Raw genomic sequence first — 42,617 nt, 5'->3', positions numbered from 1 at the left:
CGGGCTGGGCTTGACGCTTCTGCGAGATCATCTACGATTGAAACATAGGGAAGAATGATCTGTAGCTGTCACCATCGCATCATTCCTATTCTGTTAAAGGGTGTCCACTTTCTTGACAGAGGTCCATAGGGTACGCTATTATGCTGAAAAAGGGAGGAATTGATTCTCATAATACCTAATAACGGAACATATGTCCGGCAAAACCTTAAAACAATACAATTTGGAGCTGTAAGCGGAACCAACGTCCGGATAAAAGTGTGGAGGAGCTGCGGTCTGTTCACAATTAAGTCTCGTACTCTTCTATCTGCCACGTGTGGTTAAATTCTACACAGCCAGCAAGCGTCTGAGCCACTGGACAGCCCTTGTCAAACACATGAAGTGCCCGTTCAGCAGCTTCCTTTTTACCTTGTGGAACCTTGACGTAAAAGTGAGAATCAATTTTTGTAATTTTCAACACGCCGTCGGGAGCCTCAATGGTTCCTTGTACATCTGCGTTAAGTTTATCAGGAAATGTTGGTATGCCGCGCGCTTCCAGCGCGCCGGATAATGTGCCGGTTAGTCAGCCGCCTGCGGAAGCCACTACATGATCCAGCGTGGAGGGGTGTTCTGTTTCAGGTTCGACGCCGTAAAATTCTTTTACCCCGCCGTGAACACCATAATTGAAAGGTTCCTCAAATTCTCCAATATAAGCCTTTCGGTGAGGTCGCTTGTGCTGTTCAATTCTTATTTTAGTCAGTTCAATTGGATCACTCATGTTTTAACCCTCCTTTATTTGTGTTGACATAGTAAGATTCCCTTCTGATTGTATACATAAACATACAAACGCTTACATTGCAATATTGAATGACAATTCAATCAATTATATAATATATACAACTTGACTAGTACATAAAAGTCTATGGAGGGATCAGCCATCAAACGATTTTATAGAGCAGCAGACAAAAAAGGGTATCAAGATATTATTGGAGAAAATAATGATGTGTTAGAGCACCTTGCTCTTGGAAAGATTTCATTAGAAAATGGGGAGAAATACAGCAGTCAAACCAATGACTATGAAACGGCGCTTGTTATATTGACTGGAAAGGCAGCCGTTTCAGCAGAAGGGGAGAAATGGGAAAGCCTTGGAGGAAGAAGCAGTGTGTTTGAAGATAAAGCGACCACAGTCTATGTACCTTGTGACTCCTCCTTTGAAGTAACAGCTGAATCAGATGTTCAGATTGCTGTCTGTAAAGCGAAGGCAGATAAGAAATTTGCACCGTTTGTCATCCATCCTGAAGATGTGATACTCCATGAAAGAGGGGAAAAAAGCTGGCAGCGGGACGTAAAGGATATCTTAGCAGATAATGTGGAGGGCCGTGTGCAAAATATCGTATTAGGAGAAACAATTAATAAGCCGGGGCAATGGTCAGGCTATCCGCCCCATAAGCATGACGGGGAATTTTATCCGGAAGAGCCTGAGTTGGAAGAAATCTATCATTACCAATTAAATCCGGAGCAGGGTTTTGGAGTGCAGTTTCATTATACAAAAGATGGGGAAATTGATGACGCTTACAGAGTCCAGCAGGGAGACAGCTTTGCGATTGATAAAGGCTACCATCCTGTAGCAGGAGCCGGCGGCTATGAAATTTATTACTTATGGTTTATGGCTGGACCTACCGGGCGCAAGCTTTATCCATACGAAGACCCGGATCATAAATGGGTCCACGGGAGCTAAAAGTATTGTACATGAAATGAAAAAGTCCTCGTTCCGTCAGACGCTCAGTCGCAGAATGAGGGCTTTTTTACATTTACGTACTTAGATGTTGTCACTATTTCTCTATTAACGATTTTGACTTGACACGGATCCATGGACGTTCATTTTCCCACTGCAGCGAAAGTGGCACCTGAAAGGTCTCTTCAAGCTTTGGCTCCGTTATCACCTCGTGCTTCTTTCCACTGGCGGTAACTACCCCTTGATGAAGAAGAATAGCATGCGTGATGGATGGCACGACCTCTTCTATATGATGAGTCACATAAATCAGTGTCGGACCGTCAGGATCCTTATTCATTGATTGAATGGTGGATAACAATTCTTCCTTTGAATAGATGTCTAATCCATTACACGGTTCATCCAGAATTAATAAAGAGGGGGAGGCCATCAGTGCCCGCGCAATCATTGCCTTTCTTTTCTCTCCCTGAGATAACGTGAAGTAGAGCTGCCCGGATAAATGGTCAATATTCAGCTGCTTCAGAAGTTCCTTTGCCCTGCTGAAATCATTATCGGTTAATTCATCGTATACTCCGACGGTGGCGTTTTTTCCACTCAGCACGATTTGAAGTGCCGTGTCACTAGGACGGTTATGGAAACGTTCATCTAAGGAAGTGCTCACCCAGCCGATTGATTTACGGAGTTCATGAATGTTCGTCTGGCCGAACTTATGCCCAAGAACGGAAACCTCTCCTTTGTTTGGCCACATATAGCCTGTAATAGCTTTTAGAATAGAGGTTTTACCGGAGCCGTTTAATCCTAAAAGCACCCAGTGCTGGTCCTTTTCTACCGTCCAGCTGACATCTTTTAATATTTGTTTTCCTTTTTGAGTCCAGTTAATATCTTTCAGTTCTAAAACATTAAATTCTTTATTTTGTGTCACTGTGTGCCTCCCATAATCGTCTTCGGTGTTAGTTGGCCGAGATTTTTTGATTAGAAAGTGATAGGTTCATACTGCCGCTTTTATATCCAGCCAAATCCATCGTTACATATTTATAGCCAAGTTCTTTTAGTTTAGAGGTTACTTTTTGGTGATGGCTTAACAGCAGCGTCATTTCTTCCGGCGAAACTTCTACTCGGGCGATTTCGTCATGATGACGGACCCGCAGCTGGCGAATGCCGAGAGAGCGCAGGAAGTTTTCTGCATCATTTACACGGGTTAATTTATCCAGGGTGATTTTTTCTTCATAAGCGATGCGGGACGCTAGACATGCATAAGATGGCTTATCCCAGTTCGGCAGTCCCATGTCCTTGGCAAGCTCGCGAATTTCGCTTTTGTATAAATCTGCTTCCTGCAGCGGGCCGCGCACGCCATGCTCCTTTGCTGCAATAATTCCTGGCCGGTGCTCTCCCATATCATCAGTGATCAGGCCGAAAATTATATTTTCATAATGATTATCCTCTAGCAGCGGTTTCAGGTTTGAAAAAAGATTGTCCCGGCATAAATAACAGCGTTCACTTGTGTTGTCGGTATAACCAGGAATGTTTAATTCAGAAGTAGAAATCGTTTCGTGGCGCACATTCAAATGCCTGGCAAGCTCTTTGGCATCCTCCATTTCCTGGGATGGAAACGTTTCTGAATCCGCGGTGACCGCAAGAACATTTTCCTGTCCGAGAGTTTTATTGGCAACATGCAGGAGAAGCGTGCTGTCAATGCCGCCGGAAAAGGCGACGACAACACTTTTCATTTCGCGTAAAATCTCCTGTAAATGTCTCAGCTTTTCTTCTGGCATTCAAGCATCTCCTTTCAATATTTATACTTTATTCATCTACATAAGGGATGGTAAGCGGCCCAAGCGGAAGTACAGCTACGCTTAAATTTTCTCCGGCAGCTTGCTTTAGATCTGTTAATGTCTCGGAAATGTCAGGGCATGGCTTCAGCATCGCTTGTTCTATCTGAGGGGCATCAAGCTTGGAATACACATAGACATCGGCCCAATTCTGGATGACCGCCTGCTTTTGTACCTGCCACTGATCAAACATATGAAAGTCAGGATCCTCTATCATGTCGAGCAGCTCCTGAGGAGTATCGGCCATGCTGAAGAGCCTGGCGAAGTTGCCATGGTCTGGAAGGCCGTCAGCGCATTCGGCTGCTACAATAATAGCTCCGTTTTCTTTTACAATTTTATGAGCAGCGCTCATTCCTTTTACTGCCTGATAAAGATTTTGATCGAGGGGATAGCCTGAGTTTGAGGTGATCACGACATCAAATCGTTCCTCACATTTGACCATCGCATGTTCTTTTGCGTACTCACAGCCCTTTTCATGAGCTTGTGTTAAATCTCCGGAAAAAACGTTTGTAATTTCCTTTGCGCCATTCAGTGTTACATTGAGCATAAAATGGGGAAGGCACATATTGTTTACTTCACGCGTCATCTCCTGTAAAGGGTTGTCTTCCATATTGCCCCAGGTTGAGCGGGGATCACCGATCATTCTCGCATTGTGAAAAGTCATGATTGTTTCTATTCCTGCAATTCCAGGCATAATTCCCTTTGGTCCCCCTGAAAAGCCGGCAAAGAAATGTGGCTCGATAAACCCAGTGACGATTCGAAAGTCTGCTTCCACATACTCTTTATTTAAATAAACGTCGCAGCCAAATTTACTTTTCCCCAGGTTGACAAGCTCCTCTTTCTCATGACAGTGATTGTTAATAATCCGAATATTATCGACAACCCATTGTCCGAGCATACTGATAAATTCTGCTTTTGTCTGATCACGGTGGGTGCCTGTTCCATTTATAATTACAAAGTTTTCACGTGGAACATGATCGAGTTCTTCAATTAATAATGGCACCAGTACATCGTTCGGAGTCGGGCGCGTGATGTCGCTGATTACGATAGCGACAGTATCACCTGCCTGCACCATTTCCTTTAAAGGCGGAGTGCCGATTGGATTTTGCAGGCTGTCAACTACGCCTTTTTCAGGGGATGACATTGCCGGTACATGCTCTGGCTCTATAAGCACCGCATCCTCTGGAAGAGAGACTGTAAGGTGGTCTTTTCCATATAAAATTGTTTGGTTCATCACGGTCACTTCCTTTATTTCGGGATGTTAAGACGGCGTGCTGGAGAAAGTAAGTGCCGTCCTGATGATCTGCTCTGCACAGTCTTCCATTAACTCTTCTGCGTCTTCGATAGCTTCGTCCAGAGTCATCGGACCATTTATCATGCTGTGGACGGACTGAACACCATATTCGTACAAGGTATCAATCCCTTTCCCGACAGACCCGGCAATTATTATTGTAGGAATCTGCTGTTTTTGGGCAGCTTTTGCAATGCCCATGGGTGTTTTTCCATATGCCGTCTGAAAATCCACCTGACCTTCCCCGGCAATGGCAATATCTGCCCCATGTAATGCTTCATGAAGTCCAGCAGCATTAGTGATAACCTCTGCCCCCTGCTGCATTTCAGCGTGTAAATAGGCGAGAAGTGCTCCTCCCAGCCCTCCGGCTGCTCCGGCTCCAACCGCTTCATGAAGCCGAAAGCCAGTTTCTTTTTCGGTAACATCCGCCCATTTTGTTAAGTTGGCGTCTAATTCTCTAACGTCAGCTTCGCCTGCCCCTTTTTGAGGGCCGAAAACATGAGAAGCACCGTTCGGCCCTACAAACGGGTTTTGTACATCAGAAGCAATAATAAATTGACTCTCTTCAATACGGGAATCAAAAGAAGATAAATCTACATTTGCTACATCTGCCAGGCCGCCGCCTCCACGTGAGACTATTTTTCCTTGAGAATCTGTGATTTTAGCTCCAAGGGCTTCGAGCATGCCTGCCCCTCCGTCATTTGTAGCGGAGCCGCCTATTGCGATTATAAATGAACGAAGACCTTCATCAAGCGCTGCTTTTATTAATTCGCCCACCCCGTATGTAGTGGTTTTGAACGGGTCCAGTTCCTCTCTTAAGAGTAGGTCAATCCCGGATGCAGCAGCCATTTCAATAACACAGGTTTGATTATCATGGAGCAGTCCATAGGCAGCTTCAACAGATTCACCCAGCGGACCAGTCACACGTATTATTTTTGTTTTTCCATTGGTGGCTGCCACAAGTGTTGCTACGGTGCCTTCGCCGCCGTCTGCACACGGCACGAGCACCGTTTCAATTTTGTCTGAGACGCGGTTCACTCCGCGTTTGATAGCTTCAGCAGCTTGGACAGCAGTCATGCTGCCTTTAAAAGAATCAGGTGCAATTACTATTTTCATTTCTTCCACTCCCATGCAGTAACCGGTTTCAATAGTCTATCTTTCTATTATAATCGATCAGCGGCATAGAGAGAAGGAAGAAAGACTGCTGTTTGTTTTAAGGAAAATGAAAAGTGGAAAAGAAATAGGATGATAAAAATCTAAAATAGGAGGATGATTGTAGATGCCATGGACGATGAATGATTACCCATCTTCGTTGAAAAATCTGGATAAACCTGTGCGTAAAAAGGCAATTGATATTGCCAATGCCATGTTGGATGACGGCTACGATGAAGGGCGTGCCATTCCGATTGCTACAGAACAGGCGAAGGAGTGGCAGAAGAATGCATCACAAAAAGAAATCCGCGATTTTCTGGAGGAGGGAGATCCGACAGAACGCTCAGAAAAGGATAAGCGGTACGAAAGCCGTCCGGAGTTAATGGAGAAAGCGGAGCTGGTTGAGCCGCATGATGACGGCTGGGCTGTGCGGTCCCGTGACGCGAAAAAACCAGCCAATGTTTATGACAAAAAAGCAGATGCTATAAAGCGGGCGAAAGATATTGCTGAAAAACAAGGAACAGAAGCAGTTATTTTTAAAAAAGATGGATCAGAGGAAACGCGTCATTCTTTTTCGGAAAATAAGTAAATGTACCCGGCAGAATGAACCGTATAAATGGGAAGCCGTCTATGGGGAGGACTGGAAATTTGACGAACAGAATATGCTGATTATTCCGTAAATAAATACCATATATCGTCTTGACACTAGTGCAGGAAACAAGATATAGTATTCGTACGTCAACTTCATAAACGGAGGAAACAGGTATTCCAAAGCAAGCTGTTTTGGGATTTAAAAGGGAAGTCCGGTGAAATACCGGCGCGGTCCCGCCACTGTAACAGAAGAGTCGTGATCATTTGCCACTGAATTTTTCGGGAAGGCGGTCATGACGTTATTCTGGAGCCAGGAGACCTGCCTGTTTTTACAGCACCGAGTTTTACCTACGGGAGATAGGGAGGTGTTCCTGCGTCTGATTTAAATGACAAGGGTATTTTTACATGCGCTCTCCCATTGCGCAAGTGAAAATACCCTTTTTTATTTCCGTAAAATGAGGGAGGACTAAAAAGTGGAGAGATTGAAAAGCAGTAACCTCGGTTACCCGAGGCTTGGTGAAAAGAGAGAATGGAAAAAGGCGCTGGAAGGTTTCTGGGCCGGACGTTTGGAAGAAGAAGAGCTGCAAAAAGAAATGAAACAGCTCCGGTTGTCTTTTTTGAAAAAACAGAAGGAAAAAGGAATAGATATGATCCCTGTAGGCGATTTTTCGTACTACGATCATATTCTCGATACAGCTGTGATGTTTGGCCTTGTACCGGAACGCTTCGGGGTTCATAAAGAAGGCAGCATTTCGCTCGATACATACTTTGCAATGGCCCGTGGTACTAAGGATGCTCCAGCGTGCGAAATGACGAAATGGTTTAACACAAATTACCACTATATTGTGCCGGAAATAGGCCGGGTCGAGCCAAGACTGACTGAGAATTATCCTCTGCAGGCATATAAAGAGGCCAAAAATGAGCTGGGCATTGAAGGAAAGCCTGTGCTCATTGGTCCGCTGACATTTTTAAAATTGTCTAAAGGCTTTGCACCGGAAGAATTTGAAGTTCATTTAGAAAAGCTGCTTCCTTTATATGAACAGGTACTGAAAGAACTTGAAGAAGCAGGAGCAGAATGGGTGCAGATCGATGAACCAGTGTTGTCGGTCTCTATCACGGAAAAAGATATATCAATGGTAAAAGCTGCGTACCAAAGACTGAATGACGCTGCACCACAGCTTTCACTATTTTTACAAACGTATTTTGAAGCAGCCGCCCGCTTTGACGAAATTACGCGGCTTCCTGTCGCAGGTATCGGACTTGACTTTGTGCATGGAGCGGAACAAAATATTAAAGCACTTCAGGAGTGCGGTTTTCCAGAGGATAAGGTGCTCGGTGCCGGAATCGTAGACGGAAGAAATATCTGGCGTTCTGATCTAAAACAAAAACGAGCATTGCTGACGTTAATCAGTAATATTGTACCGCCGGAACGAACAGTAGTCCAGCCATCGTGCAGTCTTCTGCATGTTCCTGTAACCACTGAACTGGAGACAGAACTGCCGGCGATTTTGAAAGATGCGCTTGCTTTTGCGGACGAAAAACTTACAGAAATTACTATTTTAAGGGATTTAGATCACAACACAGAAGCGATTGAAAAAAATACAAATGATCTGCAGGCTCTTGCACAGTCAGATGAAAGAGGAAGGGCTTCTAATTCTGAATTGAGCGGTCTGCGCTCCAGGCGACCTCTGCCGTTTCAGGAAAGAAGAGTGCTGCAGGAGCAAAAATGGAAGCTCCCTGCTCTTCCGACAACTACGATTGGAAGCTTTCCGCAGACGAAGGAAGTCAGAGTTCAGCGCCAGAAATTCCGGAAAGGAGAACTCCCGGAACAAGAATATCGTACTTTCATAGAAGAAAAAATGAAGGAATGGGTCGCCATTCAGGAAGAAATCGGTCTTGATGTGCTGGTCCACGGAGAATTCGAACGTAATGACATGGTAGAGTTTTTCGGTCAAAAGCTGAAAGGCTTCGCATTTACTGCTTTCGGCTGGGTTCAGTCCTATGGTTCCCGCTGCGTAAAGCCGCCTGTCATCTATGGCGATGTTGCTTTTGACAAGCCGATGACAGTCGAGGAAACACGCTTTGCCCAATCTTTAACGGACAAGCCTGTGAAAGGAATGCTGACCGGGCCGGTAACGATATTGAATTGGTCCTTTGTCCGCGATGATCTTCCTGCGAAAGATGTGTGCAATCAAATTGCAGCAGCCATCAGTACGGAGGTTAAAGCGCTTGAAGACGCTGGTATTGAAATGATCCAGGTAGATGAACCGGCACTGCGTGAAGGCCTTCCCCTGAAAAAAGAAGATTGGCAGGACTATCTGGACTGGGCCGTTCACGCCTTCCGGCTTGCTACTTCTCAAGTGAAGGATACTACTCAGATTCATACGCATATGTGCTACAGCGAATTTCAGGACATGATTGAATCTATCCGTGCTCTTGATGCCGATGTCATTTCCATTGAAACATCGCGAAGCCACGGAGAATTGATCGAAGCATTTGAAACAGCTGTGTATGACAAAGGAATCGGCCTGGGAGTTTATGATATCCACAGCCCGCGCGTACCACCGGTTGGTGAAATGAAAGAAATGATAGAACGTGCCCTGCAGGTTCTTCCTTCTTCCTTATTTTGGATTAATCCTGATTGTGGATTGAAAACGAGGAAGGATCCAGAAACTATTGAAGCATTAAAGAATATGGTTACAGCTGCTAAAGAAATCCGGGAAACTAAGGTACCGGTTCAGCAGACGTAACGACAGGGGGATTTTAAATGACAACGGTCACTGCAGAAAAACAGAGACAGACAGACTGGACGTTTGATGAGACAGAGCTTCGCTCTCTACTTGAGGAAGTGACTAAGCCGTTTCCACAATTAAATATAGAAGAATTTGAAGAGGCGGTTCTTGCTCATATTCAACACAAGAAAATGAACTCCTTCGAACAGCTGGCAAATATGCTTATTTTAAACGCTACGGAACGGATCAACCGCAATGAACCGGACTGGACCTACGTCGCAGCCGATATTTATTTAAAAAAGCTGTACCGTCAGGCGGCCAACAACCGCGGCTACCAAGAATCCCTGAAGTATGGTTCGTTATCTGATCTGCTTAAAGTCCTCGAAAGGAAAGAAGTTTATGATCGTGCACTTAGACAGACATATTCTGAAGCTGAACTGGCACAGCTGGAGCAGATTATCGAACCTGAGCGTGATAAGCTGTTTACGTACGTTGGAGTATTGACCCTCTCTCATAAATATCTGGCTACTGATAAGAATAGAAACGTGTTTGAGCTTCCGCAGGAACGCTTTATGGTTATCGCAATGAAGCTGATGTCAAACGAACCATCGTCCAGAAGACTGGCTCTCGTGAAAGAAGCGTACTGGGCTCTTTCTAATCTGTATATGACCGCAGCAACTCCGACACTGGCCAACGCCGGCAAAAGTGTCGGGCAGCTGAGTTCTTGTTTTATCGATACGGTGGATGACAGTCTGCGAAGTATTTTTGACTCTAATACCGATGTTGCAAATCTATCTAAAAACGGTGGAGGAGTCGGTGTTTATTTCGGGAAGCTGCGAAGCAGAGGGTCTTCAATCAAAGGGTACAAAGGAGTAGCCGGCGGCATTATGGGCTGGATGAAACAATTAAATAATACGGCCGTTTCCGTTGATCAGCTGGGCCAGCGTCAAGGTGCTTTCGCAGTTTATCTTGATGCCTGGCATAAGGATATACAGGAATTTCTTGATGCCAAGCTGAACACTGGTGACGAAAGGCTGCGGACGCACGACATTTTTACAGGTGTCTGCCTTCCTGATCTATTCATGGAAAAAGTGGAGGAGCGCGGCGATTGGTATTTATTTGATCCCCATGAAGTCCGGCAGGAAATGGGCTGGTCCCTTGAAGACTGTTACGATGAAGCCGAGGGTGAAGGAACATTCCGTCGGCGCTATGAGCAGTGTGTCCATCATCCTGATCTATCAAAAAGCAAGGTTCCTGCTATTGAGATCATGAAAAGTATTATGAAGTCTCAACTGCAGACAGGAACACCATATATGTTTTACCGGGATACGGTAAATCGCAGCAACCCGAATAAAAATGAAGGTATGATTTACAGCTCCAACCTTTGCACAGAAATTATGCAGAATATGAGTGCTACCACCTTGAAGGAAGAAAAAATGACGGAGGAAGGAACGATCATTACAGAAAAGATTCCAGGGGATATGGTCGTCTGCAACCTTTCCTCCATATCGCTTGCCCGTGCTGTAGAAAATGACGTGCTGGAGCGTCTTATTCCTATTCAGGTACGCATGCTTGATAACGTAATCGACCTGAATACGATTGGAGTCGCACAGGCGGAATATACAAATAAACGGTACAGAGCGGTCGGACTTGGTACTTTCGGCTGGCATCATCTTCTCGCATTAAAAGGAATTCGCTGGGAGTCTGAAAAAGCAGTGGAATATGCGGATGAGCTTTACGAATCGATCGCGTATCTGACATTTAAAGCAAGCTCATCGTTAGCAAAGGAAAAAGGCTCATATCCATTGTTTGAAACAAGTGAATGGGCCACCGGTGAGTACTTGGAACGGAAATATCCAGGTGATGAGAAGTGGCAGGAGCTCTCCGGTGAAATAAAAGAAAATGGAATGAGAAACGGTTATTTATTAGCGGTTGCACCAAACGCAACTACTTCTTTGATAGCCGGTTCAACGGCTAGTATAGATCCAATTTTCCGGCAGGAGCATGTGGAGGAGAAGAAAGGCTTCCGTTCGCCTGTTACCGCACCTGACATCGGTCCGGAGACGATATGGCTTTATAAATCTGCTTTTAATCTGGATCAGTTGTGGAGTATAAAGCAAAATGCGGCTCGGCAAAAGCATGTCGATCAATCAATCAGCTTCAATATGTACGTGCCGCGTGGAATAAAAGCAGTGGAATTTTTGAATCTTCACATAGAGGCATGGAAGCAGGGTTTGAAGACGACATATTATACTCGCTCGACTTCGACAGTGATTGAGGACTGTGAAAGCTGTTCGAGCTAAGGGAGGAGCAAGTAAGAATGCCTGAATTGAAAAAAAGAGCATTATATGACACAACAGCGCCAAATAAGTCAACCGGCATTATTAACGGAGAAAGCTCCAATATCCTGAATTGGGATGACGCCTCTAAAAAATGGGCGTATCCCATGTATAAAAATATGCTCCGCAATTTCTGGATACCTGATGAAGTCAGTCTCATTAATGATCGCAACCAATATAAGGAGTTGACGGAAGAAGAACGGGACGCATTTAATAAAATTATTGGACTGCTTGCTTTTCTTGACAGCGTTCAGACTGATTTTTCCTCCAAGGTAGCAGATTATCTGACGGATTCGAGCCTGAATGCCTTAATGACCGTGCTGGCTTTTCAGGAGGTAGTGCATAACGAGTCCTATACGTATGTATTATCAAGCGTGACGGACAGTCAGACGCAGGAGAAAATATTCGAATACTGGAAAACGGATGAAGTTCTGTTGGAACGAAATAAATTTATTGCCGAGGGTTATACAGCGTTTACTGAGAACCCGTCAAAGGAAACGTTTGTGCGGGCTATTGTCTACGATGTCATCTTAGAAGGACTTTTCTTTTACTCGGGTTTTGCGTTTTTTTACAATCTGGCCAGAAATGAAAAAATGCTCGGCACCTCAAAAATGATTAATTTTATTAATCGTGATGAGCAGCTGCATGTTACGCTTTTTGCCAATATTTTAAAGGAAACTCTAAAAGAAAATCCAGAACTTGATACAGAAGAGTTTGCCGCATTCGTGCGTGAGCAGTTTAAAAAAGCTGCTGATCTTGAAATCAAATGGGGAAATTATGTTGTTGGGGATAATATTGAAGGTATCCATTCCTATGAATTAGAAAGCTATATTAAATTCATGGCGAATAAACGTACGAGAGAATTGGGTTTTGGCAATATTTACGAGGGCTATCGCCGTAATCCAATGAAATGGATTTCTGTTTATAATGATAATACCACAGGGAAAGCGGATTTTTTCGAAACAACAGTTACCGACTACAACCTGGTCGATGCAGATAATGATTTCGATTCATTATAGAGATTTTGGATAGTGGGAATTTGGATGGGGCCTGGCCCCATCCAAATTCCCACATTGAGTTGACATAATCTTTCCGAAAGCATTGAATATTTGTTATTAAAAAACGGCTCCTAATGTACCGGAGCCGTTTTTATTGTTAGGTTTTAGACTAATTCAGTTTCACGTGTATCCATATGAAGAGGAGGAGGGATAAGCCATCCTTTTTCTTTATTCATACGGAGCAGCTGGGAACCTGCTTGTGCCTTAGCAGCATGAAATTGCCCGAACATCGTCGCAATATCCTCTCGCGTACACTGACCCATAATCTGGCTGCAGGCTACGAGGCCCTGCGCAACATCGCGGCTCAGTGTGGCTGAGATTTCAGGATCATTAAATCTGGCGCCTGCCGGGATACTTTCAATACTGGCAACCGGACGCTCCGGCGGACTTGGCGGTAAGCCAATACCATTCATTTTTAAAACTTCTTCAATCTGTTGTTCTTCTTGAAATGCTTGATTGATTGCCTGTTCAAGATACGTTACTAAATCCTGGTCCCCAGAATGATTAACGAATGTCTGGTAACCTGCAATCATGCCTTTCAGGCCATTTAAATACGTCCACATTCCAAATATTTCTCCATAATGAAGCGGCTCTTCACGTTGGTTTCCTCCAAGAATTCCCATAAACTTCCTCCTTATATCAGACACGTTCATCATCAGGTCTCCTTCTGTAATATTGTGAGGTGACCATTACCTATATTGCGCTCAGGTGATTTTTTTATGAATGCAAATAAAGGCAGGAAATCCATGCTAAAATAGAGAAAATTGCAGATGATAGTAAGGAGGCCAGGAACCGTGGAGAATTATACAAACATAAAAGACGGCGTTTTTAAATCAGTATGTCCGCTGGACTGCCCGGATCAGTGCGGCCTTCTCCTTCATAAAAAAGATGGTGTCATTGAAAAAGTCGAAGGGGACCCGGACCATCCAGTTACTCAAGGTGCTATTTGTAATAAAGTCAGGCATATGACTGAGCGTATATACGATGACCAACGGCTTACTCACCCTTTAAAAAGAGCTGGTAAAAAGGGAGAAGGCATTTTTGAGCAGATCAGCTGGTCTGAAGCCATCGAAATGATTGCCCAAAAATGGAAAGGCCTTATCAAGACAGAAGGGCCGGAAAGTATCCTCCCTTACAGTTTCTACGGTAATATGGGGAGACTTAGTGCGGAAAGCATGGACCGCCGCTTATTTCATCGGCTGGGAGCAAGCAGGCTGGAAAGGACGATTTGTGCCTCTGCTGGTTCCGCAGGTTACGGTTATACGATGGGAGGAAGCTTTGGATCCGACCCGGAGGATACGATCCATTCAAAACTGATCATTTTGTGGGGCATAAATGCAGTAAGCACGAATATGCACCAGATTACCTTGGCTCAGAAGGCCCGAAAAAAAGGAGCAAAAATAATTGTTATTGATGTACAAAAGAACCAGACGGGCCGCCTGGCTGACTGGTTTATCCCGATCCGGCCGGGTACGGATGGAGCTCTCGCACTCGGGATAATGCATGTACTTTTTGCTGAAGGACTTACGAATGAAGGATTTTTAAAAAACTATACCAGCGGGCATGTAGAGCTCCGCGAGCATGTGAAATCATACGACCCGCACACTGTTGCGGAAATAACAGGGGTGAATGCAGAAGATATTACAGATCTTGCAAGAACATACGCAGAGACAACACCCGCTTTTATCCGAATCGGCAACGGCATTCAGCATCATGACAATGGGGGAATGTGTGTCCGTACGATCGCCTGTCTGCCGGCGCTGACAGGGCAGTGGCTCAAAAAAGGCGGTGGAGCGATAAAAGGAAATGGCAGTGTATTAAACTTTCGTTCCTCTGCATTGCAGCGGCCGGATTTATTGAAAAATAAAACGGTTCGTTCCATAAACATGAACGCCATCGGCACTGCTTTATTAGAGGAAAATGACCCGCCCATACATTCAATGTTTGTTTACAACAGCAATCCTGCGGTGGTGGCACCGGAAGCAAATAAAGTGCGCCGTGGTCTTGCCCGTGACGATCTGTTCACCATCGTCCATGATATGTTTGTAACCGAGACAGCGAAGTATGCCGATATCGTGCTGCCAGCCACTTCAAGCTTTGAAAACACGGATTTTTATACCTCTTACTGGCATCATTACATGCAGATGCAGCGTCCAGTTATCGACAGGTACGGAGAAAGTAAATCGAACCCGGAAGTGTTTCGGCTTCTTGCACAATCTCTGGGATTTAATGAAAAAGCATTTACTGATTCTGATGAGCAAATGATCGAGCAGGCATTAAGGACTTCGGATGGATATCAGGTATTAAAAGGAGTAACGCCGAGACGGCTTTGGGAAGAACATTTTGTGAAGGCGGAGCGTCCGGACGACTGGCTGGAACAGCTCCCTACCCCAAGCGGAAAAATTGAGCTGTACTCTACAGCACTCGAGCAGCAGGGGTTACCTGCCTTACCGTCTTATGAACCGCTGTCGGATGAAGAAGGAGATTTTCTGTTTGTGCCGGCACCAAACCATAATTACTTAAATTCAACTTTCTCCAATAATGAAAAGCATATCCGTCTGTCGGCAAAAGAGCCGCTGGCCTATGTGAATATACATGATGCGGAAAAATTAAATATTACCGACAAGGAAAACGTGCTACTTTGGAACAGCCGCGGGGAATGCGTGGTGAAGGCAGCAGTCGGGGAACACGTCCTCCCCGGTGTGATAGTGACCCAGGGACTGTGGGCTGATCAAAATGGTGAAAAACACCTCGTTAATGGACTCGTTCCCGACCGGATTGCAGACATGGGAGGGGGAGCAGTATTTTTTTCCGGCAGGGTGAATATGGAAAAAATATAATGTCCAAGTCTTAATATGCTATAAAAAAAGTACATACATATTTGATAAATGTTATGTACTTATTACCTTTTAAATTTAGTCATACATTTCCCATGCCAACTTTAAAGACTCAGTAATGTATTCTGCGATTTCATCTTCGTTTTTTTCATCTGTAAGCAGCTTTGAATGGTGAGTGGAATAAATTTCTTTTCTTTTATAGAATAGCTTTTCTATTTCTTCCATAGAACGTCCTTGAAGAATAGGCCTGCTGTCTATAATAATTTGAAGGCGGTCTTTCCATGAATCCCATGAAATATCAAGATAAAAAACAATGCAATTAGCGAGACAAATATCACGGACTTCCGGCTGCATGAATGCGCCGCCTCCAATGGATATTATTTTTAGTTTTTGATTAGTAAAATGTTGAATGAGTTCTTTTTCTTTTTCACGAAAAACACTTTCACCAAAAGTGCTGAAAATATCTGGAATTGGCATATTAAACTCTTTTACTATTTCTTCATCAATATCAATAAAGCTTCTATACAGTTTTTTAGCAACAAGCTTACCTATGGTGGTTTTGCCTACCCCCATAAATCCGATAAAAATAATACTTTTTTCACGCAATGCAAAATTATTATCTTTCATTGGAAGCACTCTTTCTTCTTGAAAATGTTATGTTCCGCTAAAGTATACTATTATTCTGTAAAATTGTAAAAATACCTGAAACCTTGAAGAGACATGAAAATGAGCTTGAGAATAATTAGCTTTTCTGCTCCATGTACGTTTCAATGATCATTGTAACTCTCGAAATTATTTTGTAAAATTACTGTTAGAATTCACTACTTTAAAGCAAAACAGGGAGATTAATTATGAATGAAAATAAACGAATAATCGAAATGAAGGGAAAAAGAATAGGGGGAGAAGATACATTAATTTGTACCCCTGTCGTGGGCGGTGATATGGGAGAAATTGTTGAAGAAATAAATAAAATTAAACCTAAAAAGCCTGATATAATTGAATGGCGTGCAGATTATTTTCGTGAACTAGAGCATATAGACAAAGTGAAGGATGCGCTTAATTTTATTTATGAGGCAATGGAACAGACTCCTCTACTATTTACCATTCGCTCTGAAAAAGAAGGGGGAGGACAAATTTCATTGACGGAGGAAGAAAAAATTAATCTAATAAATGAAATTTGTGCTTCAGGAAAAGTTGATTTAATTGATTATGAATTAATTAATAATGATTTAACTTTTAAGCGCCTGCGGGAGGTCTCAAAAAGGTTTAATGTAAAGATGGTTGGTTCATATCACAATTTTGAATCTACTCCTGATGATTCTATACTTATCGGGAAAATGAAAGAAGCAGAAACACGAGGAGCTGATATAGCTAAAGTATCTGTAATGGCAAATGAAGAAGAGGATGTACTATCCTTGCTTCGGGCTACGAAGGCTGCAGATAAGATTGTATCTATTCCTCTAGTAACTATTTCTATGGGAAAACATGGAAATGTAACTCGATTGATAGGACGAATGTTCGGCTCCACTATTACATTTGGTATAGGTGAAAACAGTTCAGCTCCGGGGCAGCTTCCAATTGATGATATTCGAATTGTATTAAATATTCTTAATAAGTCATCCTAAGATTTCATTAATTTTTTATGATCCCAATATCTTTCAAAAATCCAATATTTTTAATAAAGCCAAAAAAAAGAGCCGGTTTTAAAACCGGCTCTGTGTTTATTAAATGGGGGATTTCATCTTAGTTGAATCCGAGTTTTTTGAATTCAGCCACTCCTCTTTCATCTGATTGTGCTTAAAAATGGCATACTCGTGTTCCAGGTCAGTAAAAGACATTTCCCTGAGCTCATCGACTGTTTTCACGTTTGCCCCACTCGCCGTCATTGCTTCAATCATCTGTTGTTTTTTTCGTTCGACCACGCGGCGAAGATTAAAAGACATGCTTCTCACACTCCTTCGTGTTATAAATTACTTTCATGCCTGCCAGGCAAACGGCCAACGTTCTCTTAAAAAAGGAGTTGGTTCTTTTACTATATGTGTATTTTTTCACAGAATGACTGCGAATGTCTATGGATGTGTAGGGAAACCTGACAGAAAAAATAAGTAGAGAGGATGAAACCTTTTGAAGAGGAAGGTCGTATTACTAAAAAAGCAGAAAGGAATGGGAGGGAAGAGTGGTGGAGGAAAATCAGCTCTTTTTTACAGACAATTTTTTCTCAGCTGGGTTGACAGAAATCTTTAACGGTCATAAAGAATATGTTGGAAAACTTGACTTAAAAGGGGCTTTTTCTGCAAGTATTCAGGTACTGGATAAAGAAGAAAATGTTCTGGTCAAAGGGGAATTTCCTTTTTTCTCAAATAAGTGGAGTGTGTTAGACAGTGATGGCGGGAAAATAGGTGAAGTGAAAGCGAAATTTGCTCTATTTCAAAAAAAATATGAGTATATCGCTGTAGATCGGGGAGTATATGCTATTGAATCAGAGGCATTTTCAAGGGATTTCAGGATGATTGATCAGCAGAAGCAGGAGGCTGCATCGTTTACGAAAACAAGTTCTTTCTTCGAATCCCCGGCATATCGCTTGAATAATTATTCTGATGATTTAGAAAATGAGGAACTGGTAGCGGTGGTCATGGGAGTAAATATGATTATGAAACGTCAAAACAGTAATAACAGCGGCGCTGCTGCGAATTAGAGGTGAGAAGGTGAACACCAGCTATATCAAGAAGCTTTACGAGTACAATTGGAAAATTCGGAAACAGTGGCTGGATTGGTGCGGAGACCTGACTCATGCTGAATTTATAAAAATTAGAGTAGGAGGGCTGCGAAGCCTTCATTATACATTCTTTCATATCATTCAGGTGGAAGAGAGCTGGATTGCCGGGATTGCAAATGAAATAGACCCAAACAGATCATTTAACGATTACCCTTTTTTAGAGGATATTATTCAATTATCAAATGAAGTAGAAGAATCAACAAAGTCATTCTTAGACAGCTATTCGTCCCGGCAGGATAATAATTTACTTACGGGGACAAATGAGAACGGTGGTTTTTATTCCTATCAATTTGCAGAGGTGCTGCTTTATGTGGCTGTGCACGAGGTTCACCACATCGGGCAATGCTCCGTATGGGCAAGGGAGATTGGGAGAACACCAGTCTCTGCCAGTGCATATGACCTTCAATTATATCCTTAGCATATAAAGGATGAACAAGCTTAGGTTCATCCTTTTTTTGGTGTCAAAATAGAACGAATGAAGGAGTCAAGGTGACTGACATCCGTAATATGTCTGTTACAGTCGCTGCTGTCCACGCACATATAATGGCCGATTGATCGATAATAATCAGGATTTTCACTACTGTATTCATTTGTACGGAAGCTGACAAGAGCCGTTTTTGCAGATTGTCGGCAGAACACACAATGATGGTGGCGGTTCACAGGTGTATAGCGGCCTTCCAAACCTACTAATTCTCCATCAAGCTCGTACACAATATACTTTCTGTGCTTGGCAATGTCATTCCACCCAAGATAGGTCAATCTGGAAAAATCAATCGCAACCAGATCTGGATAGGTTAATTTTTTAGTGTAGGGAAAAAGGTGGTAGAGGCTTGTTTCACCAATCTCGGGAAAGTGTTTTACATAGGGGTAGATGGAGCCAATAAATGCTTCTACTTCAATACTGGAGCGAACGTTTGAAATCCCATCAATTACTTTGTTTTCATTCTCATTTAATGTGGGGAATGTCTGCTTAATATCCTCTGCTGCCTGACTTTTCACGATTTGCAGTACTTCATCATCTTTTACATCTGAGAAGCTGTTCTGGATATGAATGCTTTTCTGTTTAATCACATTTAAATGATGGTTTTGTATAAAAGGGGCTGTCATTCAGTTTCCTCCCTCGTATATTTGCCTATACGTCTACAATGGCTTGTGTGCTTTTATTATATGGTTTATTTTATCATTGAAAAGGGGAAACGAAAACAGAAAAGCACAAGCAATCAGAAGTGATTTTTGAGAACACTGTGCTATACTTAAACATGGTTGTGATTAAAGAAAGGAGCGATTTTTGTGCAATTTGTAACATTAAATAATGGATTAGAAATGCCGCAGCTTGGTTTCGGGGTCTGGCAGGTAGAGGATGAAAAAGCCACACCTGCTGTGAAGAAAGCTCTGGAAACCGGCTATCGCTCTATAGATACGGCAGCTATTTATGGGAATGAACGCGGCGTCGGGAGAGCTATTGCAGAAAGCAATGTTCCCCGGGAAGAGCTGTTTATTACGACAAAGGTCTGGAATGGAGACCAGGGCTATGATAAGACGATAAAAGCTTTTGAGGAAAGTTTGGAGAAGCTTGGTCTCGACTATGTGGACTTATACTTAATTCATTGGCCGACACCTGATTTCGACGATTATGTAGATACGTTTAAAGCAATGGAAAAGCTTTACCATGATGGCAAAATCAAAGCTATTGGAGTCTGTAACTTTGATATAGACCACCTGCAGCGACTGCTTGATGAGTGCGACGTAAAGCCCGTACTTAATCAGATTGAATGCCACCCATATCTTGCTCAAAAAGAGCTGAAGGAATTTTGTGCGAAGCACGACATTTTTGTAGAATCCTGGAGCCCTCTTCATCAGGGAGGGGAAGCTCTGAAGGAAGATATTATTGTGAAAATCGCAGAAGCTCAAAGCAAAACGCCGGCCCAGGTTATTCTCCGCTGGCATCTGCAGAACAATTGTATCGTTATTCCGAAATCTGTGACTCCTTCCAGGATCGAAGAGAATTTTGATGTGTTTGATTTCGAGCTTAGGAAAGAGGACATGGATGCAATTAACGGTTTGGACCGTGGGGAGCGGAAAGGTCCTGTACCGAGTGAAATGAACAAACGATAAATAGGCTTGAATGAAAAAGGCGCCTGCGGGTGTCTTTTTTTTATTATAGTTGAATCAATTTCATAGGTGCTTTTCTGACTATGAAACAATCGCTGGCGGCATAAGGCGACAACCCCAGCTTGAAAAGAATAACGGAACTCCTGTCCGCATCCAGCCCACGGACCTGATTTTTCTCTCATCGGCCAAGGCTGGACAGCGAAAGGGAAGCACTGCCAACCGGTAACAGCAGCTGAGCGGTGCTTAAGGGACCGTTCTTCATGTTAGTATAAATATATAAAGACAATGCCTTTCAGTATTATAAATTTTGACTATACTAAGAGAAGACAAGTTATGTCTGTAATTTTTAATAATAAGTAACGATAAATTTCAATACCGCAAGCGTGTTTTGCTATATTGAAAACAAATAAGAAAATGAAAGTGTGTATTGAATGACCTTAATAACTTTAGAAAAAGTAATGAAACAGAAGAATAATCGCATTGTCTTAAAAGATATAGATTTAATTATTAAAGAAAAGGATCAAATTGGGATTAAAATGACTGGTGAAGAAAGTTTAGCACTGTTTGAACTGTTATCAGGGGAGACGACTCCTTCGAGTGGCAGTATCCAAAGAGAAACAGTTTCTGTATTATCAGAAATCAGGGATGACGGTTTATATGATAGTTTAACCGTTCAAAGTTACTTACAGATCTTTAAAAAAATTGCAGATTTTGAACAGCCTTTGGAAGAGTATATTGCGACTTTCTCTCTGTCAGATGTTTGGCAGACAAGGATCAAGAGGTTGACAATTGACCAGAAAAAAAGGGTCAGTTTATTTCGAGTGTTTCTATTTTCCCCAGTTCTTTTATTAATCGAAAGTCCTTTAACTAACTTAACTGACGAAGGAATAGAACTATACTTAAATGCATTAGCACATCTTCGTTTAAATAATACTACCACTTTATTTACATCCTTCTATATAGAAGAATTATTGCTCTTAAGCACTGATATTTATCGTTACAACCGGCTGACTGGATTAGATAAGACGGATCTTGCAGTTGAAGCAGATTTAATCTCACCGGATAAAAACGAGAATAAAGGGATCAAACCAAACAATGTCTATAAAGTATCCTGCAAGCTGGCTGATAAGACAATATTCTTCAGCCCTGATGAAATTGATTTTATTGAAAGTATTAACAGTGTTAGTAATATTCGAATAGGCGAAGAATATTTCCCCACAGATTTAACGATGAATGAACTGGAAGAAAAATTAGCGAAATTTGGTTTTTTTAGGTGCCACCGCTCGTACTTAGTGAATTTGCAGCGTGTGTCGGAATTGGTTAGTTATTCAAAAAACAGTTTTACATTAATATTGAAAAGCAATCCTAAGATGAAATTACCTCTTTCACGAACCCGCCTGGAAGATATGAAAAATTTAATAGGCTTTTAAAGTACCACTGAGGTTGAAATCAGCATATTTCAGCCTCATTTTTTTACATTTGGACACTTTTGGGGTACTGTTCAACGAATTTTTACGACTTTTCCATTGGTTACTTTTAATATAGGTGTCAGGAAGTCAGCTTAAAGAAAACTGGTTTCAATCACTTTCCACGAACTGGTTTGAATTTAATAAAGGAGAGAAATTTAATGGAAAAACGAAAAACCATTTATGTTGAGCATTTATCCAAAAAGTTTCAAAAAGAAACGGCTTTAAAGGATCTGAACTTTTCAGTCCATGAAGGAGAAATTATCGGTTTTCTCGGGCCATCGGGTTCCGGAAAGACAACGACGATTAAGATATTGACTGGGCAATTGCCACAGACTTCTGGAAAAGCTGTGGTGTTAGGGAAGCCTGTTGAACAAATTGATGAAGAGATATACGAGCAGGTAGGAATCGTAACGGATAACAGCGGACTGTATGAAAGAATGACGGTTTACAGTAATTTGACCGTATTTGCGAAGCTGTTAAGTGTAGAGAAAAATCGTGTAGATGTTCTTTTGAAGAAGGTTGGTCTATATGATCATAAGCATAAAACAGCGAACAAGCTGTCTAAGGGTATGAAGCAGCGCTTAATCCTTGCAAGAGCGATGCTGCACGAGCCGAAGGTGCTTTTCCTGGATGAACCGACGAGCGGCCTGGATCCTGTCACTTCTGAATCCATTCATACCCTGCTTATCGAATTAAAAGAGAATGGTACGGCCATCTTCCTTACCACTCATAATATGGAGGAGGCGGCCAAGCTTTGTGACCGGGTAGCGCTATTAAATGACGGAGTTATCGTGGAGAACGACTCTCCTAAAGCTTTGACTCTGAAATTTAATCAGAATAAACGATACCGGATTTTATTGAAGGAGGAAATCGAACATGTTCTCCCTCACACGAAGGAAGCCATTGAAAAAATCAATAATTGGATGGCGAATGATGAGCTGTTCACGATTCACTCATGTGAACCAACGTTAGAAAAAGTGTTCTTAGAAGTGACAGGGAGGGAATTAGTGTGAAAGTATCAATAAAAAAAATCATGGCTATATTTCAATTGAAATTTCAATTGCTGCTAAGCAATTTGAGTGTCATCTTAACCCCAGTATTCGCCATAGGGTTTGTTATTCTTATGAAAAACCTAATGCCGGAAGTAGAGGTGAATGAGCAGGGGGTAAATTTTTTAACAGGAGCATTTTTACTCGGTTTCGGGCTGATTTTTAACATTGGGATCGCTGGTATTTCGATGAGCAGTCACCCTATAGCCGAAGAAAAGGAAAAAAACACCTTAAGAGTTTTAATGACATCTTCCGTGAATGGCCTGGAGTATTTTATTGGAAGTATGCTGCCGACATTAATCATCTTGATGATTGTCAATGTTTTATTAATTCCTGCCAGTGGCATTGCTTTTGGCAGCATTCAAATGCCAGGCTATCTTATTATTACAGCAGCGGCAAGCATCATTAGTGTTTTAATTGGGTATATTATCGGGATTATCTCGAAAAACCAAACACAGGCTGGACTTGTAGGTATGCCGATCTTACTTGTCTTAACATCAGCTCCATTATTCCGCATTTATAATGAAAATATTGCAGATATCCTGAACTACACCTATGCAGGCGTGCTTACAAATTTAGCAGAAGGTTTGTTTTCCGGAGGCGAGTATCAATGGAGTTTATCAGACAGCAGTGTTCTCATTGGATGGTTTGTTGTTTGTTTATGTCTGTTTGTCTACGTTTATAAGAGAAATGGATTAGATGGTTGATCATAGAGTAAATCATGTTTTATTCACAAAAGGAACCGGATTTCCGCTTTAGCGGGTCCGTTTTTTTCTTTATATTGGTATAAAAATACTTCAGGAGACTGATATGATATAATACGTTAGTATTTATTTTACTGGCCAGCCTTTCTTTATAAATCAGAGTGGATCTGGAACAGCAGGAGTGTGAATAATGGAAATTGCAGTACTTATCCCATGCTACAATGAAGAACAGACGATTGGTCAGGTAATTAAGGACTTTCAAAAAGAATTGCCTCAGGCTACCATATATGTCTATGATAACAATTCAGCGGACAACACTTCAAAAGTCGCCAGCCAAAACGGAGCTGTCGTGCGAATGGAGACAAGACAGGGAAAAGGGAATGTAGTGCGTTCGATGTTCCGTGACATTGAAGCCGACTGCTATGTGATGGTAGACGGAGACTTAACCTACCCAGCTTCCTTTGTTCATCAACTGATCGAACCAATCCAAAACGGCAGTGCCAACATGGTCATTGGGGACAGACTATCGAATGGAACGTACACAGAAGAAAACAAACGAAAATTTCATAATTTAGGAAATTCCATGGTAAAAGGCTGTATAAACTTCCTGTACAAAAGTGATCTCAAGGATATCATGACAGGCTACCGGGCGTTTGACCGCTTGTTTGTCAAATCTATGCCTGTAATGAGTCCCGGCTTTGAAATTGAAACGGAAATGTCCATTCATGCTCTTGATAAACGGCTTACCATTCGAGAAATTGCGATAGATTATAAAGACCGGCCGCAGGGAAGTGAGTCAAAGCTGAATACTTTCAGCGATGGATTAAAGGTTTTAAATAAAATATTCACGCTTTTTAAAGAGTATAAGCCAATGATGTTCTTTTCTGTGTGGTCTTCTCTATTTATGATTGTTGGACTGGCAGTAGGGATTCCAGTTATTACAGAGTTTATTGCCACAGATTTTATTACAAAAATCCCTTCAGCTATTTTAGCTGTGGGCTTAATTATCCTCTCTGTCCTCTTGTTCATCTGTGGGCTGATTCTTGATACCGTAGCTTCAAGCCACAAGAAACAATATGAAATAGAACTGAATAGGATCAGCAAGGAAACGGGCAGTCAAAACTATAAAAACTATCGAGCATTTTCATAACAAAAGCACCGAGCCTGGTTCTTTTTTCAAAGAGATAGGCTCCTTTTTACTTTACTACAGATAAATTTGATGAAGAAAGGAACTTGCAGGCATGCGAGTCTTAGACAAAGCGGTCAGTTCTTTTAAAAAAAATAAAATCGGTATCAGTATTATGCTGCTTGCTTCACTCTGCACAGCATTGGGCCAGATGTTCTGGAAGCTTTCTGAGGGAGGATGGAACTGGGAGCTTCTTTTAGGTTTTTTTCTATATTTTATGGGAGCCGCCTCCATGATTACTGCCTTTCGTTTCGGTGATTTGTCTTTGCTCCATCCATTATTGAGTGCAGGGTATGTCATTGCGCTTTTTCTAGGAATCGGATTTCTTGGAGAAGCCGCCACGGCACCTGGCCTGCTGGGAACGGCCTTTATTGTTGCTGGAGCTGTCCTGATAGGAGGTGGGGATCATTAATTGGATCCCGCTCATTTTACTATTTACTTTATTTGGAGCGGTCGGAGGCTATTTTTTTAAAAAGGCAAGCGGAGATGGGCTCGCAATAAACAAAGTATTTGTCAGTAATTTCATTGCTGGGGCATTCTTTTACGGAACAGGTGCCCTCTTAAATATCTACGTTTTGAAATTTTTACCGTACACCGTTGTATTTCCACTTACTTCGATCACTTATATTTGGACGATGCTCTTGTCTTCCATATTTCTCAAAGAAATCATTACTGTAAGAAAAATTATTGGGGTCGGCTGTATCATCATCGGCTCTTTTTTATTGATGCATTAAGAAAAGGGAGTGACGCTGGAATGAGAAAAAAACTGCCCTTCTTCGTTTATGGAACGCTGCTGCATGGATGCAGCAACTATGATCATTTTTTAAAGGGATGGACTGTTGAAGAAAAGCAGGCTTCAGCCAGCGGCACTCTTTATGCAGTTGAAAACAATGCCTTTCCCTGTCTATGCCAGGAAGGCAGTACGCCGATTTATGGAGAAATAATGTATGTGACAGACGAGAGCTATGATAATATTTTGCAGCGCCTTGATTGGCTCGAGGATTATGATGAATCGAACGAAGCTGAAAGCGAATATGTAAGAAGGATAACTACTGTGCAGGATAACAATGGACAGAATGTAGAAGTGTATATTTATTACTGGAATCGTTCCGACGGTCTTGGAGAGCGCATCAAATCCGGGTGCTGGCGAACTTTTTTAAATGATTTTTAGAACAAGGGAGAGATAGTCGAAGATAAAATCAAACTGGCAGGTAACTAGCTAACATAGATAGTTTGAATAAAAAATGAAACCCTAATACGAGTATGAGCGTTACATGTTCAGAAATGGACAAAGGGGTTTTTCATATGAAGCGCATAAGATGGAGGTATATTAGAGTAACATCGATATTTATTATTGCTTGTATTGTAGTGCTTTTTCAAGGAACGAATAGTGATTCTTATCAAAAGGCAGAGGCAGGTGAGGAAAGTATACAAGACGGAACAATTGTAGTCCGTGGAGAAGGAAAGATCAGCGTGGACCCTGATATTGCAATTATACATGCGGGAGCCGAGGCGACTGACTCTTCAGCAGAGAGAGCTCAGGAAAAGGTAAGTAAAAACATGCAGGCCGTTCGTGAGCAATTAGATGCCTACGGAATTACGAAAGAAAACAGAGAAACGATTCACGCCGGTGTTCATCCTGAGCATAACTCTACGAATGAAGGAAAGGAACAATACAGGGCGCAGCATGTTCTGAAAATAGAATATGAAGAAATAAACAGCGTCGGGGAGCTGCTCGATGATTTGGCCGCAGCCGGTGCTAATCGAATTGACCAGACGCAGTTTTCGTTAATAGATCAAACGAAAGCAGAAAGCGATGCTCTTCGGGAAGCTGTAGAACGTACTAAAGGGAAAGCGGCGGCAATGGCCGAAGCTGCTGGAAAAACAAATGGCGGCGTCATTCAAATAGCTGAGGGTGAAGCGTACAGCATTCTGCCGGAGAATTCTCTGGCCATGGATTCGGCCGAAGGTACTGGAACAGAGCCTGGGACATTAGTTGAAGCTGGTGAAGTACAGGTCATAAAACAAGTGAAAGTAGTTTATGAATTAAAATAAAATGTGGATTGACCAAAAATAATGCCATATTTTCTGCCATTCAGGCAAATAGCGTACCTTGAAGTCCGTAACATATAAAAAATAGGTCAATTTAATTAAATAACAGAACTCTAGTCCGCCGCCCCTCAGCAATCTCTGGGAAAAGCAAAGCGAGGTTGATTTCGACCGTGTGCAATAATTCGTAATGATGTGCTTTTTTTTAAAAAGGTTAAACTATTTAATGTATTTTACGAAAAATATCAGGTCCGAAATGTGCCCTCCTTATATTTTGGAAGAAAAAGGGCACCTGACAAGCCGCCTCTGCCTAAGATATATTAGGCGATTTTCTGCAGAGGAGGTTTTTTCTATTATGCCTATTACCAAAGGTTCTTACTTTATATACACGGTGCAGCCTGATGATACCCTCTACAGCATTGCCAGGCAGCTAGGGAGCAATGCTCCGGCCATTTCTCAAATAAATTCACTCTATCCACCGTTTTCAGATCCGGGTGTCATCTATAGAAATGCCCGCATTATTGTTCCCTACCCGTATAATCCGAAAAGTCAGGTGTTCTACTTTATTCAGCCGGGGGACACACTGCAATCTATTGGTCGCAGTTTAGGGGTATCCGTCAACAGCATTCAAAAAGTAAATCCTGAACTGGAGGATCCGAACATGCTTCAGCCATATGATCTTATTCAGATTCCTCTTCGAATGTATGCAGTCAATACTGGTGATTCTCTTAACAGCATCAGTCAGCAGCTGGGAGTTAATGTGCAGAATATTGTAAATGCAAACCAAAGCAGACAAGGTTTCTCCCCCGACGTCATCACCCCCGGTTATGGGCTGCTTGTACCGTGATGAAAGAGAGGAGATGCGTGTTACATGTCTCCTCTTCCCTATTTATTCTATAAACTAATACCGCATGGATTCTCCACCACAGAAAACTGTCTTCTATTAGAAACGGTTTTTTTAGTGTTTTTAATGAATGAATCTATTATAATAGTTGGTAATAATAGGATACTTTGAGGGGGAATCGATCATGAAATGGGAGGAAGTACGGGATCTGTTTCCAGACCAGTTCGTCTTAGTAACTGTCAGAGATTATATCGAAGAAGGCGACAAAAAAATTGTTAAGGATGTGGCTCCGATACGAGGCATTCCGGATGAAGATGCGAATAAAGAGTTTTTTCGGACTGAACCGGGCAATATGGTATATCACACGTCTAATGAAAGCTTTATCATTAATATCCGGCGTGACCCGATGATGAAAGTGAAACGGCCGTAAGATGAAACTCAGCTATGATGGAGATTTGATGACAGCAGCTATTACTGTTACTTTTCGTGGTAAATCTACACTTATTGGAAACATGATTATAGACACCGGCTCCTCTCACACGATTATCAGTCCGGACGTATTAGAAGCTGTAGGCGTCACCTATGAAAATGGAGATGCTATATACGAAGCTTATGGAATAGGTGGAACAGCTCCGTTCTTTATGAAAACGATGGATAAAATTGATATAGGGCTATATATAATAAAAAATGTAAGGGTTGATATCGGCCTGCTCCCTGAAAATCATCCCGGCTTAATTGGGCTCGACATTTTAAAGAAACACCAGTTTATCATTGACTTTCAACAAGCAGAGCTTTATCAAACGCATTAAGACGTGCCTTCATTCATAAGATATACTATGCTTACAGATCAATCAGGAATGGATTTCACCGTTGTATTTGGAAGAGATCAAGAAGGGTCAAAATGGGTGCTTCGTTCCCCGCGCCGCGGGGTTGTGCTAGAACGTGCTGAGGCTGAGTACCGGGCTTTAAAGCTTATCAGGTACTAGACTGGCCAGAAGCAGAAGTGACAGATCCTGCTGTTGATTTTGTGATAATGTACGCCATCTTTGGAAATTCAGGCACAGATAGAGTGCTTCATGCCTATGAAAGAGCCAGAGGTAAGGTATGGGAAGGCATGCTGGAGCATATCATCGAAAGGAATGCAGCTTATCCAGCAGCCAATTGCAGAATTTGCTGTGCTCACAGGAAAAGAAGAGCATCGAAAAATGGCCGAAGCTGTATTAAACGAATAACTGATCCATTAAGAAGCAGTCAGGGAAATGTTCCTGGCTGCTTCATTTCGTTTTATTTATTTTTCACTGAACAATATTTGCAGGCCGATGACTGTAAACAAGCTGCCTTGTAAGAAATTCAATCGTTTGGAAAAACGTGAACTGCCGGTCAGCCACTGATTGATTTTCCCGGCTAAAATACTGACAACTGAAAAAATAATGAGCGCCTGCACCAGGAATATTACGCCTAGAATGAATATCTGCCAGACTATCGGCAGAGAGCCAGTGGTAGTAAATTGAGGAAGCAACGCGAGAAAAAATAAAGATACCTTTGGATTAAGCAAATTCATGAGAATTCCTTTTTTATATAAATCACTATATAGAATTTCAGTATGAGTGCTGGACGATTCAGAGCCATTTTTAGAGCGGAAAGCCTGCCATGCGAGATAGAGTAAATAAGCAGCACCGGTAATTTTTACGGCTGTAAATGTTACTGATGATTGATAAAGTAAAGCGGAAATGCCGGCAGCGGCTGCTGTGATATGAACGAGCAGTCCAGTGCAAAGCCCCAAAGCAGTAATGATTCCTGCTTTTTTATTTTGAATGCTGCTTTGAGCAGCTACAAATAAAATATCGGGGCCAGGGGCAATCGTAAGTGCAGCGGCGGTTCCGAGAAATGATAATAGCACAATTAATTCCATCGTAGAATATCACCTCAATAGCTGATGTAGTCTAATTGTATCACGATCTCAAGCGGTTCATGACAGGTCTTCCGAAAATATAACGAATCCTTTTTTCACGATTGATTCCTTCGTTTTCGTGGAGATTTTTTTTATCGGTAAGACCCTGGCAGTTCCAAAACAAAATCAGACCAAATCAATTTCATAAGTGCGATTCAGAATATAAAACACGAACATTCGATTGTAGCGTAAGGCGACGACTCCTGTGGGACTAGCTTGAGGTGAAGACCCCGCAGGCAGCTTTTTGCTGCTGAGGAGGCTGAGGCCAAGCCCACGGAAAGCGTTCGCCTGAAGCGAAAGTCGAATGACAAAGAGAAAGTAGATTTTAATATTCGCATTTTTCGTTGTGAAAATGACTTATGTCGACCTAATAAAAAAATAAATTCCTTCAATTTTTCTTCACAATTTGTGGGAATGCTGTTAGAGAAATCCCAGTTGCGAGAACACATTTCCTAGATAAAATATAAAGGGGGCGTCGATATGACGTATGAAGAATGTATTCGAGAGTGCTTAAACTGCATGGAGGCCTGCAATACCTGCTATGATGCTTGTCTGCAGGAAAGTGATGTGAAAATGATAAGTGAATGCATTCGCACCGATCGTGAGTGTGCAGATATTTGTGGGTTTGCTGCGCAGGCCATGCAGCGTAACAGCCCCTTCGCAAATCAAATTTGCGGATTATGTGCTGAAATCTGCCAGGCATGCGGGGATGAATGCTCGAAACACGACCATGACCACTGCCAGCGCTGCGCGGAAGCATGTTATTCCTGCGCAAAAGCGTGCCGGGAAATGGCTGCGTAACAGTAATCTTTACCGAACAACTATAATGCGTGAACAAGGAATATTTAAAAGCTGCTTCGTCCTTTGATGAAACAGCTTTTTTGTGTAATGCTCCTTTATTTCTCGTGTTAGTTCAGTATGAACAATTAGAAAATAGGCATGCTAGAAAAGAATTCAATGTAAGATTTGAAGCATTCTAGATATGGAGTGTACGGTAGATGAATAATTCTCGGAATCGAATAACCAGGAGACGAAGAAAAAGGCTCTCTGAGGAAAAAAATGAAATAACTTTAGAGCCAAAGGAACTGAATCAATGTTTAGAGGAAAATCTTGAAGAAATCCGAGGGAAATTCGGAAACAGCAGTGATTTAATTGTTCGTGTATTTAAAATGGGAAAACCAATGCTTCATAGAGCTGCTTCTATATACATTGATGGATTAGCAGATAAAAAAATGACGGGTAGTTTTATTATGGAAAGACTAATGAGTGAAATTCCTCTGATGGAAAATGAGGAAGCATTGTCTCCAGAACAAATGGGAAATTTTATGAAAGAAAGCTTGCTTCCTATCACTAAAGTTGAGGAAATAAAAAATTTGAACGAATTATTTCTTCTGCTACTGGCAGGCCAAACAATTGTTTTGGTTGATGGGTGGAATCATGCACTTGGATGTGCTTTAGAAGACAGAGAAGTGAGGTCCATTACAGAACCTACTTCAGAAGTATCCATTCGTGGTCCTAAAGACAGTTTTACAGAGTCGCTTCTTACAAATACTGCTATGGTCCGAGCCAGAATAAAAAGCCCCAGTCTATGGTTGGAAACAATGAAGATTGGCAGCATTACTCAAACAGAGGTTGCCATTATGTATATAAAAGGGATCGCAAGCGAGAAGCTGCTCCGAGAAGTAAAAGATCGTTTGAATAAGATAGATGTTGCTGAAGTTCTTGGCTCGAATACGATCGAAGAGTGGATCACTGATGATTTTTGGACTCCCTTGCCTACCATTTTGGTAACAGAGCGCCCAGATGTCGTTTCAGGAAACCTGCTCGAAGGACGTGTAACAATTTTTGTTGACGGTACACCGGTTCCTTTAATTTTGCCAGCGACATTTATCCAGTTTTTTCAATCAGCTGAGGATTATTATTTGACGTGGAGTATCGCCTCCTTTTTAAGAATTATCAGGGTATTATCCTTTTTTATCACCCTGTTTGGTTCGTCTCTTTTCATTGCGTTTGTATCGTTTCATCCTGAGTTAATTCCGACGCCGCTCCTTATTAACCTCGCATCACAGCGAGAAGGTATTCCATTTCCTGTAATTATCGAAGCCTTATTAATGGAATTTACATTTGAAATTTTGCGTGAAGCTGGTCTCCGTATGCCGCGCCAGGTGGGACAGGCTGTTTCTATTGTAGGTGCTCTTGTTATCGGTGAGGCAGCAGTGATGGCGGGTATCGTATCCAGTGCAATGGTAATTATAGTGGCAGCAACGGCTATAGCAAGCTTTACGATTCCTCATTACTCGATGACAGATGCTACGAGGTTAATGCGATTTGGCATGATGATATTGGCTAGTTTATTTGGACTCTACGGAGTTGGGTTAGGAGCAATCGCTTTATTGGCTCATACTGTAAGCCTTCGATCTTTTGGAATTCCGTACTTAACTCCTATGGCTCCATTTAACCTTTCTGATCAACAAGATGTTATCTTCCGCCTGCCAAAGAAGTTTTTGACAAAAAGGCCGCATCTGATCAGCCAAATAAATGTTACCAGGAGTGGGCTGACACAAAATAGCGGAAAAACAATAGCTAAAAGTAAAGGAAATAATAATGAATAATGATCCAAAGAATTCTTCATTAAAATTAAAACCATTCTTATATTGCTTATCACTATTGATCACCACTTTACTAGCAGGGTGCTGGGACAGTGCCGAATTACAGGATATAGGGATTATATCTGGTATTGGTATTGATAAAGGCGGGGAAACTGTAGAAAGTCGTTACCGTGTTACCGTGCAGATTGTAAATCCTCCCCAGGTTGCCGGAGGTCAAAGGGGGAGTACAGAACAAGCGTCTCCTGTTAGAAATTACTCCTCTACTGGCAGTACTGTTTCAGAGGCGATTAAAAGTCTTCCCAAAAAGAGTGGTCAGCTATTCCTGCCGCACATTCAACTAATGGTGATTGGGGAGGATCTGGCACAAGAAGGAATCCAAGAAGTCTTTGATGTGATAGAACGAGATTCTGAATTTAGGTCGCTTTTTCCTGTCTTAATTGTAAAAGGTAATACCGCAGAGGAGGCTCTTACAATTACAACTACGTTAGAGAGTATTCCATCTGAAAAAATTGTCAGCAGTCTGAAGGCGGCACATAAAGATTTGGGAGATTATTATCTCACCTCTGCAGATAATATTATTGAGAAACTAAGAAGCGGAAGTCTCGTTATACCAGGAATTATAATTAATGGAGATATAGAAACAGGCAATAAAGCAGACAATATGCAGCAAATCACACCTTCTACCGGGATTGAAATAGAAGGCCTTGCTCTTTTCAAGAAAGGCAGGCTGGAAAGCTGGCTAGAACAGGACGCCTCACGCGGTGTAACATGGGTGACTGACAATATAAATAAAACGAGTATAAACCTAGATTGTGAAGGAAAAAAAGATATGATATCAGTTGAGATAGTACGCGCCAAAACTGATATAAAAGTCGACGACATAAACCGAAAACCGGTTATAAACGTTTTCGTTCGTGCAGAAGGAGAGATTACCGAAATTCAATGTCCGGTGAATCTGGCGGAAAGCAAGGTTATTAAAAAGCTGGAAAAACAGCTTGCTAATGAAATTAAAAAAGAAGTGAGGGCCGCTGTTATGGCAGCAAAAGGTGATGAAAGTGATATTTTTGATTTTGGTGAAAATATCAATATTGCAGACAAAAAGTGGTGGAAAAGAATAGAAAAGGAATGGGAGGAAGAAATCTTTTCAGAGACAGTTGTTAACGTGGATGTAAAATCATTCATTCGACGCACCGGATTGAGAACAAAATCAAAATTGACTTAATACGAAAGGGGTCTTCTTTCAAAAGTGGAGAAAGCTAAACTTAGTGTCATTCAAATGTTTGCCATCATGTTAATATTTAATTTGGGAAGTGCCCTGGTAGTAAGTCTTGGAAGTGAGGCAGGAAAAGATGCATGGCTTTCAATTTTGATCGGAATGGGGGGAGGAGTGGCTTTATTTTTTCTTTATTATATTTTATTTCGGAAGTACCCCACTCTACCTCTTACTGGCTATGCAAGAAAAATATTTGGCAGATATTTAGGATGGTGTGTCGGTTTGCTTTATGTCATATATTTTTTATATTCCGCTTCTCGGAACCTGCGAGATTTCAGTGACTTAATGCTTACTTCATCCTTACCGCAGACCCCATTATTAGCAATCAGTATATTGTTGATACTTACTAGTTGTTATGTGCTTTACTTGGGAATTGAAGTATTAGCTAGAACTGGAGAGGTATTTATTGTTATTTTAATTTTATTTGGAATCCTCGGAAATACTTTTATACTTCTTTCTGGTAATTTTGACTTCCAGCATCTGCGTCCGTTATTGGAAAATGGATGGAAACCGGTTTTTACCACTGCATTTCCCTTACTAACCTATTTCCCATTTGGAGAGATTATTATATTTACAATGCTTCTTCCTTATTTGAACCGACCTGAATTAGTTAAAAATGTAGGTATTTCAACTATAATTCTCAGTGGCATAATTTTAAGTGGTACCGCAGCATTGAATATTTCCGTCCTTGGTGTGGAAGAAGTGGAGAGAGCTATTTTTCCATTATTATCGACCGTTGGTAAAGTGAATCTGTTTGATTTTATTCAACGGCTTGATGCACTCGTAATCTTTCCTTTTTTAATCACGATGTTCTTTAAAATTTCTCTCTTTTTCTATGGTGCAGTGATTGGAATTGTCGATTTGTTCAAGCTGAAAACACATCGACAGATTATTTTTCCTGCGGGAATTATTGTTCTCTTTTTATCCGTCACCATTGCATCTGATTTTACTGAGCATATTGAAGAAGGGACAGGGATTGCACCGTATATTTTACATATTCCCTTACATATTCTGCTTCCAGCGATCATGTTAGTCATTGCATTCATCCAACATAGATTCAGTACCAAAGTTATTTAGAATCATTTTCCATGTCTTTTAACTTGAGTAAAAAATGAATGGTTACTGTTAACACTAGAAATCCCGCTATCATTACATATTCACCTGTCTCAATTACCCAAAATGGATTTCGTAAACTGAGCAAAGCTTGAGATAGAGAAAATCCTAAAAGAATATCAATTAACAAACTAAATGTAATGGATAGGATGAAAATGAATACAAAAATTCCTAATATCTTCATGATTTTTCTCCTTGATTGTTATTGTATATACTTTTTTAGTATTTGTTTTAAACATGTTTTTATTAGCAGGTGCTTTTGACCACTCTGTTCTTGACTAAAATGCTTTTGCTTTTTAGAGTGATAATAACAAACGAAAGAAAAGGGAGGAGTTGCCATGTCCTATCAGCACAAGATTATTATTATAACTGGAGCGGCACAAGGGATTGGGAAAGCAGCGGCTGAAGCTTTTGCAGCTGAAGGAGCAGTAGTCATCATTGCAGATTATCATGAAGAAGCAGGGATGGTCTGTGAAAATGAGCTTAAAGAAAAAGGATACACGGTTGAATATGTGAAAACTGATGTGAAAAAGCCTTCACATATAGAGTCGCTTTTCAAACATACATCTGAAAAATATGGGACAATTGACATTCTTATCAATAATGCCGGAATAGCTTCCTTCACATCTCCATTTAAGCTTTCACTGGAGGATTGGGAAAATGTGATGCAGACAAATCTTCGCAGTGTGTTTCTATGCTCAAAGCAAGCAGCTCTGATTATGAAAGAAATAGGCGGCGGCACGATTATCAACATTGCCTCTACCAGAGCAAGCATGTCAGAGCCCGATTCTGAGGCATATGCAGCAGCAAAATCAGGAATTCTTGGTCTTACTCATGCCATGGCAGCTTCCTTTGCTCCTTATGAAATAACTGTGAATGCAATATCACCAGGATGGATCGAAACTGGCAACTATAATAACTTAAGAAGGAAGGATCACAGTCAGCATTGGGCCAACCGGGTTGGCAGGCCTGAAGATATTGCAAAAGCTTGTCTATTCCTTGGTGATTCAGCCAATAATTTTATTAATGGAGAAAATCTTGTAATTGATGGCGGGATGACAAGAAAAATGATTTATGAACACTAGGGAGGATGGGACACACATGCATACTTTTTTATTCCAGGAGTCCACCTGGCTGGTGAAGGGGCTTTATTATGATAATAATGAAAATAAGATAAAAGCAGAAGGACAAATTAACATTATTCATGATCCTCAAACCTGGTACATTGAACAAAAATATAATCTGTACCACCCGGAAAAGGAGGTAATACACACCACAAACTTTTCCGTTTCGCCGATAGAAGGACTGGATGAAAGTGCAGCCTTATCAACTTATCATCCAGAACAGGGGAGCATAAATGGAACCATTTTCATTATGGAAAATACAATGATGCTGAAATATAAAGCTGAAAACTCGGATTTTAATAGTGTTGAAATGCTGACACAACTAAGTACAGAAGTCTATGAATGTAAAGGCTTCTGCATAGAAGATAATATTAAAAAGTCATCCTGGAGTTTACGATTGACGATGAGCCGCTGAGGGAGCTGCTGAAGCATGAAATTATACTCAACAAAAATGAAGCCTGGATTTGCTCATGCTGTTTTGCATTGGAAATATGAAGCTCCTTATGACTTTTACAATCAACGATTTACTGCACTTGCCATGCAGGAACTGCTGCGCGATTTATACCGGGCTGTTGTAAATGAAAACAAGGAGCTTATTGGATTTTATTGCACGGGACATCCTGCCAGGGTGCCGGCAGGCTATCGAACCACCGTTTATGAGGAAAACGCTACGGATGTCGGTCTGGGCATGAATCCTGAATACACCGGACTTGGTTATGGAAGGATTTTTCTTTCTCACATTATCAATGAGGTGAAAAGAGAGGAGCCGCGTTATCCGCTGCGACTCTCTGTTGCTGCGTTTAATAAGCGTGCTGTTCATCTGTATAAAAAGGCAGGATTTTCAGAAGCAGCGAGCTTTCACAATGAAAATCTGAAGTTTATAACAATGATAAAAAGAGATTAATTTGTCATTGTTTTTCGAGAAGAAAATGCTGGGCAAAATCAGTGAATGCAATCGTCGATTCCTTTGGGAAACGCTGGATTCTAGAAGCCACCCATAAGGGACGCTGAATATGAATGCCGGAAACATTTACTTCATGAAGCAGCCCTGCCCTCAGCTCCTGGCGGACGGTGAGCCTGGAAACATACCCGTATCCAAGTCCGGATATCACTGCACTTTTTATCGCCTGAGTCGTCCCGAGTTCTAAGGTATGGTTGAACGAATGCAGCTTCAATTTTTCTCCAAGGTGTTTTTCTATGATCTTTCTCGTAGCGGAGGTTTTTTCCCTTCTAATCATTCTTCCTTCTAATAAATTTTTAGGAACGATATTTCTTTTTTTTGCCCAAGGGTGTTCTGCTGCTACAATTAATACAATTTCATCTCTGGCTATTTCCCGCATATCTAACGCAGGATTTTCTACTTCTCCTTCCACAAAAGCCGCGTCAATTACTCCTTCCTCAAGGTCTTCCAAAATTTCCGGTGTACTGCTTATGGAAAGCTGAATGCTTAAATCTAAGGATTTGGATTGAAATGCGCTAATTATTTCGGGAAGAACATATTCCCCAAGTGTATAAGAAGAGCCTATAAGCAGAGACTGAGTTTGAGTGCCGCGGATATTATTTATCGCTTCTTTTGACTGTTCATACTCTTGAACAATATTTTTAGCGTAATAATAAAGACGCTCGCCTGCTTCCGTAAGAGTAATAGTGTTACTCTCTCTCTGAAAAAGAAGTGATTCATAATGTTCTTCAAGCTGCCTGATATGCTTTGTAACAGCAGGCTGGGATAAAAATGCTCGTTTTGCTGCCCCGCTGATACTTTTTTCCTCAACTGCATAGCAAAAAAGATTATATGTTTGCAGGTTCATTTGAAGGTAGCACCTCTTTATATATTTTGGAAAACAAACTGTATTCCCATTAGTATAACAATGATCGCCAGGAGACGGATGATGACGGCTCCTTTTATTTTAGCAGCGAGCAGGACCCCGGCCTGTGCCCCCGTTAATACACCAATACTGCTCCATAGCACAATCTGCCATTCAACGTTTCCATATAATACGGCAGGGAGTAACCCTGCAAGCGAATAAAGCGAGAGTGAAAATATTGAAGTAGCCGCGGCATCTTTTATATGAAACCCAAAGCAGTACACAAGAAAAGGAACTAACAGCCAGCCCCCACCTACACCGAAATAAGAGGAGATGATGCCGAGCAGGCAGCCGACGGCAGCTAAAGTAGCCGTATTTATAGGCAGAGCGGCGGAAGGCCGCTCCACTTCCACGGCCGCACCTGTTTCTGTATGTGATTTATTTCTATCCATTACGATCAAAAACGTACCGAGCCCGGTAAGAAGGCAGGCGAATAATATATTAAAGAGTGCGTCCGAGCTCATAGATACGAGCCAGGCACCGGCAAAAGTACCCGGAAAGGCTCCAATACCTACAAAACTCCCTGTGCGCAGGGAAACTCTGCGCTTCTTTAAGAATAATGGCAGGCCTGCCGCTGCATTTAGAAAAACTATGGCCAAACCTGTACCAGCTGCATTTTCTGGACTGATATTATAAAACATTAAGAGAACGGGGACGAATAAAAAACCGCCGCCGGCTCCGATAAGTGAACCGTACATACTTGAAGCAAAACCAAGAATTATCAATACAACAACTTCCATTCTCAACCCCCTTACCTTATATATATATCACTTTTACTTAGAGAAAAGCGGGGCTGAAACAATGGAGAATACCTTATAACCAACTTATATGAATCAAATTGATAAGTGCATTCGATTGCAGCTTAAGGCTGCTGGAAAGAAAGGTCTGCTGCAATCCACCACCGGTCCTCAGGACAGTGGTTCCGCTAATTCCTCCAAACAGCACTGTTTTATGGCGTTGCCGGACATGGGATCCGCTATCGGCTGAAACGGAAGCCAAATTCCCTGTCATTCAACATATTTGAAATTATTTAAGAATCAAAGCATCGACCCGATGATATCCGCTTACATGAATAATGTTTTCGTTTTCATGGCGTTCAGGACACATTGTATCTTATTTGAAATTGCGATTTAATAAAGGTGATTATTAGAGGAAAGAAGGTATACTAATGAAAAAACTATTTACGTTTGTATTTGAAGTGCTGGCAGAGACCCGTGAACTTCAAAAGCAGGCAAATCAAATCATTGAGGATACTAAAAAATATTAATTTAATCAAATTCATAATGCTAATCTGAATATAATACACGACATTTCGATTGTAGCGTAAGGCGACGACTCCAGGTCGATTAAAACCGGCCAAGTCCTGTGCGTCAAGGGATAAGCTTGAGCTGAAGACTCCGAAGGCAGCCTGCTGACGAGAAGGCTGAGGCCAAGCCCTCGGAAAGCGTTCGCCTGAAGCGAATCAAATGATGTTTAGAAAACATATGTTAACGTTCGTATATTCTGTTGAGAAATTGACTTACGAAATTCCTTCAATTCATTACTAAATACCACAATTGACCTGCTGCAGGTCAATTTTATCAATAAAGGGCTGTCCATTTTTTCGGATGGCCCTTTTTTATGTTGAGAACAGAAGTGATATAATACAATCAATAATACGATTTACTCACACGAAAATAAGAAATAGGAATGGGATAGGGGGTTCAGCATGGTCAAATCAGTAGATAGAGCATTGACAATCATTAAATTAGTGAGTACCAAAAAAGATGGTTATGGTGTGACGGAGCTTGCAGACAAGCTCGAATTAAATAAAAGCTCGATATTTAGGCTGCTGGCTACCTTGATGGAGCATGGATTTATTGAACAGGATTTAGTGACTAAGAGATATCGTTTAGGTTATCAGTATCTGGAGCTGAGCTCTAAACTTCTTGACTCGATGGATATTCGAAAAGAAGCGGCCCCCTATTTAAAGAAGCTTGAAGAATTGACGAATGAAGTGATCCATCTTGTGATCTATTCTCAAAAAGAAGCGGTGTATATAGAAAAGCTGGAAGGGAATGAAACGCTTCGAATGCACTCCCAAGTGGGAAAACGTGCACCAATGCATTGTACGAGTGCAGGCAAAACCATTCTTGCTTACCTTTCCGAAGAGGAAGCAAGACAGATTATTAACTTGAAAGGACTGCCCCCTCATACGAAAAACACATTGACAGATCCGGAAGAATTAATTCTTAATTTAACAGAGATCAAAAAACGGGGCTACGGGATAGAAAGAGAAGAAAACGAAATAGGTATTACCTGCATTGCCTGTCCTATCTTTAATTTTAGAGGAGAGATCTCAGGAGCGATAAGCATCTCAGGACCGTCTATACGAATGGGGGATGACAGGCTGAACATACTAAAAGATTATATAATGGATGCCGGAAGAAAGGTTTCCTCCAGGCTTGGATTTGACGAATCCCTTTATAATCAATATATAAAGTAATTTACTTCTTAGAGCGTAGATCAGCATAGAATCTGCGCTCTTTTTTCGATTGAAATAGCAGTAGAATCATGATAAAATTAAAATAGAAACAGCGTTTCATAATAAGCAACAATTTTCCTATAAGGAGGATGTTTTAAGTGGAGAAATATGTGAAATCTGGTAAGCTGCAAGTTGCAACCGAGCTGTATGAGTTTGTAAACAAGGAAGCACTTCCGGGAAGTGAAGTAACCAGTGAAAGCTTTTGGAACGGACTAAGTGAAATAATTCATGAAATGGCACCGGAAAACAAAGAATTATTACAAAAACGCGATGAAATTCAGAATAAAATCCATAGCTGGCACAAAGAAAATAAAAGATTTGATTTTCAGGCTTACAAATCCTTCCTTAAAGAAATTAATTATTTAGAACCGCCGGCAGGCGATTTTAAAGTGACAACTGAAAACGTAGATGATGAAGCAGCGATTCAGGCGGGGCCTCAGCTGGTTGTTCCAATGAGTAATGCCCGGTATGCACTAAACGCGGCAAATGCACGCTGGGGAAGTTTATATGACGCGCTTTATGGAACAGATGCGATCAGTGAAGAAGATGGAGCTGAAATAACAGATGGCTACAACGCGGTGCGTGGGAATCGTGTAATTGAATACGCTAAAGAATTTCTTGATAATGTTTGTCCGCTTTCCGAGGGATCGCATAAAGATGCGGTTAAGTACCAAGTAAAGCAGGGAAGTCTTCGTGTCTCACTCGAAAGTGACAGTGAAACTGGGTTGAAAAATGAACAGTTATTCGCAGGATACACCGGAATGGAAACAGAGCCAGATGCTGTTCTATTAAAAAATAATGATATTCATATGGAACTACAAGTAGATCGGGACGATTCCATAGGAAAAACAGACAAAGCAGGCATCAAGGATATTCTCATGGAATCTGCTATCACTTCTATCATGGATTGTGAAGATTCTGTTGCAGCAGTTGATGCAGAGGATAAAGTTCTCGTTTACCGGAACTGGCTCGGTTTAATGAAAGGGAACTTAAGCACCTCCTTTAAAAAAAGTATGAAAACGGTTACGAGGGAACTGAACCCGGATCGTCATTATAATACGCCTCATGGAGGGGAACTCACTCTCTCAGGCAGAGCGCTGATGTTTGTGCGTAATGTCGGACATTTGATGACGAATCATGCTGTGTTGGATGAAAACGGAAATGAAGTACCAGAAGGTATATTAGATACGGTGTTTACAAGCCTGATCGCTAAACATGACTTACTAAGAAACAGTAAATATAAAAACTCTGAGAAAGGCTCCGTCTATATCGTAAAACCTAAAATGCATGGTTCAAGAGAAGTAGCATTTTCAAATAAGCTTTTTAATAAAACAGAGGATTTACTCGGCCTTTCCCGCAACACGCTAAAGATAGGTGTAATGGATGAAGAACGTCGCACCTCCTTAAATTTAAAAGCCTGCATACGTGAAGTGAAAGAAAGAGTTGTCTTTATTAACACAGGCTTTTTAGACCGTACGGGAGATGAAATGCATACTTCAATAGAAGCGGGACCGATGATTCGAAAAAGTGATATGAAATCTTCCACATGGCTTCAGGCCTATGAAAAATCTAATGTCTTCATTGGTTTGGAGTCCGGACTGCAGGGGCACGCACAAATTGGCAAAGGAATGTGGGCGATGCCAGATCTTATGGCAGATATGCTGGAACAAAAAATAGGACAGCTGAAAGCCGGAGCGAATACAGCATGGGTACCTTCTCCGACAGCTGCATCTTTACATGCCCTTCACTATCATCAAGTGAATGTCAAAGAAGTACAAAAAGAGCTGCTGCAGAAAGCACAAGATCTCCAGGATGATATTCTGCAGATTCCAGTTGCAGAAAAGCCGGACTGGAGTGCTGATGAAATTCAACAGGAACTGGATAACAATGCTCAAGGAATTCTTGGATATGTCGTCCGCTGGGTTGATGCAGGTATCGGGTGCTCGAAGGTTCCCGATATAAATAACGTAGCTCTCATGGAAGACCGTGCTACTTTAAGGATCTCAAGTCAGCACATGGCAAACTGGCTTCATCATGGTATCTGCACAGAGGAGCAGGTCATGGAAACGCTGAAGCGTATGGCGAAAGTGGTAGATAAGCAGAACGCCGGAGACCCTGATTATCAGGAAATGGCTGCTGATTTTAATGACTCAGTTGCTTTTCAAGCAGCTTGTGACCTTGTATTTAAAGGATACAACCAGCCGAGCGGGTATACAGAGCCGATTCTGCATCAACGTCGATTAGAAGCTAAGCAAAAGCAATTAGCAAGAAAATAGCTCAGAACCATGTTCACCTGTTTGAACTAGCTTATTGAGAAAAAACACCTATACTGCCACGGCCCTGTATAAGCGGGACGGTGGCAATTTTTTATGCTAAAAACATGCTATTAACTCATAAAGAAAAAGAAAAACACCTCCTGATAGTCGTTTGAT

45 protein-coding genes, 1 pseudogene and 1 riboswitch are annotated in these 42,617 nt (G+C 41.6%); of the genes and pseudogenes, 32 read left to right on the top strand and 14 right to left on the bottom strand.

Annotated features, from left to right (window positions below; genetic code table 11):
• Positions 1-283 precede the first annotated feature (283 nt).
• A pseudogene (locus ACE4RR_RS09045) lies at positions 284-538 on the bottom strand (OsmC family protein); the annotation flags it as partial.
• Positions 539-559: 21 nt separating this feature from the next.
• Positions 560-754, bottom strand: coding sequence for a hypothetical protein (locus ACE4RR_RS09040; RefSeq protein WP_375535091.1), 195 nt, complete (start codon positions 752-754; stop codon positions 560-562).
• Positions 755-898: 144 nt separating this feature from the next.
• On the opposite strand from ACE4RR_RS09040, the gene iolB reads away from it, so the two are divergent.
• Entirely contained in the window at positions 899-1,714 is an 816-nt protein-coding gene (iolB, locus tag ACE4RR_RS09035) for a 5-deoxy-glucuronate isomerase (RefSeq protein ID WP_375535090.1), read from the top strand.
• A gap of 94 nt (positions 1,715-1,808) precedes the next feature.
• Here iolB and ACE4RR_RS09030 read toward each other — a convergent pair whose 3' ends face one another.
• From ACE4RR_RS09030 to ACE4RR_RS09015, 4 genes are read right to left on the bottom strand one after another with little or no spacing between them, the layout of a single operon-like run.
• A complete protein-coding gene (locus ACE4RR_RS09030) occupies positions 1,809-2,630 on the bottom strand; it encodes an ABC transporter ATP-binding protein (protein WP_375535089.1) in 822 nt (273 codons plus the stop codon).
• Between the two features lie 28 nt (positions 2,631-2,658).
• On the bottom strand, positions 2,659-3,480 hold the full coding sequence (gene larE, locus ACE4RR_RS09025; RefSeq protein ID WP_375535088.1) for an ATP-dependent sacrificial sulfur transferase LarE: 822 nt from the start codon (positions 3,478-3,480) through the stop codon (positions 2,659-2,661).
• Positions 3,481-3,508: 28 nt separating this feature from the next.
• Positions 3,509-4,771: a nickel-dependent lactate racemase gene (gene larA, locus ACE4RR_RS09020; RefSeq protein WP_375535087.1), complete on the bottom strand. Its 1,263-nt coding sequence runs from the start codon at positions 4,769-4,771 to the stop codon at positions 3,509-3,511.
• Positions 4,772-4,798: 27 nt separating this feature from the next.
• Positions 4,799-5,944: a glycerate kinase gene (locus tag ACE4RR_RS09015; protein WP_375535086.1), complete on the bottom strand. Its 1,146-nt coding sequence runs from the start codon at positions 5,942-5,944 to the stop codon at positions 4,799-4,801.
• A 163-nt stretch (positions 5,945-6,107) separates the two neighbouring features.
• On the opposite strand from ACE4RR_RS09015, the gene ACE4RR_RS09010 reads away from it, so the two are divergent.
• From ACE4RR_RS09010 to ACE4RR_RS08995, 4 genes are all read left to right on the top strand, one after another.
• The gene (locus ACE4RR_RS09010; RefSeq protein ID WP_375535085.1) at positions 6,108-6,569 is read left to right on the top strand and encodes a DUF2188 domain-containing protein; all 462 of its coding nucleotides are present in this window, start codon (positions 6,108-6,110) and stop codon (positions 6,567-6,569) included.
• A gap of 155 nt (positions 6,570-6,724) precedes the next feature.
• Positions 6,725-6,912: riboswitch (cobalamin riboswitch) on the top strand.
• Positions 6,913-7,044: 132 nt separating this feature from the next.
• The gene (gene metE / locus ACE4RR_RS09005; protein ID WP_375535084.1) at positions 7,045-9,321 is read left to right on the top strand and encodes a 5-methyltetrahydropteroyltriglutamate--homocysteine S-methyltransferase; all 2,277 of its coding nucleotides are present in this window, start codon (positions 7,045-7,047) and stop codon (positions 9,319-9,321) included.
• A 17-nt stretch (positions 9,322-9,338) separates the two neighbouring features.
• On the top strand, positions 9,339-11,606 hold the full coding sequence (locus ACE4RR_RS09000; RefSeq protein ID WP_375535083.1) for a ribonucleoside-diphosphate reductase subunit alpha: 2,268 nt from the start codon (positions 9,339-9,341) through the stop codon (positions 11,604-11,606).
• A gap of 17 nt (positions 11,607-11,623) precedes the next feature.
• Positions 11,624-12,661: a ribonucleotide-diphosphate reductase subunit beta gene (locus ACE4RR_RS08995; protein WP_375535082.1), complete on the top strand. Its 1,038-nt coding sequence runs from the start codon at positions 11,624-11,626 to the stop codon at positions 12,659-12,661.
• Positions 12,662-12,804: 143 nt separating this feature from the next.
• On the opposite strand, the gene ACE4RR_RS08990 is transcribed toward ACE4RR_RS08995, so the two are convergent.
• Positions 12,805-13,323 carry a DUF3231 family protein gene (locus ACE4RR_RS08990; protein ID WP_375535081.1) on the bottom strand — a complete coding sequence of 173 codons (519 nt, stop codon included), beginning with the start codon at positions 13,321-13,323 and terminating at the stop codon, positions 12,805-12,807.
• 171 nt (positions 13,324-13,494) lie between these two features.
• Between ACE4RR_RS08990 and ACE4RR_RS08985 the strand changes: the two genes are divergently transcribed.
• Positions 13,495-15,540, top strand: a complete 2,046-nt coding sequence (locus ACE4RR_RS08985) for a molybdopterin-dependent oxidoreductase (protein WP_375535080.1) — start codon at positions 13,495-13,497, stop codon at positions 15,538-15,540.
• Positions 15,541-15,615: 75 nt separating this feature from the next.
• Here ACE4RR_RS08985 and ACE4RR_RS08980 read toward each other — a convergent pair whose 3' ends face one another.
• Positions 15,616-16,164 (bottom strand): shikimate kinase, encoded by a 549-nt coding sequence (locus tag ACE4RR_RS08980; protein WP_375535079.1) that lies wholly within the window; start codon positions 16,162-16,164, stop codon positions 15,616-15,618.
• Positions 16,165-16,388: 224 nt separating this feature from the next.
• Here ACE4RR_RS08980 and aroD point away from each other — a divergent pair, with 224 nt between their 5' ends.
• Positions 16,389-17,162 (top strand): type I 3-dehydroquinate dehydratase, encoded by a 774-nt coding sequence (aroD, locus tag ACE4RR_RS08975; protein WP_375535078.1) that lies wholly within the window; start codon positions 16,389-16,391, stop codon positions 17,160-17,162.
• A 99-nt stretch (positions 17,163-17,261) separates the two neighbouring features.
• Here the strand turns inward: aroD and ACE4RR_RS08970 are convergent, their stop codons facing one another.
• On the bottom strand, positions 17,262-17,480 hold the full coding sequence (locus ACE4RR_RS08970) for a Fur-regulated basic protein FbpA (RefSeq protein ID WP_375535077.1): 219 nt from the start codon (positions 17,478-17,480) through the stop codon (positions 17,262-17,264).
• Between the two features lie 236 nt (positions 17,481-17,716).
• Here ACE4RR_RS08970 and ACE4RR_RS08965 point away from each other — a divergent pair, with 236 nt between their 5' ends.
• Both ACE4RR_RS08965 and ACE4RR_RS08960 read left to right on the top strand, forming a co-directional pair.
• Positions 17,717-18,232, top strand: coding sequence for an LURP-one-related/scramblase family protein (locus ACE4RR_RS08965; RefSeq protein WP_375535076.1), 516 nt, complete (start codon positions 17,717-17,719; stop codon positions 18,230-18,232).
• Positions 18,233-18,242: 10 nt separating this feature from the next.
• A complete protein-coding gene (locus ACE4RR_RS08960; RefSeq protein WP_375535075.1) occupies positions 18,243-18,731 on the top strand; it encodes a DinB family protein in 489 nt (162 codons plus the stop codon).
• A 26-nt stretch (positions 18,732-18,757) separates the two neighbouring features.
• Here ACE4RR_RS08960 and ACE4RR_RS08955 read toward each other — a convergent pair whose 3' ends face one another.
• Complete coding sequence (locus ACE4RR_RS08955) at positions 18,758-19,420, bottom strand: FusB/FusC family EF-G-binding protein (protein WP_375535074.1); 663 nt, start codon at positions 19,418-19,420, stop codon at positions 18,758-18,760.
• Positions 19,421-19,603: 183 nt separating this feature from the next.
• On the opposite strand from ACE4RR_RS08955, the gene ACE4RR_RS08950 reads away from it, so the two are divergent.
• The 14 genes from ACE4RR_RS08950 (at position 19,604) to ACE4RR_RS08885 (ending at position 28,958) form a co-directional block, all read left to right on the top strand.
• Positions 19,604-20,428 (top strand): aldo/keto reductase, encoded by an 825-nt coding sequence (locus ACE4RR_RS08950; protein ID WP_375535073.1) that lies wholly within the window; start codon positions 19,604-19,606, stop codon positions 20,426-20,428.
• Positions 20,429-20,856: 428 nt separating this feature from the next.
• Positions 20,857-21,855: a LytTR family transcriptional regulator DNA-binding domain-containing protein gene (locus tag ACE4RR_RS08945; RefSeq protein ID WP_375535072.1), complete on the top strand. Its 999-nt coding sequence runs from the start codon at positions 20,857-20,859 to the stop codon at positions 21,853-21,855.
• A gap of 197 nt (positions 21,856-22,052) precedes the next feature.
• Positions 22,053-22,907 carry an ABC transporter ATP-binding protein gene (locus tag ACE4RR_RS08940; protein WP_375535071.1) on the top strand — a complete coding sequence of 285 codons (855 nt, stop codon included), beginning with the start codon at positions 22,053-22,055 and terminating at the stop codon, positions 22,905-22,907.
• Positions 22,904-23,650: an ABC transporter permease gene (locus tag ACE4RR_RS08935; protein ID WP_375535070.1), complete on the top strand. Its 747-nt coding sequence runs from the start codon at positions 22,904-22,906 to the stop codon at positions 23,648-23,650. Before ACE4RR_RS08940 ends, ACE4RR_RS08935 begins: the two co-directional genes overlap by 4 nt.
• A gap of 187 nt (positions 23,651-23,837) precedes the next feature.
• Positions 23,838-24,797: a glycosyltransferase family 2 protein gene (locus tag ACE4RR_RS08930; RefSeq protein ID WP_375535069.1), complete on the top strand. Its 960-nt coding sequence runs from the start codon at positions 23,838-23,840 to the stop codon at positions 24,795-24,797.
• Between the two features lie 91 nt (positions 24,798-24,888).
• Positions 24,889-25,245 carry an EamA family transporter gene (locus ACE4RR_RS08925; RefSeq protein ID WP_375535068.1) on the top strand — a complete coding sequence of 119 codons (357 nt, stop codon included), beginning with the start codon at positions 24,889-24,891 and terminating at the stop codon, positions 25,243-25,245.
• A complete protein-coding gene (locus ACE4RR_RS08920; protein WP_375535067.1) occupies positions 25,232-25,567 on the top strand; it encodes an EamA family transporter in 336 nt (111 codons plus the stop codon). The genes ACE4RR_RS08925 and ACE4RR_RS08920 overlap by 14 nt, the downstream gene beginning before the upstream one ends.
• 20 nt (positions 25,568-25,587) lie before the next feature.
• A complete protein-coding gene (locus ACE4RR_RS08915; RefSeq protein ID WP_375535066.1) occupies positions 25,588-26,004 on the top strand; it encodes a gamma-glutamylcyclotransferase family protein in 417 nt (138 codons plus the stop codon).
• 134 nt (positions 26,005-26,138) lie between these two features.
• Positions 26,139-26,888, top strand: a complete 750-nt coding sequence (locus tag ACE4RR_RS08910; protein ID WP_375535065.1) for an SIMPL domain-containing protein — start codon at positions 26,139-26,141, stop codon at positions 26,886-26,888.
• 349 nt (positions 26,889-27,237) lie between these two features.
• On the top strand, positions 27,238-27,729 hold the full coding sequence (locus ACE4RR_RS08905; RefSeq protein ID WP_375535064.1) for a LysM peptidoglycan-binding domain-containing protein: 492 nt from the start codon (positions 27,238-27,240) through the stop codon (positions 27,727-27,729).
• A gap of 181 nt (positions 27,730-27,910) precedes the next feature.
• Positions 27,911-28,156, top strand: a complete 246-nt coding sequence (locus tag ACE4RR_RS08900; RefSeq protein WP_375535063.1) for a hypothetical protein — start codon at positions 27,911-27,913, stop codon at positions 28,154-28,156.
• 1 nt (position 28,157) lies between these two features.
• Positions 28,158-28,535, top strand: a complete 378-nt coding sequence (locus tag ACE4RR_RS08895) for an aspartyl protease family protein (protein ID WP_375535062.1) — start codon at positions 28,158-28,160, stop codon at positions 28,533-28,535.
• 27 nt (positions 28,536-28,562) lie between these two features.
• Positions 28,563-28,712 (top strand): hypothetical protein, encoded by a 150-nt coding sequence (locus ACE4RR_RS08890; protein WP_375535061.1) that lies wholly within the window; start codon positions 28,563-28,565, stop codon positions 28,710-28,712.
• 90 nt (positions 28,713-28,802) lie between these two features.
• The gene (locus tag ACE4RR_RS08885) at positions 28,803-28,958 is read left to right on the top strand and encodes a hypothetical protein (RefSeq protein ID WP_375535099.1); all 156 of its coding nucleotides are present in this window, start codon (positions 28,803-28,805) and stop codon (positions 28,956-28,958) included.
• Positions 28,959-29,014: 56 nt separating this feature from the next.
• On the opposite strand, the gene ACE4RR_RS08880 is transcribed toward ACE4RR_RS08885, so the two are convergent.
• Complete coding sequence (locus ACE4RR_RS08880) at positions 29,015-29,638, bottom strand: LysE family translocator (RefSeq protein WP_375535060.1); 624 nt, start codon at positions 29,636-29,638, stop codon at positions 29,015-29,017.
• Positions 29,639-30,157: 519 nt separating this feature from the next.
• On the opposite strand from ACE4RR_RS08880, the gene ACE4RR_RS08875 reads away from it, so the two are divergent.
• The 4 genes from ACE4RR_RS08875 to ACE4RR_RS08860 all read left to right on the top strand — a co-directional run bounded on the left by ACE4RR_RS08875 (position 30,158) and on the right by ACE4RR_RS08860 (position 34,636).
• Positions 30,158-30,478, top strand: coding sequence for a four-helix bundle copper-binding protein (locus ACE4RR_RS08875; RefSeq protein ID WP_375535059.1), 321 nt, complete (start codon positions 30,158-30,160; stop codon positions 30,476-30,478).
• 197 nt (positions 30,479-30,675) lie between these two features.
• A complete protein-coding gene (locus ACE4RR_RS08870) occupies positions 30,676-32,289 on the top strand; it encodes a spore germination protein (protein WP_375535058.1) in 1,614 nt (537 codons plus the stop codon).
• Positions 32,282-33,508: a Ger(x)C family spore germination protein gene (locus ACE4RR_RS08865; protein ID WP_375535057.1), complete on the top strand. Its 1,227-nt coding sequence runs from the start codon at positions 32,282-32,284 to the stop codon at positions 33,506-33,508. Before ACE4RR_RS08870 ends, ACE4RR_RS08865 begins: the two co-directional genes overlap by 8 nt.
• A 24-nt stretch (positions 33,509-33,532) precedes the next feature.
• Positions 33,533-34,636 (top strand): GerAB/ArcD/ProY family transporter, encoded by a 1,104-nt coding sequence (locus ACE4RR_RS08860; protein WP_375535056.1) that lies wholly within the window; start codon positions 33,533-33,535, stop codon positions 34,634-34,636.
• Here ACE4RR_RS08860 and ACE4RR_RS08855 read toward each other — a convergent pair.
• On the bottom strand, positions 34,629-34,856 hold the full coding sequence (locus tag ACE4RR_RS08855; protein ID WP_375535055.1) for a YczF family membrane protein: 228 nt from the start codon (positions 34,854-34,856) through the stop codon (positions 34,629-34,631). The two genes, ACE4RR_RS08860 and ACE4RR_RS08855, sit on opposite strands and share 8 nt — an antisense overlap.
• Before the next feature lie 154 nt (positions 34,857-35,010).
• Here ACE4RR_RS08855 and ACE4RR_RS08850 point away from each other — a divergent pair, with 154 nt between their 5' ends.
• From ACE4RR_RS08850 to ACE4RR_RS08840, 3 genes are read left to right on the top strand one after another with little or no spacing between them, the layout of a single operon-like run.
• Complete coding sequence (locus ACE4RR_RS08850; protein ID WP_375535054.1) at positions 35,011-35,757, top strand: SDR family oxidoreductase; 747 nt, start codon at positions 35,011-35,013, stop codon at positions 35,755-35,757.
• Between the two features lie 16 nt (positions 35,758-35,773).
• Positions 35,774-36,211, top strand: a complete 438-nt coding sequence (locus ACE4RR_RS08845) for a hypothetical protein (protein WP_375535053.1) — start codon at positions 35,774-35,776, stop codon at positions 36,209-36,211.
• Between the two features lie 15 nt (positions 36,212-36,226).
• Entirely contained in the window at positions 36,227-36,700 is a 474-nt protein-coding gene (locus ACE4RR_RS08840; protein WP_375535052.1) for a GNAT family N-acetyltransferase, read from the top strand.
• A gap of 4 nt (positions 36,701-36,704) precedes the next feature.
• Here ACE4RR_RS08840 and ACE4RR_RS08835 read toward each other — a convergent pair whose 3' ends face one another.
• Both ACE4RR_RS08835 and ACE4RR_RS08830 read right to left on the bottom strand, forming a co-directional pair.
• On the bottom strand, positions 36,705-37,604 hold the full coding sequence (locus tag ACE4RR_RS08835; protein ID WP_375535051.1) for a LysR family transcriptional regulator: 900 nt from the start codon (positions 37,602-37,604) through the stop codon (positions 36,705-36,707).
• A gap of 17 nt (positions 37,605-37,621) precedes the next feature.
• On the bottom strand, positions 37,622-38,401 hold the full coding sequence (locus ACE4RR_RS08830) for a sulfite exporter TauE/SafE family protein (protein WP_375535050.1): 780 nt from the start codon (positions 38,399-38,401) through the stop codon (positions 37,622-37,624).
• A 968-nt stretch (positions 38,402-39,369) separates the two neighbouring features.
• Here ACE4RR_RS08830 and ACE4RR_RS08825 point away from each other — a divergent pair.
• Both ACE4RR_RS08825 and ACE4RR_RS08820 read left to right on the top strand, forming a co-directional pair.
• Positions 39,370-40,146 carry an IclR family transcriptional regulator gene (locus tag ACE4RR_RS08825; RefSeq protein WP_375535049.1) on the top strand — a complete coding sequence of 259 codons (777 nt, stop codon included), beginning with the start codon at positions 39,370-39,372 and terminating at the stop codon, positions 40,144-40,146.
• Between the two features lie 137 nt (positions 40,147-40,283).
• On the top strand, positions 40,284-42,461 hold the full coding sequence (locus ACE4RR_RS08820; RefSeq protein ID WP_375535048.1) for a malate synthase G: 2,178 nt from the start codon (positions 40,284-40,286) through the stop codon (positions 42,459-42,461).
• Positions 42,462-42,617 lie beyond the last annotated feature (156 nt).

It is taken from the genome of Alteribacillus sp. HJP-4 (assembly GCF_042139015.1).
Taxonomy (GTDB): Bacteria; Bacillota; Bacilli; order Bacillales; family Marinococcaceae; genus JBHIKY01.
This window is presented reverse-complemented; position numbering and strand designations above follow the sequence as displayed.

Excerpts from the sequence above, each read along its gene's own strand:
- ACE4RR_RS08840 (WP_375535052.1), top strand. The coding sequence starts at position 36,227 with ATGAAATTATACTCAACAAAAATGAAGCCTGGATTTGCTCATGCTGTT.
- ACE4RR_RS08945 (WP_375535072.1), top strand. The coding sequence starts at position 20,857 with ATGACCTTAATAACTTTAGAAAAAGTAATGAAACAGAAGAATAATCGC.
- ACE4RR_RS08900 (WP_375535063.1), top strand. The coding sequence starts at position 27,911 with ATGAAATGGGAGGAAGTACGGGATCTGTTTCCAGACCAGTTCGTCTTA.
- ACE4RR_RS08825 (WP_375535049.1), top strand. The coding sequence starts at position 39,370 with ATGGTCAAATCAGTAGATAGAGCATTGACAATCATTAAATTAGTGAGT.
- ACE4RR_RS08910 (WP_375535065.1), top strand. The coding sequence starts at position 26,139 with ATGAAGCGCATAAGATGGAGGTATATTAGAGTAACATCGATATTTATT.
- ACE4RR_RS08875 (WP_375535059.1), top strand. The coding sequence starts at position 30,158 with ATGACGTATGAAGAATGTATTCGAGAGTGCTTAAACTGCATGGAGGCC.
- ACE4RR_RS09040 (WP_375535091.1), bottom strand. The coding sequence starts at position 754 with ATGAGTGATCCAATTGAACTGACTAAAATAAGAATTGAACAGCACAAG.
- ACE4RR_RS08970 (WP_375535077.1), bottom strand. The coding sequence starts at position 17,480 with ATGTCTTTTAATCTTCGCCGCGTGGTCGAACGAAAAAAACAACAGATG.
- ACE4RR_RS09010 (WP_375535085.1), top strand. The coding sequence starts at position 6,108 with ATGCCATGGACGATGAATGATTACCCATCTTCGTTGAAAAATCTGGAT.
- ACE4RR_RS08865 (WP_375535057.1), top strand. The coding sequence starts at position 32,282 with ATGAATAATGATCCAAAGAATTCTTCATTAAAATTAAAACCATTCTTA.
- ACE4RR_RS08905 (WP_375535064.1), top strand. The coding sequence starts at position 27,238 with ATGCCTATTACCAAAGGTTCTTACTTTATATACACGGTGCAGCCTGAT.
- ACE4RR_RS08850 (WP_375535054.1), top strand. The coding sequence starts at position 35,011 with ATGTCCTATCAGCACAAGATTATTATTATAACTGGAGCGGCACAAGGG.
- ACE4RR_RS08855 (WP_375535055.1), bottom strand. The coding sequence starts at position 34,856 with ATGAAGATATTAGGAATTTTTGTATTCATTTTCATCCTATCCATTACA.
- ACE4RR_RS08925 (WP_375535068.1), top strand. The coding sequence starts at position 24,889 with ATGCGAGTCTTAGACAAAGCGGTCAGTTCTTTTAAAAAAAATAAAATC.
- ACE4RR_RS09000 (WP_375535083.1), top strand. The coding sequence starts at position 9,339 with ATGACAACGGTCACTGCAGAAAAACAGAGACAGACAGACTGGACGTTT.
- ACE4RR_RS08885 (WP_375535099.1), top strand. The coding sequence starts at position 28,803 with ATGCCTATGAAAGAGCCAGAGGTAAGGTATGGGAAGGCATGCTGGAGC.
- ACE4RR_RS08880 (WP_375535060.1), bottom strand. The coding sequence starts at position 29,638 with ATGGAATTAATTGTGCTATTATCATTTCTCGGAACCGCCGCTGCACTT.
- ACE4RR_RS08940 (WP_375535071.1), top strand. The coding sequence starts at position 22,053 with ATGGAAAAACGAAAAACCATTTATGTTGAGCATTTATCCAAAAAGTTT.
- ACE4RR_RS08930 (WP_375535069.1), top strand. The coding sequence starts at position 23,838 with ATGGAAATTGCAGTACTTATCCCATGCTACAATGAAGAACAGACGATT.
- ACE4RR_RS08955 (WP_375535074.1), bottom strand. The coding sequence starts at position 19,420 with ATGACAGCCCCTTTTATACAAAACCATCATTTAAATGTGATTAAACAG.
- ACE4RR_RS08915 (WP_375535066.1), top strand. The coding sequence starts at position 25,588 with ATGAGAAAAAAACTGCCCTTCTTCGTTTATGGAACGCTGCTGCATGGA.
- larA (WP_375535087.1), bottom strand. The coding sequence starts at position 4,771 with ATGAACCAAACAATTTTATATGGAAAAGACCACCTTACAGTCTCTCTT.
- ACE4RR_RS09015 (WP_375535086.1), bottom strand. The coding sequence starts at position 5,944 with ATGAAAATAGTAATTGCACCTGATTCTTTTAAAGGCAGCATGACTGCT.
- larE (WP_375535088.1), bottom strand. The coding sequence starts at position 3,480 with ATGCCAGAAGAAAAGCTGAGACATTTACAGGAGATTTTACGCGAAATG.
- ACE4RR_RS08870 (WP_375535058.1), top strand. The coding sequence starts at position 30,676 with ATGAATAATTCTCGGAATCGAATAACCAGGAGACGAAGAAAAAGGCTC.
- ACE4RR_RS08890 (WP_375535061.1), top strand. The coding sequence starts at position 28,563 with ATGCTTACAGATCAATCAGGAATGGATTTCACCGTTGTATTTGGAAGA.
- ACE4RR_RS08845 (WP_375535053.1), top strand. The coding sequence starts at position 35,774 with ATGCATACTTTTTTATTCCAGGAGTCCACCTGGCTGGTGAAGGGGCTT.
- ACE4RR_RS08995 (WP_375535082.1), top strand. The coding sequence starts at position 11,624 with ATGCCTGAATTGAAAAAAAGAGCATTATATGACACAACAGCGCCAAAT.
- ACE4RR_RS08895 (WP_375535062.1), top strand. The coding sequence starts at position 28,158 with ATGAAACTCAGCTATGATGGAGATTTGATGACAGCAGCTATTACTGTT.
- aroD (WP_375535078.1), top strand. The coding sequence starts at position 16,389 with ATGAATGAAAATAAACGAATAATCGAAATGAAGGGAAAAAGAATAGGG.
- ACE4RR_RS08980 (WP_375535079.1), bottom strand. The coding sequence starts at position 16,164 with ATGAAAGATAATAATTTTGCATTGCGTGAAAAAAGTATTATTTTTATC.
- ACE4RR_RS08830 (WP_375535050.1), bottom strand. The coding sequence starts at position 38,401 with ATGGAAGTTGTTGTATTGATAATTCTTGGTTTTGCTTCAAGTATGTAC.
- iolB (WP_375535090.1), top strand. The coding sequence starts at position 899 with ATGGAGGGATCAGCCATCAAACGATTTTATAGAGCAGCAGACAAAAAA.
- ACE4RR_RS08835 (WP_375535051.1), bottom strand. The coding sequence starts at position 37,604 with ATGAACCTGCAAACATATAATCTTTTTTGCTATGCAGTTGAGGAAAAA.
- ACE4RR_RS08990 (WP_375535081.1), bottom strand. The coding sequence starts at position 13,323 with ATGGGAATTCTTGGAGGAAACCAACGTGAAGAGCCGCTTCATTATGGA.